Raw genomic sequence first — 56069 nt, 5'->3', positions numbered from 1 at the left:
GCTCGGCGGCCATCTTGACGGCCTGTTCGTGGACGATGTCGAACGACCGCGCGACCTCGCCGATCTCGTCGCGGGAGGTGACGGGCACCGGCTGGACGGCCTTCTTGGAGGCGCCGACCGGGTCCGGGTCGTCGAGGATCGCCTGCACGGTCTCGGGCAGCCGGGTGTAGGCGACGTCCAGCGCGCTCTTCCGCAGCACCCGCAGCGGGCGCAGCATCAGGCGGGCGACGACGAGCATCAGCGCGATCGCGGCGGCCAGCGCGGCGAGCACCACGGCACCGCCGATCCACGCGGAGTTGACCGCCTGCGTGGCCAGGTCGTCGGCCCGGGTCTTGAGCTGGGCCAGCAGGTTCGACTCGACCGCGTGCAGCTTGTCCGCCGACACGGTGCTGTCCTTGCCGAGCGCGGTGGTGTCGATGCTCGGGGCATCACCCTGCTGGGCGAAGGCGAACGCCGCGGTCTGGATCCGGCGGCGGTCGTCGACCTCGGGGCCGGAGTAGGTGTCGTTGTAGAGCTGGCGCTGGTCGTCGTCGGCGTTCGCGAGGAACGAGGCGACGGAGGCGTCCGCGCTGGAGGCCGAGGCGCGCGTCTGGTCCAGCAGGTCGCCGGGGAAGTTGCCGCGGAACGCGGCGATCTGCAGCTCGGCGTCGGCGCGGGTGGTGAACTCCTTGGCCTCGCTGATCGCCTGCGTGCTCGTGCCCAGCCGGAGCACGTCCCGGTCGGTGACCGCGGTGGTGACCTCGCGGCCGAGCTCGATGAGCGAGTCGAGGATGCCCGAGTAGGCCGTCATCACCGTGATGTCGGGCAGGCCGCTCGAGGTGTTGAACGCCGCCCGCAGCGGACGCAGGGCGTCGAGGCGCTGGAGACCGCGGGTGTAGCGGTCCTTGGTCGCCTGGTCGTCGTAGTTGAGGGTCGCCGCCGCCGAGCGCAGGCTGGTGACCTCGCGGTCGACCTTGGCGATCTGCGCGTCCAGCCCGGTCTGCAGCAGCTGGTTGTTGGACGAGATCCGCGCGACGGCCAGCGAGCGTTCGTTCTGCAGCTCGTGGACCACCGTGGTGACCTTGACGGCGAACGCGACCTGGTCGGCCGTCCGCTGAAACTCGGCCGCTTCCCGGGCGTCGTCGACTACGCGCAGCGTGCCCAGCACGAGCGCGGTCAGCGTCGGGATGAGGAGGATCGCGGCCAGCTTCGAGCGCAGCCGCCAGTCGCGCATGCCGGAGAACAGCCCGGCCTTCCTGCCCGGAGCATCTCCGGGCGACTGCGCAGGGGCCCCTCCTACCCCCGCGGCGTCTTCGTTCGGCACCGCCGCACCACCATCATCGTTCGTGCTCGTGAAACCCTGCTCGGTCCAGCGCCCGCCAGGGCGCATCGCGTTCTCCTCAACCACTCGTCAGCACGCTCCCGGCGTTCCGGCTCGGCGGCCGGTCAGCAGGAACCAGCGCGAGACGCTACCCGTACGGGTGAAAAGATCGTCTTCGACGGGGGTTCCTGAACCCCGTCCGGCCGGACGGAATCGGTTCAGCTCGAGCATCACGGTCGGGTCCCTGCGCTGGTCTGCATCGGTCTGTTTGGTCGGTTCAGCCCACCGGCACGGCGGCTGAGCACGGCCAGGCAGTGGTCTCTGCGGGGGAGAATCTCTCAGGAAAAGCACAGTGAGCCCTGGTACACCGAAGTGGTCCTTCTTGATCGGCCATCCAGGCACTCTCTCTCACTACATCGGAGGTTGATACCTCCCCGCAGGTGCAGAGGGTAGCGAACGGCCGGGGAAGATGTAACCCTCCCGACGCTTCGTGCCCGATGTTGCACAGCGTTCGCTCAGTCGGCACACAGCTGGTCATCCCATATTCAGGATGTAGGCCCTACGCTGGGTGAACCGCTACGGCGAGTGGAGCAGTGGGTCTAGACCAGAGGCCGAATGAGTGACGTGCGCCACCCTCTAGGGTATTGATCCCACCCGTTGTGAGCGAGCTGTCACCGCCTCTACAGTGGCCCGCGGGACTCTCCCGAGAATGAGTCACGTACTTCCCCGGGATTCGGTCCGTCAACCGTCAATTTTTTCACCCAAGGAGCAGGCCTTGCTTGGAAACGCCATGAGCAGTGGCCGGGTTCGCACTCGCCGCGCCGCGCTCGGGCTCGCCCTCACCGTCGCAGCCGCCACGGCCCTCACCGGCTGCAGTGCGCTCGGCTCGGACGACTCGAGCGCCTCGTCGAACGGGGGCGGCCTGGAGAAGTCGAAGATCAAGGTCTCGATCATGCCCACCACCGACCTGGCGCCGTTCTGGCTGGCCCAGGACGGCGGTTACTTCAAGGCCGAGGGCCTCGAGGTGGAGCAGATCATCGCCAACAGCGGCCAGGCGTCGATGACGAAGGCGATCTCCGGTGAAGCGGACATCGCGCTCTCGACCTACACGCCGTTCTTCGTCGCCAAGAGCACCGGCGCCGCGGACGTCCAGCTGGTCGCCGACGGCACGTCGGTCAACGCCAAGAGCAACGCGATCGTCACGGTGCCGAACTCGACGGTGAAGACGGTCAACGACCTCGCCGGCAAGCGCATCGCGATCACGGCGAAGAACACCGCGTCCGACATCCTCACGAAGTCCGTCATGAAGGACCACGGCGTCGACTTCACCAAGGTCAACTGGGTCACGATGCCCCTGCCGAACATGGCGGCGGCGCTGCAGCAGGGCCAGGTCGACGCGGCCTACATGCCGGAACCGCAGCTCTCCCAGGCGGCGAAGATCGCCGGCGCGACCCCGGTCATCGACATCAACACCGGCGCCAGCCAGGACTTCCCGCTGACCGGCTACGGCGCAGCGACGAAGTGGGTGCAGGCGAACCCGAAGACCCTCGCGGCCTTCCAGCGCGCGATGAAGAAGGCCACCCTCGACGCGATCAACGACCGCTCGAAGGTCGAGCCGCTGCTGGTCAAGTACGCGAAGATCGACGAGGACACGGCCAAGCTGCTCACCCTGCCCGGGTACGGGTCCACTCTGGACGCCCGGCGCCTGCAGCGGGTGCCCGACCTGCTGCTGCAGATGGGCGTCATCACCAGCAAGGTCGACGCCGCGGCGATGATCGCCCCGCAGGCGACCAGCTGACGTGAAGAAACTGCTTCGTGGCCTGGCCGGCCTGGTCGGCTTCCTCCTGCTCTGGGAGGTCGTCGTCCAGGTCGGCCTGGTGAGCAAGACTTTCACGCCGCCGCCGAGCGTCGTCCTGGTCACGGTCGGGGACCTGCTGGGCGACCCGGCCTTCATCCGCGACATCGTCGCGACCATGCTGGCCTGGCTGATCGCCATCGCGATCGCGATCGCCATCGGCGTGCCCGCCGGGCTGCTGCTGGGCAGCGTCCCGGTGCTGCGCACGGCCACCGCCGCGATCGTCGAGTTCCTCCGCCCCATCCCGGTCACCGCGCTGGTGCCGCTGGTGCTGCTGGTGATCGGCTCCGGCCCGGAGGCGAAGATCACCCTCGCGGTGTACGCCTCGCTGTGGCCGATCATGTTCAACACCATCTACGGCATGGGCGAGATCGACCCGGTGCTGATGGAGACCGCACGCGCGTGCGGGACCAGCCGGTTCCGCATGCTCTCGTCGGTCGCGCTGCCGCAGACCGCGCCGTTCGTCTTCACCGGCGTCCGGCTGTCGGCGACGATCTCGCTGATCGCCGTCGTCAGCGTCGAGTTCCTCGCCGGTTCCGAGGTCGGCCTCGGCAGCTTCATCCTGGTCGCCGGCACCGGTTCGATCCGGTTCGACCTGGTGCTGGCCGGTACCGTGGTCGCGGGGGTGCTGGGCTACCTGATCAACGAAGGACTCGAGCAGCTGGGCAAGCGGCTGTTCCGGTGGAGCACCGTCGACCGGGAGGCGATCGCATGAGCACGGCGACCCTTTCCGGCCGGGTGGGCAGGCGCGCCGCCCGCGGTGCCGCGACCGTCGTCCGCAACTGGCTGCTGTTCGCGATCCTCGTGGTCGTGTGGGAGTTCGCCGCCCGGGCCGGCGGCAGCAAGTTCTTCCCGCCGCCGACCGAGATCGCGACCGCCGCCGCGAAGCTGTGGTTCACCGGGCCCGCGTCGCACCTGTTCCTCACCGACGCGGTGTTCGACAACGTGTTCCCCAGCCTCGGGCGGACGCTCGGCGGCTGGGCGCTGGCCGCGGTCGTCGGGGTCGTCCTCGGCGTGCTGCTCGGCCGGTCCAAGACGGCGATGGACTACGTCGGCCCGCTGTTCGCGTTCTTCCGCTCGATCCCGCCGCCCACGCTGATCCCGGTGTTCGCGGTGCTGTTCGGGCTGAGCTCGGGCATGCAGATCGGGTCGATCATCTTCGGCGCGGTGTGGCCGGTGCTGCTCAACGCGGTCGACGGCGTCCGGTCGGTCGACCAGGTGAAGGTGGAGACGGCGCGGTCGTTCCGGACCCCCCAGCGGTACTGGATCGGCATGGTCGTGCTGCCCGCGGCGGCGCCGAAGATCTTCGCCGGGCTGCGGGTGAGCCTGTCCATCTCGCTGCTGCTGATGGTGGTCTCCGAGCTGGTCGGCGCGTACAACGGCATCGGGCGGTCGCTGCTGAACGCCCAGCAGGACTTCGACTTCCCGAACATGTGGTCGTGGCTGGTGCTGCTGGGCATCCTCGGCTACGTCTTCAACACGATCTTCCTGGCCGCGGAGCGGCGGGTGCTGGCCTGGCAGCCGGCCCGCCTCGGCCGCGACTGACGCTGGAAAGGCCTCTCCCCATGTCAACCATGCTCGAAGTGTCCGGCCTCAGCCACCGCTACGGCACGGGCGCGAAGGCGCACACCGCGGTGAACGACCTGTCGTTCACCGTCGAGGCCGGGCAGCTGGCCAGCATCGTCGGCCCGTCGGGCTGCGGGAAGTCGACGCTGCTGCGCTGCGTCGCCGGGCTGACCCCGCCGACCGAGGGCAAGGTGAGCCTGCACGGCGACCGCGTCTCGGGCGTGCCGGACGACCTCGCCGTCGTGTTCCAGGACTACAGCCGTTCGCTGTTCCCGTGGCTTTCGGTGCAGAAGAACGTCGAGTTCCCGTTGCGCTGGCGGCAGATCTCCCGGTCCGAGCGGCGTACGCGGGCCGCCGAGGCGTTGGAGCAGGTCGGGCTTTCGGGCGTCGGCGGCAAGTTCCCGTGGCAGCTCTCGGGCGGCATGCAGCAGCGGGTGTCGATCGCCCGCGCGCTGGCCAGCCGTCCGGCGCTGCTGCTGATGGACGAGCCGTTCGCGTCGGTCGACGCCCAGACGCGGTTCGAGCTGGAGGACCTGACCCGGCGCGTGCAGCGGGAGCAGGGCAGCACGATCCTGGTCGTCACGCACGACATCGACGAGAGCGTCTACCTGTCCGACCGGGTGCTGGTGCTGTCGAAGTCGCCGGCGTCGATCGTGGCGGACCTGCCGGTCGGGCTGCCCGCCGAGCGGGATCAGATCACGACGCGCGAGTCGGCTGAGTTCGTGACGCTGCGCGGCGAAGTGGCGCGGCTGCTGCACGGCGGCAGCCCCGCCGAGGCCGCCACGGCGGCGTCCGACGCCGCGGAATGGGAGCTGGCGGAGCAGTCTTCGGACGTGACGGAGAGCAGCAAGACCGGCAGCTGAGTCCACTTCGGACAGTCAACGCCGCGGCGGACCGCCTTGGTCCGCCGCGGCTTTTCGGTACAGCGTCCTATCAGTACAGCGTCCGGTCAGTACAGCGTCCGCTCGGACGCGGCGACGCGGACGTGCACCAGGGTCGGGCGCTTGTCCGCCAAGGCCGCCGTCAGGCCCGGGACCAGGCCCGACGGCTCGGTGATCGTCACGCCCTGGCAACCCATGCTCGAGGCCAGCACCGCGAAGTCGATGCCGCCCAGCTCGGTGCCCGGGAGCTTCGCGCCGCCGATCGTCTCGCCGAGGATGCGGACCGCCGCGTACTCCGAGTTGTCGAGGATCAGGATCGTCAGCGGGACGTCGTGGCGTGCGGCCGTCCAGAGGGCCTGGATGCCGTACATGCTGGAACCGTCGCCGACGACCCCGATGACCTGGCGATCGGGGCGGGCGAGCGCCGCGCCCACCGTGCCCGGGACGCCGTAGCCGAGCGTCCCGCTGGCTATCGTCAGGAAACCGGTGTCGGTCGCCGTGATGGGCAGGTGGTCGTGCAGGATGCCGCGGTGGCTGGGCGCCTCCTCCACGACGATCGCGTTGTCCGGCAACAGGTCCGCGAGCGTCGAGTAGACGAATTCGGCGGTGAGCTTCCCGTCGGCGGGCTTCGCGGGACGCTCCAGCGGCGCCGGCGCGGGGCGGCCGTTGCGGTCGACGACGTTCAGCAGCGCGCGGATGCCCAGCTTCGGCGTCGCGCGGATTCCGGTGCCTTCGAAGGCGCGCGCGAGGATCTGCTCGTCGTCGCTGACGATGAACAGCGGCGGCATCGGAGCTTCGCCGCGGCCGCGGTCGACGTGGTAGGTGAAGGCGGGCGCGCCGAGGACGAGGACGAGGTCGTGCGCGGCGAGCTTGTCCGAGACGACACCGCGTTCGGGGTCGAGGAAGCCGTGGAACAGCGGGTGGTTTTCGGGGAACGAGCACCGGAACGACATCGGTGCGACGTACACGGCGGCGTTGAGCCGTTCGGCGAGGGCGACGGTTTCGACGACGGCGGCGTCCTGGTCGACGGCTCCGCCGACGACGATGGCCGGCCGTTCGCTGGCGTCGAGCGCGGCGGCGAGTTCGTCGATGGCTTCGGGGTCGGGTGCGAACCCGCGGATGCGCGGACGGCTGATGATCGGCCGTTCGGTGGTGGCGCTCCAGTCGTCGGCGGGCACGGAGACGAAGACCGGACCGGAGGGCGCCTGCGTCGCGACGTGGTAAGCGCGGGCGAGCGCGGCCGGGACGTCTTCGGCGGTGGCGGGCTCGACGGCCCACTTGACGTACGGCTTCGGGAACTCCGGCGCGTCGACCGCGCCGAGGAAGGGGTCATGCGGCAGGAGGTTCCGCGTCTGCTGCCCGGCGACGACGATCAGCGGCGTCCGGTTCCGGTAGGCGGTGAACAGGCTGCCGAGCCCGTGCCCGACACCACCGGCGGAGTGCAGGTTGACCAGCACGGCCTGACGCGAGGCCTGGGCGAAGGCATCGGCCATCGCCACGACGGAGGACTCCTGCAAGCCGAGGACGTAGTCGAAATCGTCCGGCCAGTCGGTGAGGAAGGGGACCTCGGTGGTGCCGGGATTGCCGAAGACCGTGGTGAGGCCGAGTTCGCGGAGGAGCTCGCGGGTGGCGTCCAGCACCGTGCGCTTGATCATGCCCCCAGACTAATGCTTAGTCTTGCGAAGGAAAGCCCGCCAAGTGGCCGCAGTGACGATCAGCGTGCCCCCGGAGCGGTTCTTGGTGTCACGGATCTGCGACACCGGGCCGAGGCGCACCTCGACGCAGTTCTCCTCGGTCCCGCTGTAGCTGGACTTACGCCACATCACGCCTCCAACTCGGTGATCACCTCCCGAACGAGTGCGCAAGATTCCTGCTCGCTCAGGGCCAAGGTCGCCATCATCCGACGGGCTGCCTGGTAGTCGGCGACCTGTTGTTCATCGTAGAGGTAAGCACTTCCCCGGTACTGCTCCAGAAAGATGATCGGGGGCAGGTCTGCGAAGTCGAAGATCACGAAGGAGCCGTTGAGACCCGGGTGGAACTCCTCGTTGTCCGGCAAAACCCGGAGACTCACGTTGCGCCGCTGCGCCATCTCGTCGAGGTGCCGCAGTTGCGGCGCCATGATCTCGGGGCCGCCGCGCCGCTGGCGCAGCGCGGTCTCGGCGAGGAACACGGTGTAGGGCAACGGATCCCGGCCGGTCAGCACCTCCTGCCGCAGCAGGCGCACCTTGATGCGCAGCTCTTCCTCCGCGCGCGGCCGCCCGGCGGCCGCGAGGATCGTCCGCACGTAGTCGGGAGTCTGCAGCAGCCCGGGGATCAGCAGCGGCTCCCAGGCGAAGATCGCCGAGGCGGTGCGCTCGTACTCGATGAAAGCCGAGAGCCTCGGCGAGATGCCCGGGATACTGCGCTCGAGCCAGTTGGGTTCGCGCGCGTACTCCGCCAGTTCCAGCAAGCGTTGCCGCTCGACCGGCTCCACCCGCACCGCGCCGAGCAACAGCCCCACCTGCGCGATCTTCGGCACCCGCGTGCCGATCTCCCAATGGGAGAGCTCCTGCGGGCGCACATCGACCATCCGGGCCAGTTCGCGCATGCCGAGACCGCGCGCCACCCTGGCCGTGCGCAGGCCGAAACCCAATGCCCGGGACCTCGGCGTCGCTACTCGTGTTGACATGTGCGCAGTGTGTCACCGGTCACCGGCGAAAACGGGAACCGGGGCCGTCGCGAAAGCGCGACAGCCCCGGCCCACCGCGAACCTCAGCCGATCAGGCCCGACAGCCCACTCCCCTTGAACGAACCCCAGCCCGTCACCTGGTCGTACCCGGTACCGGCGCTGAAGCCCGTCGTCCCGTGCAGGGTGTTGGTGCCCGTCGTCACGTCGTGGAAACCAGTCCCGTACGAAGACCCGTTGCCGATCGAGTAGAACTTCGGGTTCAGGTTGCCCAGCCCGCCGCCGTGCACCTGGTTCTGCAGCGTCGCGAACGCCGCCCACAGCGGGGCCGCGCCCGAGGTGCCGCCGACGGTTTCCCACGTGCCCGCGCTGTAGATGTAGTAACCCGACGTCGGCGAGGCGTCGGCCGACACGTCCGGCACCTTGCGGTACGTCGTGCTCTGCGAAGACTGCCACGAGGGCGCCGTGAAGACCGTCGAGATGCCGCCGCCGGTGGAGCCGCCGCTGTTGCCGTCGTTCCAGGTCGCCTCGCTGCTGTAGCCGTTGGACGACGTCACGGTCAGCTTCGTGCCGCCGACGCCCGTCACGTTCGGGCTGGACGCCGGGAAGTCGACCGCCTTCGCCGTCGAGCCCGTCTGGCGGTAGCAGTCGGTCGTGCCGTCGTCGCCCGCGGCCGCGAAGTACGAGATGCCCTCCGCCGTGCCCGTCGCGATCGCGTTGCTGACGCTCTTCGCCGCGCTCGAACCCTCGGCGGATTCGCAAGCGCCCCAGGAGATCGAGACGACGTTCACCGTGTGGTCCGACGCGATCTTCTGGTACATCGCCAGTTCGCCGGCGCTGCTGTTCGGGGCCTCGTACACGTAGTCGTTCGCCGCGGCCGCCAGCGCGTGCACGACCTCGATGTCCAGCTCGACCTCGATCTGGCCGTCGCCCGGCGACGAGTCGTAGTTCGCGCCGCTGACCGGGACGGTCGTCACCGAGCCCGCCGAAAGGCCGTACGTGCTGTCGTACTTGGCGATGTTGGACTTCTGGTAGCCGTCGAACTCGACGAAGCCGACCTTCACACCACTGCCGGTCGCCGACAGACCACTGGTGCCGTAAGCGGTCTTGAGCACCGGCGGGGTCACCGACTTGACGACGTTGGGCTTCGCGACGGCCCGCGCGTGCGTCCGCAGCGCGTGGTCGTCCAGGCCGACGACGTTGCCCACGACCCCGGACACGTCCGCCGGCACGGTCGGCGCGGCGTCGTTGGCGAAGAAGTCCCGGCCCGACACCTGGTCGTGGTAGGTCCCGATGCGGGTGTGGAACGCCGATTCCAGCTGGGCGGCCGACCCCGTGAACGTGATGGCCTGGCGGTTGCCGGAAACCTCGATCCCGGTCGCGCCCGATTTCTCCAGGAATGAGACCGCCTTGCTCACATCGGCCTGAGTCGGGCCGAACTCGGCGGTGAACTGCGCCGGGGTGAGAAAGTGGTGGTATTGCGGTGACGCGGGGTTCTGGACGTCGGCGAGAAACTTTTCCAGCGCCTGCTGGTTGTGCAGTTTCAGCGCCAGCGCGGCGGTGATCCGCTGCCCGCCCGCGACGTCGCCGGTGCGGGCGCTGTTGACGAGCGGAGCGGCGTTGTCAGCCAGTGTGACCAGGGGTTCCGTCGCCGCGGCGGCCGGGACGGCCACGGCGAGGCCGAGCAACGCCGGCAGCGGCACGGCGGCCGCGACGAGCTTGCGCAAGCGCATGGGAGATTTCCTCTCGGCGGTGGGGACCGGGCCTGCGGTGCAATACCCGCCGCAGGTTGCCGAGAAGCATAAGAACCCGTCCGTCGGGTCAGGAACCTACTTTTGGCTGCCGTTTCACGGGTCCCATTTTCATTTTCCGGGACGTTTACCTTTCCATGATCATCAGATTATCGTCCGGATTGTCCGAGATCGTCGACGCGGTCGACGATCTCCTGTGCGTCCGCGTTGCCGGAAAACCGCCGGGCGGCCGCGGACAGCGAGTGCAGCCGCTGGCGCGTGCGCGGCGACCGCAGGGCGCCCGCGAGCTCGATCGCTTCCTCACCGACGGCGGTGGCGACGTCGAGGTCGCCGTCCAGCGCGTGCACGGTGGCCAGCCAGATCAGGGTCAGCGACCGGCTGCGCGTCATGCCGCCGCCGTCGCGGTACCCGGCGATCGCCTCGGTGAGCGCGGGGATGCCGTCGCGGCCGTGCCGGATGTCGACCACCTGGGCCAGTTCGCCGTGCACGGTGCCGACCATCGCGGCCATGTCGGTGGGCCCGAAGAACGCGTCCCACGGCGACGGTTCGCGACCCTCGGCCTCCGCGAACTCCTGGCGGGCGCGGCGCAGGTAGGTCAGCGCCTCGGTGACGTCGGCCTTCTTGGCGTGCGCCCACGCCTGGTTGGCCGACAGGATCGCCTGCGCGAGCTTGGAATGGGCCAGCAGCGCCGCTTCCCGGCCTCGCGCGAACTCGGCCAGCGCCGCGTCGACGGCGCCGTAGTGCAGGTGCAGCCGCCCGATCCGGTAGCGGACGTTGGCCTGCAGGTCGTCGTTCCCGGCTTCGACGGCCAGCTCCAGCGCCCGCCCGAACGCCTCCAGCGCGGCGGCCGGGCGGTCCTGGTCGAAGTTGGTCCAGCCGGCCAGGTTGTAGAGGTCGGCGACCGCGGTGCAGAGCCGCGCCAGCACGACGGTCTTGGTCACGCCGTCCAGCAGCGCCACGGCGGCGGGCAGCCGCGACTCGACGGCCGTCCGGCAGGCGCCACCGCCGTAGCGGTAGTCCAGGCCCCTGAGCTCCGCGACGACGTCCTCGAGCCGGCGCACGTCGGCGAAACCCACGCGCGTGCCGCGCACGTCGTCCCGCCCTCCACTGCCTGTCATGGCAGCCCTCCGTCCGTAGAGAGCTGCCGGGCAGCTCCGTTCATTCCCCGCCGGGCCAGGCCGGAGCCCGCTCCTTCGAGGGACTGGCACCGGGAAGTACCCCGGCGGCGGTGAGCACCACACCTGTGGCGGTTTCCGCGATCTTGACGGCGGCCAGCAGGCCGGTGAGGGCGAGCGAGCCGCCGAGCCCCAGCTTCGCAAACTCGTCTTCGGAGGTTTCGGTTCCGCGTTGCCGCGGTATCGCGCCGGTCACGATTCGACCTTCCGGCCCGTCGCGGACACACCCGGACGGTCGCCGCGCGGAATCAGCCGCTCCCACGCGGCGGAAATCCACCGGATGGACGACATCCTGGTTTCCTGATGGCTTCTCATCGAATTGACCGCGAACCGAATACGCGCGCCCACAGCGACGCCTCCCGCGCTAGCCGAACAATTCTTGACACCATCCGGGTGAACGACGACACGCCCGTCGCAGTTCTCCCGCGCCGCAACTCGAGCCGGCGTTTTACGACTTCAGACCACGATAGCCAGCACCTGCCGGGCCATCAGCCCCCAAGCAGCCCAACCACGGTAATGCACGTGCACCTGCACAAGCGATGGCAGGCCCGCATTCGCACAACCCGAATGCAAATTCACCATAACGATTCAAAAGTGGCGAATACTGGTATAACCGGCAGCCGGATCGCGCAATTGTCGGCCGGCCTGCTGCGGATCGGGATACGGTGTCCGATATCGCGTACGGGTTCCGCAGTCGATCAGTTTTTGACGAGATCCACCCACGTGCGCACCGTTCCGGCGTCGACCGGCGACTGCCACCCGCCGGGCCGGACCGCGCTCCCGACATGGAACCCGCGCACCCCGCCCGCGCGCAAGAGGTGCACCTGCTGCGCGCGCAGGCCGCCGCCGACGAGCAGCTCCGGCCCGCCGTCGCGCTGAGCGAGCCGCTGCAGCACGGAAAGCCCACTGGCTACCCCGTTGGGGTGGCCCGCCGCGAGCACCGTGTCACACCCGAGCGCGGCCAGTTGTTCGTAGGCGCGCAAGGGATCCCGGGTGCGGTCGATGGCGCGGTGGAACGTCCACGGCAGACCGTCGATCTCCTTGATCAGCGCTTCGCAGGCGTCCAGGTCGATCTCGCTGTCGATGTTCAGGAACCCGAAGACGAACTCGCGCGCGCCCGCGTCGATCAGCCGGGCGGTGTCCGCGCGCAGCCCTTCGAGATCACCGACGGCGAAGGAACCGTTGTCCCGCAGCATGACCCGCACCGGGAGGTCGGTCGCCGAAAGCACGTCGCGCAGCGTTTCCACGGTCGGGGTCAGGCCGTCCTGCGCCATGTCCGTCACCAGTTCGAGGCGGTCGGCCCCGCCCGCCTGCGCGCCTTCGGCGTCCGCCGCGTCCAGCGCGATCACTTCCAGCAGGGGCGTCTTCGAGCTCATGCCTCAATCCGTTTCACTGGTTCCGGGTGTCGTCCCCCCTCGCATGACGCCCTCGCCGGAAACCGCCTTGAAGGCTCGTCATCCGCTCGCGCACCGCTTCCGGGGAAAGTGAGAGTATCGGCCGCTGCTCAGGCACCGCTCCCGGCCCGGCGGCCACGTCGTCGGTCTGCAGGAACGGCCAGGTGTCCTCGGCGCCGTCTTCCTGCTCCAGCTCGGCCGGGGTCGGCCACTCGTAGGCGGGCTCGATCGCGGCGGGCGGGGTCACGGGCGCGAACTGCGGATCGGTGTCCTCGTCATCCGGGTTCGGCTCGGGCGCCACCGGCGGCGGGGGCGGCGGGGGCGGCGGGGCCGCGGCCAGCGCGTGGCGCGGCTGCGGTTCGGCGGGCCGGGGCTCCTGCGCCACCGGGAGCGGCTCGGCGGCCGGCCGCTCGGGCGCCGCCGCGGGCGCGGCCGCCGCGTCGAACCAGCGCGACAGGACGTCGCGGTAGGCGGGCATCCGCTCGGTCGGGGCGTCGAGGTCCAGGTGCGAGTCGTCGTCCGCGGTCGGCCACTCCGGGACGTGCTCGCGGGCCACCACGGGCGCCCGGCGAGGCGGGCCCGCCTCGATCGACGGCGGAGTCAGTTCCTCCGGCTCCGGTTCGGGCTCCGGCTCGGGGTCCGCCGGCGCGAGCGGGGCCAGCGGCGCCAGCAGTTCCGGCTCGGGCGCGGCGGCGGCCTCGGCGGGCGGCGGCGGGCCCGGCATCGGCGGCAGCTCGACGATCAGGGCGGTGGGCACCAGCACCGTCGCGACGAGCCCGCCGTCCGCGCCCGGGCTCAGGCTGACGTCGATGCGGTGGCGCGTGGCCAGCGTCGCGACCACGAACAGGCCCATCCGGCGCGAGACCTCGACGTCGACGTCCGGCGGGTGCGCGAGCCGCGCGTTGGTGCGGTCGATCTCGGCCTGCGGCATGCCGGCGCCGTGGTCGATGATCTCGATCTGCCAGTCGCCGTCGTGGGTCTCGGCGCTCGCGACCGTGACCGTCGCGGTGCCGGAGTAGCGCGTCGCGTTCTCCAGCAGCTCCGAGATGACGTGCACGAGGTCGTTGACGGCTTCCCCGCGGACGGCGACCTGCGGCGCCGGGCCGAGTTCGATCCGCTGGTAGTGCTCGACTTCCGAGAGCGCGGCGCCGATGATCTCGTCGGCCGAGACGGCGCCGGCGTCCTCGCGGGCGGAGTCGTGGCCGGACAGGACCAGCAGGTTCTCGCTGTTGCGCCGCATCCGCGTCGCGAGGTGGTCTAACTCGAAGAGGCCGGCGAGGGTGTCCGGGTCCTGCTCGTCGGCCTCCATCCGGTCGAGCACCGTCAGCTGCCGCTCGACGAGGTCCTGGCTGCGCTGAGAGAGGTTGACGAACATCGCGTTGACGTTCTCGCGCAGCATCGCCTGCTCGCCCGCCAGCCGGACGGCTTCGCCGTGCACCGCGTCGAACGCCCGCGCGACCTGGCCGAGCTCCTCGCGGGTGAACACCGGGACGGGCGCGACGGCCAGCCGTTTCCGCAGGCTCTCCGGGGCGGGCTCGGGGTCGGTGAGCAGGTTCTGCACGGCGGCGGGCAGCCGGTGCTCGGCGACCTCGAGGGCCGTGCGGCGCAGGATCCGCAGCGGGCGCAACAGCGAACGCGCGATGACCACCGACAGCACGCCCGCGACGAGCAGGACGCCGAGCACGACACCGCCGTCCCAGATCGCCGCCGTGCGCGCCTGCGCGGCCAGGGAGTCCGTGCGTTCCTGCAACTGGACGAGCAGGGCCTGCTGCACCTGGTGGGCGAGGTTGACCGTGTGCGTCGCCGAGACGTCCCACTGGTTCGGGTCGAGGCCGTTGAGGTTCTGGCCGTTCTCGGTGCGGGTCAGCGCCGACTCGACCATGTCGTTGCCGATGTCGACGACCAGGCCGATCACCGTGTCGTCGAACATCCGCTGCTGTTCGGGCGTCGCGAAGGTGCGGTAGTCGTTGCGCGCGGCGTTGAGCTCGGCTTCGGCGCCGAGCAGCGCGCGCGTGCGGTCGCGGTTGAGGCTGCCCGCGGCGAGCGCCTCGGCCAGCACCGCGCGCTTGACCGACATCTGGTCCTTGATCCGGGCGAGCGCGTTGCCGGCCAGGCGCAGCCGCGCGAGCTCGGGGTCCGAGACGTCGGCGGCGGCCGAGTCGCTGATGTCGAGGAGGCCGGAGATCAGCTCGCTGTACGAGCGCAGGACGGCGTCGGCGGGGAACGCCGAATGCTCCGCGGAGAACCGGAGGCCGCCGAGCACGCGCAGCCGGTCGTCGGTCTGCTGCAGGCTTTCCGCCGCCTTGGCGTCGAGCCGGGGTTTACTGTCGGCGAGGGTCCGTTCGAATGTGCCGATCGCCTGGTCGACGCGTTTGCGCTGGCCGGTCAGGTCGGCGGTGTCGCCCTGGCGGTCCTGGGCGACGAACCGGACGGTGAGGTCGCGTTCGCGCTGCAGCTCGTGGATGGCTTCGGCGACGGTGCTGTCGACGCGGCCGCGGGTGGCGAACTCCGCGAGCTGCCGGGCGTCGCGCAGGTCCGAGCTGATCCGCAGGCCGACGAGCGCGATCACCGCCAGCGCGGGGATGAGGAGGACGGCGAAGAGCTTCGTGCCGAGACGCCAGTTGCGGAGCCGCCAGCGGCCGCCGGCCGGACGTGGGTCCGCCGCGTCGCCGCCCTTGCGGGGACGCTGGTCGCGACGGGTCACCTGGTTTCCTTTTCCGCCGCGGGCGGGAACCCGCGGATCTGACAGCACCTCGAACCTACTGAACGGTAGCCCGCCCCATGAAGATCCGAAAGCCGCGCTGGCGCGATACGGCCCTGCCCGCGATCGTATGGGGCGCGGACCATACGATCCAGCACGAGAACCAGATTCTCGCGGTAGGTGAAGGTTCATGATCAGACGCGGAATGCTGATTCCGCTGGTAGCGGCGTTTCTGGCGACCGCGGGCTGTGGCGTGTTCGCATCCGGTTCGGCGGCCCCGCCACCGCCATTGGAACGGACCACCTTGCGCGTCGGTGTGGGCAACGCCATCGACACGGCCCCGCTGCGGATCGCCGTCGCGGGCGGGAAGTTCGGCGCCGTGGGGCTGAACGTGCAGCTCGTCGAGCTCGGCGGGGAGGACGGGCTGGCCAAGCTGACCGCGGGCGATCTCGACGTGACGTTCGGGTCCGACATCGCGTTGTTCCGCGCCGCGGCCGGCGGGACGGCCCTGCAGCTGCAGGGCGAGGCCTACACGTCCGGCCCGAACACGATGGCGCTGGTCACCCTGCCCGGCTCCGACTACACCGTGCCGACGTCGAAGAAGTCGCCCCGGATCGCGGTGAACATGCTGGACGACGTCGGCGCGCTCGCCGCGCGTTCGGTGCTCGGGACGGCGGGCGTCGACGTGACGAAGATCAAGTTCAAGCAGGTGGCCTTCGACGGGATGCCGCAGGCACTGCAGGCCGGTGACGTCGATGCGGCGCTGATGATCGAGCCGTACATCACCCGCGCCGAGAAGGACCTCGGCGCCCACATCCTCGCCGACGGCGCCCGCGGGGCGACGCTCGACTTCCCGCTGTCCGGGTACGCCTCGGCCAAGCCGTTCGCGCAGGCCAACCCGCGCACGCTCGCGGCGTTCCGCACGGCACTGGGCGCGGCCCAGCAGAGCGCGGCCGACCCGGCGATCGTCCGCGACGCGCTGCCGAAGTTCTCCGACATCGACACGACCACGGCGGCGCTGATCTCGCTCGGCTCGTACCCGGCGTCGCTCAACGGGATCCGGCTGCAGCGGGTCGCCGACCTCATGCACAACTCGGGGCTGCTGGCGGACCGCCTCGACGTCCAAAGCCTGCTCCCCGACCAGAACGGTATTTAGCTTCCACCAGACTTGCACTCGGTCTACTTTTGCACTCAGTCTACTTGAGGAGTGCGTGATGACCGACGTCCTGATCGCCGGCGCCGGCCCGACCGGGCTGATGCTCGCCGCCGAACTCGCCTTGGCCGGGGTCGAGGTGACCGTCCTCGACCGGCGCGACGGGCCGGGGCTCCCGCGGCCGGTCGGGCTCCAGCCCCGCACCGCGGAGCTGTTCGACCTGCGCGGCCTGGACACCGGTCCCGAGGTCGACGGGCCGAGCGGGCACTTCGCCGGCCTGCCGGTCACCCTGGACCACAGCGTCTGGCGGACCCGCCACCCCCGGGTGCGCAACCGCACGCAGGACGATGTCGAGGTGGTGCTCGCCGGCCACGCGGCCGAGCACGGCGCGGTCATCGAGCGCGGCCACGAGATCACCGCCGTCGACGTCGACGCGGACGGTGTCACGGTGGACGGTGTCCGGGCCCGCTGGCTCGTGGCCTGCGACGGCGCGCACAGCACCGTCCGCCGGCTGCTCGCCCTGCCCTTCCCGGGCCGCACCGAGACCTACGTCGCCACGCTCGCGCACATCCGGCTCGCCGCCGCGTCCGACCTCGTCCCGGCCCGTGCCGCGCACTTCAGCCAGGTGACGCGGCAGGCGAACGGCTACTGGGCGCGCGCCGTACAGCTCGCCCAGTCGCGTCTCGGCGCCGTTCAGGGCCATCAGGGCTTCGGTGACTTCGGTGTCCGACACGGGCGCGTCGCGACCCGTCGCGGTTCAACGACGCGACGCGGCAGCTGGAGCGCTACCGGCACGGCCGCGTCCTGTTCGCCGGCGACGCCGCCCACATCCACCCCCCGCTCGGCGGGCAGGGGCTCAACCTCGGCGTCCAGGACGCGGTGAACCTCGGCTGGAAGCTGGCCGCGACGGTCCGCGGCACGGCGCCGGCCGGGCTGCTCGACAGCTACCACGACGAACGCCACCCGGCCGCCGCGCGCGTGCTGCGCCACACGGCTGCCCAGCGCGTGTTCACAGCGCCCGAACGCGGCGAGAACGTCGAGGCCCTGCGCGAGATCGTCGTCGACCTGATGCGGACGCCGGACGGCAACCGCTACTTCAGCGGGCTGCTGTCCGGGCTCGCGCTGAGCTACCCCGGCGCCCACCGCGTCCCCGACCTCGACCTGACGACAGCGGACGGCCCGACCCGGCTCTCGGCGCTGCTGCACGACGGCCGCGGCCTGCTCCTCGACCTGGGCGACCACGCCACGCCGGCGGGCTTCCGCGGCCAGGTCGGCCTCGTCCGCGCGGCGACGGACGACGACGAGTTCCGCGGCCGGCTGCTGCTCCTGCGCCCGGACGGGTACGCCGTCGACCCCGCGGAGCTGACCCGCTGGTTCGGCTAGCGCGGCCGGAGGCCGTCCATCAGGAGGGCGCACAGGCGACCGGCCTGGGCATCACGGCCGGGCCGGGGTGCCACGGTGAAGATGCCGATGAGGGAGGCGGCGACGTCTTCCGCGGTGACGTCGGGACGGAGGTCGCCCGCCGCGCGGCCGGCGTCGAGGATCGCGGTGATGGCCGCCAGCAGCTCGGTCCGCGTCCGCGCGTGCGCGATCTCGCCCGCCTCGATCATCGTGAGCAGCGTTTCGAGCATGCCGTTCTTGGTCGCGATCCAGTCCCCGAACAGGTCCATCCAGCGCCGCATCGCGGCGGCCGGCGGCAGCTCGTCGAGCAGTTCGCGGGCGCCGGCGGTCAGCCGCGCGACCTGGTCCCGGTAGACGGCGTCGACGAGCGACTCGCGGGTCGGGAAGTGCCGGTAGAGCGTGGCGATGCCGACCCCGGCCTCGCGGGCGATCGCCCGCATCGACGGCTCGGCGTCGGCCGAGACGAACATCCGGGTCGCCACCGCGAGCAGCTGGTCGCGGTTGCGGGTCGCGTCCGCGCGCATCGGCACGTCGGTCAAAACGGATCACGCTCCGGTTGTTGTGTTAGGGTCGAGAACAGAAACGGAGCATAGTCCGTTTCACATCCGGAGGAGACTCATGCGGGAACACGGGAGCAGGGCGGTCCGGCTCGAGGCGTTCGGCGGCCCGGAAGTGCTCGACGTCCAGGAGGTCCCGGCGCCGCAGGCCGCGCCGGGGCAGGTCCGGGTGCGGGTCACCGCGGCCGGGCTGAACCCGATGGACTGGATCATGACCGCCGACGCGGACACCGCGGCCCGGTTCGGCCTGCGCCTCCCGGCGGGGTTCGGGACGGACTACGCGGGAGCGGTCGACCAGGTCGGCGCCGGGGTGACCGGCTTCGCCCCCGGCGACCGGGTGTTCGGGGGCGCGTTGTCCCGCGCGGTCGCCGACTTCGTGGTGGTCGACGCGACCGGGGAGACCCCGGCGAACGAGGCCCACCACATTCCCGACGGCGTCGACGACCGCACCGCCGCCACCCTCTCGATCGCCGGCCGCACGGCGTCCGCCGCCCTCGCCGTGGTCGCCCCGGGCCCGGACGACACGGTGCTGATCGGCGGCGCGGCGGGCGGGGTGGGGGTGTTCGCGGTCCAGCTGGCCGTGCTCGCGGGAGCGCGCGTGCTCGGGACGGGATCGGCGTCGTCGTTCGATTTCCTGCGCGACCTCGGCGCCGAGCCGGTGGCCTACGGCGACGGCCTGGCCGGCCGGGTCCGGGCCCTCGCGCCCGGCGGGGTCACCGCGGCCGTCGACCTGCACGGGACGGAGACGGCGCACACCGCACGCGAACTGGGCGTCCCGGACAGCCGCATCTGCACCATCGCCGCGCAGGTCGAGGGCGTCCCGGGCGGCAACGGCGCGAACGCCGCTCCCGGCGCCCTGGCCGAGATCGCCCGCCTGGTCGCGGCGGGTCGGGTGCGGGTGCCGATCGCGGCGAGCTTCCCGGTCGAGCGGATCCGCGAGGCGGCCGAGCTGCAGGCCGGCCGGCACGTGCACGGCAAGGTCGTCGTCGACCTCCGGGCCGGCTAGATGCTCTCGCCCGGCGGGGCCAGGCACAGCGTGCGCGACGGCGGGCCGCCGTAGGACAGCACCTTGTCGGCGCGCTCGCAGTCGTCCTCGCGCCCGTACCCGGACAGGATCTGGACGCGCTCCTGCACCGTGGGGTCGGTGCAGCTCACCTTCGCGACGGTCGTCTCGTCGTCGAGGCCGCGCAGGCAGTCGCCGGACCGGACGTTCAACGCCAGGCACAGCGTCCCGCCGGCGCTCAGGCGGAACCGCACGTAGTCGCCGGACGCGCACGAGACGGCCCCGCGGTACTTGTTCTCGACCTTGTACGTCGCGCGGTCGGAGCTGCAGCCGGCGTTGTGGTAGGCGATCCGGTCGCCGCTCTCCCGGCTCAGGTACAGGCAGTCGCCGTCAGCCGGGGTGCCGTAGCGGCCGGCCTGGCTGATGCCCCACGCGGCCAGCGAGCCCAGTGCCAGCGCGAGGACGACGCACCCGATGAGCACGGCCCGCACCTTCGGGGTGAACCAGTGCGGGATGGGCCGCTGGCCCGGTGCCAGGGGCATCGGGGCGGGCGCCGCGGCGTAGCTCGGCGTCCGGAACGGGTTGTCGTCGGACGGTGGTGTGGTCAAAGTGCCCTCCCGTGATCCCCTCGGCACCTCGTCCCACCGGCGGCGCCGCGAGCGAGGCACGTATAACAGTAGTTGTGACTGATGGCCCGCTGATCGTCCAGTCCGACAAGACCGTGCTCCTGGAGGTCGACCACCCCCAGGCCGATGACGCGCGGATCGCGATCGCGCCGTTCGCCGAGCTCGAACGCGCGCCCGAGCACGTCCACACCTACCGGATCACGCCGCTGGCCTTGTGGAACGCACGCGCCGCCGGCCACGACGCCGAGCAGGTCGTCGACGCGCTGACGACGTACTCCCGCTTCCCGGTGCCGCAGCCGCTGCTGATCGACGTCGTCGACGTGATGGGCCGGTTCGGGCGGCTGCAGATCGCCAACCACCCGGCGCACGGCCTCGTCATGTCGACCACCGACCGCGCGGTGCTGACCGAGGTCGTCCGGAACAAGAAGATCAGCCCGATGCTCGGGGCGCGGATCGACGACGACACCGTCGTCGTGCACCCGTCCGAGCGCGGGCGGCTCAAGCAGGCGCTGCTGAAGGTCGGCTGGCCCGCCGAGGACCTCGCCGGGTACGTCGACGGCGAGGCGCACCCGATCGCGCTCGAGGAGACCGACTGGCAGCTGCGCGACTACCAGCGCCAGGCCGCGGAGGCGTTCTGGGCGGGCGGCTCCGGCGTCGTCGTGCTGCCGTGCGGCGCGGGGAAGACGATGGTCGGCGCGGCGGCGATGGCCAAGGCGGCGGCGACCACGCTGATCCTGGTGACCAACACGGTCGCCGGGCGGCAGTGGAAGCGCGAGCTGATCGCGCGGACGTCGCTGACCGAGGAGGAGATCGGCGAGTACTCCGGCGAGAAGAAGGAGATCCGGCCGGTCACCATCGCGACCTACCAGGTGATCACCCGCAAGACCAAGGGCGAGTACAAGCACCTGGAGCTGTTCGACTCCCGCGACTGGGGCCTGGTCGTCTACGACGAGGTCCACCTGCTGCCGGCGCCGGTGTTCCGGATGACGGCGGACCTGCAGTCCCGGCGGCGCCTCGGCCTGACCGCGACGCTGGTGCGCGAGGACGGCCGTGAAGGCGACGTCTTCTCGCTGATCGGCCCGAAGCGCTACGACGTGCCGTGGCGCGACATCGAGGCGCAGGGCTGGATCGCGCCGGCGAAGTGCACCGAGGTCCGCGTGACGCTGACGGACGCGGAACGCCTCGGGTACGCGACGGCCGAGGCCGACGAGCGGTACAAGCTCGCGGCGACGGCGATGACGAAGACGCCGGTGATCAAGTCCATTGTGGAGCGGCACGCGGGCGAGCCGACGCTGGTGATCGGCGCGTACCTCGACCAGCTGGAGATGCTCGGCGACGAGCTCGACGCCCCGGTGATCCAGGGCGCCACCCGCAACAAGGAGCGCGAGGAGCTGTTCGACAGGTTCCGCCGCGGCGAGATCCGCACGCTCGTGGTGTCGAAGGTGGCGAACTTCTCGATCGACCTGCCCGAGGCGTCGGTGGCGATCCAGATCTCGGGAACGTTCGGCTCCCGCCAGGAGGAGGCCCAGCGGCTGGGCCGGCTGCTGCGCCCGAAGGGCGACGGCCGTCAGGCGCACTTCTACTCGATCGTCTCGCGCGACACGGTCGACACGGAGTACGCGGCGCACCGGCAGCGGTTCCTCGCGGAGCAGGGGTACGCGTACCACATCGTCGACGCGGACGACCTGCTCCGGCCGCTCTGATGGCCCTTCTCGACGACCTCGCGACGGCGTCCGCCGCCACGAGCGCACTGCTCGACGCGATCGGGCCCGGGCAGTGGGCGGCGCCCACCCCGTGCGACGAGTGGACCGTGCGGGACCTGACCGGCCACCTGGTCGGCATGGACCTCGTGGTCACCGCGATGCTGTCGGACACCCCGCCACCCGACCGCGCCGCCGACCACCTCGGCACCGACCCCGCCGCGGCGTTCCGCCGGTCGTCCGCGGCGCTTCGGGCCGCCGCGTCCCGGCCGGGGGTCCTCGACCGCGTCCGGACGACGCCGGTGGGCACCACGACCGGCACCGAACGGCTGCGCTGGCGGATCGCGGACCTGCTGGCGCACTGCTGGGACCTCGGGCAGGCCACCGGCCGCTCGCCGAACCCGCCGGACGACCTGGTCGAGCGGGCTCTCGCCTTCACACAGGACCGACTGCCGTCGCAGCAGCGGGGCGGCCGGTTCGCCGAACCGCGGCCGGTCCCCGCCGACGCCCCCGCGCTCGACCGGCTGGCGGCGTTCACGGGCCGCGTCGTCCCGTGGCACCCGGCGTCCTGATCCGGACACGGAAGTGCGGGCCACGCCCCCTCGACGTGGCCCGCACTCCGCGCGCTCAGTAGTTCGTCAGCTGGAAGTCGCCCACGCCACCGGTCTGCTCGACCCAAGTCCCGTACGGGCCGCCGTCCTTGACCGCCAGCGAACCGTCCGCGCGCAGTACGCCCACGCGGCCCGTCGGGGCGTCGACCTCGATCTTCGCCGCGCCGGGGAGCTGGTTGACCCAGCCCGCGTAGAGGTTGCCCTGCTTGACCGAGGCGAGGCCGCTGGTGAACACGACGCCGAGGTAGTCCCCGGACAGGTCGACCTGCCGCACGCCCGACGTCTGCTCGACCCAGGTGCCGTAGAGGCCGCCTTCCTTGACCGCCAGCGAACCGTCGGTGCGCACGACCGCGAGCCGGCCCGTGCTCGCGTCCACCTCCACGTCGGCGCCGCCGCTCAGCTCGGGAACCCAGCCCGCGTACAGGTTGCCCTGCTTGGCGAACACCGCGCCGTTGTTGTCGACGACGGCGATGTAGTCGCCCGAGAGCTCGACTTCCTTGGCGTTGCTGGTTTCCTCGACCCAAATACCCTGCAGGCCGCCCTCCTTGACCGCGACGGTGCCGTCGGTGCGCAGGACGGCGACGCGGCCGGCCGCCGACTCGAGCGCGAAGTCCTTGACGCCGCTCGCCTGGTGGACCCACTGCTGGTAGAGGTTGCCCTGCTTGACGAACAGGTCGCCCGTGCTCGTGAGCACGCCGACCATGTCACCGTGCACTTCGGACTTGACGGCGCCGCCGCCGTACACGTTCGTCCAGCCCTCGAAGAGGTTTCCTTCCTTCACCTGCACCGAGCTGTCCCCGAACCGGACGCCGAGGCGCGGGGTGACGGGCTTCCCGGGCTCGGACAGCCCGACCGGGCTGACGAACGCGGAGATCTGCTGGCCGGCGAGGTACTGGCCGACCCGGCCGGGCCCGGTCCCGAACTCGACGCTGGTGGTGCCGGGACCGCCGGTGCCCCAGTTGCCGTTGATCGTGCGGATCGTGCCGTCGGTGTTGACCGTGTCGACCATCCCGACGTGGTCGGCGTACCCGTTGCCCTGGTAGTTGAAGACGACTGCGTCACCCACCTGCGGGACGTAGCCGGGATCGGTGTGCAGCGTGCCCTTCTGCTGGCCGTAAAGGTAGAAGCTGCCCGCCGCGGCGGTCAGCCGGTCGACGTTGAGGTTCCGGTTGCCCCACACCCATCTGACGAAGTCGGCGCACCACGCCCACTGCATCCGGCAGCTGTCCATGAACCCGGTGCCGCCGAGGCTGTTCGTGCTGCAGGTCTGCTTGTGCAGGTTCGCCGCGGCGAGGTCACGGACGTCGGTCCGCGTGTCGGCGTGGGCCGGGACCGCGCCCAGCAGGGCGAGAACGGCGGTGGCGAGGACGGTCGTGGTGGCGCGTTTGAACGACATGGCTTTCTCCTCCAAGGCAAACGGGGTCAGCGGGTGCAGTTGACGGCGCCGTCGGCGACGGGCAGCGAGCCGCCGTTGAAGTAGGCGAGCGCCTTCTTGTAGTCCGCGCAGCGGTTGAGCGACTCGGTCGGGTCGAGGTCGTAGGAGTAGCCGATCGCGCGGCCCACCGCGCCCATGTCGTAGTTGTCCGCGGCGGCGTTGATGTTGCGGGAGCCCCAGTACCAGCGGGCGACCTTGGCGCTCCAGTCGAGCGTCGCGGCGTCGTCCGGGTGGTTCAGGAAGTCGTGGCCGAGCGCGTTGCCCGCGGACTGGTAGTTGAAGTCGCCGGTCAGCTGGATGAACCCACGGCCCCGGTACGGCTCCGTGTGGCCCGCTTCGCCCGCGTTGTAGCGGAAACCGCTCTCGTGCTTGAGCGTGGCGAGCAGCGCGGCCTTGCGGCTCGGCGTGGTGATGGCCCCGGCCGTCATCTCGGCGTTGAGGCTCGGCAGCCCGGCCGCGACCGTGTCGGTGGCGTAGGTGGAGCCGTAGACGGCGGTGATGTCGGCCAGCGACACCTGGCCACCCGTCGAGGGCGTGCCGGCGGCGGCGAGGGCCAGCTGCTGGACGCCGCCGATCTGCTCGACCCACGTCCCGTAGAGGCCGCCGTCCTTGACGGTGACGCTCCCGTCGGTGCGCAGCACGCCGATGCGGTCACCGGCGATCTGCAGGTTCGCGGCGTTCGGGAGCTGGTTCACCCAGCCCGCGTAGAGGTTGCCCTCCTTGACGGTCGCCAGCCCGTTGTCGAGCACGACGCCGATCCGGCTGCCGGAAAGCTTCAGCTGCTTGACGCCGGAAGTCTCTTCGACCCAGTTCGACCAGAGGTTGGACTCCTTGACCGCGACGGTTCCGTCGGTGCGCAGGACCCCGATGCGGTCGGCGGAGAGCTCGAGGTCGGCGACCGAACCCAGCTGGTCGACCCACGGCGAGAAGAGGTTGCCTTCCTTCACCGTCGCCAGCCCGTTCTCGAAGACCACACCGACCCGGTTCGGGGTCAGCTCCAGGTCCTTGACGCCGCTGGTCTGCTCGACCCACGCGGCGTCCAGCGCGCCGTCCTTGACCGTGGCGGTGCCGTCGGTGCGGACGACGCCGATCCGGTTGCCGGCGAGCCGGAAGTCGCGGACGCCGCCGGCTTCCTCGACCCAGTTCGTCCAGAGGTTGCCTTCCTTGACCAGCAGGCGCGAGTCCGCGGTCAGCACGCCGATCCGGTCGCCCGCGATCTCGAACTTCTTCACCCCGTCGATCTCCGGGACCCAGGAGTCGTAGAGGTTCCCCTCCTTGACGAGCAGCTGCCCGCCGGCCAGCACGCCGACGCGCTGGGCTCCGGGTGGCAGCTCCCCGGCCGACGCGGTCGCCTGCAGCCCGCCGGCCGCGATGCCCGCGACGAGCGCCGCGGTGGTCAACGTGATCCTGACCGAAGACATGGTTGGTCCCTTCATCACCGTGGGAAAGATCCGCGATGCCCCGAATGCGGTGCGACCCACCGCCCCCTGTTCCTCCTCGGGACGGGGAACAGCGTCTCCCGGCGGGGTCAAAGAAACCTGAAAGCCGTTCTTCAGCTGCCGACCGGACGGACCGCGTTCGCGAGCCGTCGTGGTTCGCGCGCCTCACGGCTGCCGTGCAGCCGGAAGATGCCCTCGGCCTCCGTCCACGCCGCTTCGGCGCCCGCCGTCTCGCCGAGGGCGTCGAGCGTCGTGGCGAGATCGCGCAGGGCGCGGGCCCGCCAGACCGGGAGCACGAGCGCGTCCCACCACTGGACCGACCGCTCGAGGTGGGCGCGCGCCTCGCGGAACCGCCCGGCGGCGAGCTCCAGCTCGCCGAGGGTGCGCAACATCAGGCCCTGGCCGAAGCCGTCCTGCATCTCGTGGCACGTCGCGAGGCACTTGAACACCTCGTCGCGCACCTCGTCACCGCGGCCCTGGCGGATGCGGACCTTGGCGAGCGCCTGCACGGCGTACGCGGACATCAGCGGGTCGTCGACGCCGCGCAGCAGGTCCACCGCCTCCTGGCTGTAGCGGGCCGCTTCGCCGAGGCGCCCGGCGGCGCGGTGCACGAGGCTCAGCGAACGCACGGCGACCGCCCGGCTGGTCGCGTCCGCGTACCCCGCCACCGCGGCTTCGGCGGCGCCGAGCGCGTCGGCCAGCTCGCCCTGTTCGGTGAGGACGCGGCCGAGCCCGTGCAGCGCCTGGACCACCGCCTGCTCCTCACCCAGCTCGCGCAGTTCGGGAAGCGCGAGGTCGAGGGAGTGCCGCGCCTGCGCGAACTGGCCGTACTCGCACTGCACGGTGCTGAGGTCGAGCAGGCTCATGGCCTGCCCGCGCCGGTCGCCGCCGAGCTCGTACGCGGCGAGGGCCTGCTCGTGGTACGCGATCGACTCGTCGAAGCGGTCCTGCTCGTAGCGCAGCCAGCCCAGGCCCGACAGCAGCCGTGCCTCCCCGGTGCGGTCCCCGGTCCGGCGCGCGGCCGCGAGCGCCGCGTTGTGCGTGCGCCACCACTGGCCGAACAGGTTGCGCACGGCGAAAACCGACGAGCACAGCGCCGCGGCCAGCCGGGTGGCGACGTCGGTGAGGTCCAGCCCGCTGACGCGCTCGACCACGCCGACGAGGCCGGTCTGCTCGGCGTCGAACCACGCTTCGGGGTCGGTCAGGATCTCGTCGATCCGCGCCGGGTCGAGGTACCGGACCAGCGAGCCCGTCTCGGCTGGAACGTGCGGCGCCCGGCGGCCCGCGAGCTCGACCAGCTCGAGCCAGCACTCGGCGGCCCGCGCGGTGACCGCCTTGACGTCGGCCGCGGACTCCTCGGCCTCCCCGCGTTCGCGGGCGAAAGCGCGCGTCAGGTCGTGGATCTGGTAACGCACCGCGCCGCCGTCGTCCACTGTGGACACGTCGAGCAGCTGGGCATCGACGAGCCGCTCGACGACCTCCTCCGCCTCGTGGCCGTCGCAGTCGAGCAGCGGCGCCGCGACCCACGAGCCGAACGAGGAGACGTCGAGCAGGCCGAGCCGGCGCAGCGCGGCGCGCTCCCGCTCGTCCAGGTCGTCGTAGCTGAGCGCGAGGCTGCCGCGCACCTCCAGGTCGCCGAGGGTGAGCTCCTGCAGGATCCGGTGCTGCACGCGCAGGCGTTCGGTGAGCTTGCCGACCGGCCACCGCGGCCGCGCGGCGAGCCGGGCGCCGGCGATCCGCACGGCGAGCGGCAGGTTGCCGCACAGCCGCACCAGCTCACGGGCGGCCGCGGGCTCTTCGGCCACGCGCGTGCCGCCGACGACCCGGCTCAGCAGCTCCAGCGCTTCCGCCTCGTCCAGCACGGGCAGGTGCAGGTGGCCGGCGCCGCCGACCGCGCCGAGGCGTTCCCGGCTGGTCACCAGCGCGGCGCAGGTGTGTCCGCCGGGCAGCAGCGGGCGGACCTGGCGTTCGTCGGAGGCGTCGTCGAGCACGACCAGGATGCGCCGGTCGGCGAGCATCGTGCGGTAGAGCTGGGCGCGCTCCTCCGCGCGCGCCGGGATGTCCTGGTCCGCCACGCCGAGCGCGCGCAGGAACCCGGCCAGCACTTCGGCCGGGTCGGCGCGGACGGCCTGCACGCCGCGCAGCGAGGCGTAGAGCTGGCCGTCGGGGAAGTGCTCGCGCACGCGGTGCGCGACGTGCGCGGCGACGGTGCTCTTGCCCGAGCCGGGCTTGCCGTAGACGGCGCACAGCCGCGACCCGCCGGCCGGTTCGGCCAGTTTCCCGGCCAGCTCCGCGACTTCGCGCGCGCGTCCGGTGAAGTCGGCGATGTCGAAGGGGAGCTGGCTCGGGACCCGCTGGGCTTCCCGCCGTGGCCGGCCGGCCGGCGTCCCGGGTTCGTCGCGCAGCACGCGTTCGTGGGCGGTCCGCAGCACCGGCCCGGGTTCCAGCCCCAGTTCGTCGAGGAGCGTCGCGCGGGCGTCCTGGTAGCAGGCGAGCGCGTCGGCCCGCCGGCCGCTCTGCTGCAGCGCGAGCATGAGCTGCGCGCGCAGGCGTTCGCGGAGCGGGTGCGCGGCGACGGCCGAGGTCAGTTCCGGGACCAGGGACTCCCCTGCACCGGTCTCGAGTTCGACGTCGACGCGGTCCTCCAGCGCGGCCACGCGCAGTTCTTCGAGCCGGGCCCGTTCGTTCTCCGCCCACCGGCCCTGCGTGCCGCCCAGCGCGGTCCCCCGCCACGCCGCGAGGGCGTCCCGGATGAGGGCGATCGCGCGGGTGGGCTCACCGGCGGCCCGCGCGCGGCGGCCCGCCGACAGGGCGCGGGTGAAGACGTGCAGGTCGACCTGGTCGAGGTCGACGGCCAGCCGGTAGCCGCCCCCGCTGCGCGTGAGGACGTCGGCGTCACCGCCGGCCGCCAGCGCCCGCCGCAATGCCGAGACGTAGGTGTAGACGGCGGCGCGGGCCTGGTCCGGTGGCTCCTCGCCCCAGATCGCGTCGATGACCTGCTCGAGCGGGACGACGTGCCCCGCGTGCACGGCCAGCAGGGCGAGCAGGGTGCGCGGCTTGGGGCCGCCGAGGCCGATGGCCCGGCCGTCGACCGCCACCTCGACCTGGCCCAGCACGTGGAACTCCATGCACCCCCTCCGATGCCCGTTGTCCTGGACGAGCCTGGCAATCGATCACCGCCGAGGCAAGATCCGCGCCGGTGACCGGTCTGTCGGGTTCGTCTCGTCGCGCCGGGCCACCCCTTCGGCGCAGTGGCGTGTCTCAGCAACACCTTGTGTCACACGGGCATCAGCAACGCGCTGACCTGCGATTTTGCTGATTCACTCGAACGGATGAGCGGCCGGATCGCTGGAAATTGTCGGACCCTCGAACTACTGTTCGAGGTGCAGCAGCCGAACACAAGTTCGAGGGGACGTCCATGACGATCGCACCGCTCCGCCCCGGTACGCCCGCGCCGCCGGTCCAGACCCTGCCACCGGGGTCGTGGCACGGCCGGCTGTGGGTGTCCGACCTGCCGCTGACCCGGCCCGAGCGTTACCTGGGCTGCGTGGCCGAATTCGACCGGTCCGGCCTGTGGCCGGTGCTGATCCCCCACGACCAGCGGTTCGCGGCGAACGGCGAGGACTGGATAGACGACCGCGGCCGCCTGGCCCCGGCGGGCCACCGGGTGGCGACGGCCGACCCGGCGGGCGCGCTGGACCGCTGGTGGGACGGTTCGTGCTGCGACGGAGCATGCCTCCGCCCGTTCGGCGCACGGTTCCCCGGGCTGGCGAAGAAGAGCCCACGCAAGTCGGACCCGCTGGCGGAGGCGGGCAACACGGGATCGATCCTGGCGAACCGGGCCCCGCACCGGCTGGGTCTGGTCCAGACCGAGCGCCCGGCGGACATCCCGGCGCTGCTGGGCTGGACGGGGATGATCAAGTGCACGGACCAGGTGGCGGAGCTGTCGGCGGTGCTGAGGAGCTGGGAGGACCGCTTCGGGGCAACGCTGGTGGTACTGGGCTTCGATTCGCTCGAGCTGGCGGTGTCGGCACCGCCGAGGAACCAGGCGCGAGCATTGACGGTGGCGGCAGAGCACCGAGCATTCAGCTTGCCGACATTCGCAGGCCAGCCGGGAAACCTGAGGGAGTACGCATCGGGTTTGGTGCAGTCAAGGCTGTGGAGGTTCTCCTGGGCATAGCCCAGCACAGCACAGCGCCGCGCGGCAAACCCAGCGTCCGAGGCCACCCCGGCCCCCGGCCCGGGCCCCGGCCCGGCCCGGCCCCCGCAAAAGAGCTGGGTGGTCATCCCGTCGCCTGAGGCCGTCAAATCACTTTGAGCCGGGCCCGCAACACAGAGACCAACGCGAGAGAACAACGCAGGCTTGCGGGCCCGGCTCAAAGTGATAGGCCTCGTTCAGGCGACGGGATGACCACCCAGCGACCCACCCGCAAAGGCGAGAGGACAGCGAAACCGAGGGTCATCCCAGAGCCTGCCCGTCCGGCGAGGACAAGTCTTTCAACGAGAGCCCACACCAGAAAGGAGCCCATGGCCAAACATCACAAAGGCCCCCTGAGACGCCCGTCCCCAAGATCAGGTCACCCGTCCCACCGCCCAGCCCACCAGTCCCGCCCCACCAGCGTTTGGCCCCGCCCCACCCCGGGAATCTCCCCCCGCGGAAAGGCGGTGAGAGCAATCGCCGAAATCCGGATCGGCACCTCGGGCTGGCGCTACCCACCCTGGCGCGGAGTCTTCTACCCACCGGGTCTCGCCCACCGACGAGAGCTCGAATACCTCTCGCGGCGGATGAACGCGGTCGAAATCAACGGGTCCTTCTACTCCCTCCAACGCCCCGAGCGATACCGCGCGTGGTTCGACGAGACCCCGTCGGACTTCCTCTTCGCCGTCAAAGGCGGCCGCTTCATCACCCACATGAAGCAGCTCCGCGACGTCGAAACCGCGCTGGCGAACTTCTACGCGTCCGGCGTCCTCGCCCTCGGCGCCAAACTCGGCCCGTTCCTCTGGCAACTGCCACCCAGGCTCACGTTCGACCCCGACCGGCTCGCGAACTTCTTCGCCCTCCTGCCCCGCACGACGACCGACGCCGCACAGCTCGCCGCCAAACACGACGACAAGCTCAAGGGCGCGCCCTACCTCGACGCCGGGCCGCGGACCCCCTTGAAGCACGCCCTGGAAGTCCGGCACCCCAGCTTCGCCGAACCCGCGGCCAAGGAGCTGCTCCGGAAGCACCGGATCGCCCTGGTCACCGCCGACACCGCGGGCAAGTGGCCGTTCCTGGAGGACCAGACCGCCGACTTCGCCTACGTCCGCCTCCACGGCGACGAGGAGCTCTACGTCAGCGGCTATTCCGACCGGTCCCTGCGGACCTGGGCCGAGAAGATCCGGGCCTGGCACGACGGCGGGAAGCGTGACGTCCACGTCTACTTCGACAACGACGTCAAGGTCGAAGCTCCCCGCAACGCCGAGACCTTGGCCGACCTGCTCGGCGTGGCGCCCCGGACGAGACAGTGAGTGGACAGTGAGCGCGATCGGCTTGAGTGGACACGCGGGCCGGACCGGCTTGCGTGCTGTCGCTGGGGGTCGGCACGCGGGCGGTCCGCCCAGCCCTCACCCCCCGGCTGCCACCAACGCCGCCAGCTTCGCGCGGACGTCGTCGGCGTCCGGGTGCCCGAGCTCGGTCAGCAACCGCACCGACCGGACCCAGCACTCCCTGGCCGGCGCCCGATCTCCGCGGCGCAGGTGGATCGTGCCCAGCTGAGCCAGCACGTCCGCCGCTTCGTACAGCTCGCCCATCTCGAAGAACATCGCGACCGACTCGCGGATGCCCGCGATCCCCTCGGCCACGCGACCCAGCCCCACCAGTGCCAGCCCGCGCGTGTGCAGGGTGAACCGCGTGTCCACCGGCTCCCCGTCCGGCCCCAGCACGGCCAGCGCCGCGTCCGCCAGCCGCAACGCCTGGTCGTGGTCGCCCATCGACGTGCAGATGTCGCCCAGCGCCCGCAGCACGCTCGCTTCGAACGCGCCCAGCCCCAGCTCGCGGACGATCTCCAGCGCCTGCATCCCGTGTTCGTACGCCCAGGCGTAGTCGTCGAGGTTGTGCGCCGCCATCGCCAGGTTGTACTGCGCCCGCGCCTCGCCCTCGCGCGCGCCGAGCTCGCGCTGGATCGCGAGCACCTGCTCCAGGTAGCGGCGGGACTCGTCGTACTCGCGCGCGACGCCGTTGACCACGCCGAGCCCGCTCAGGATGCCCGCCTCGCCCGGCCGGTGGCCGCTCGCCCGCGCGGCTTCGAGCGCCACCACGAACACCGAACGCCAGTCGTCGAGCCGCGAGCGCGTCACGAAGTAGCTCTGCAGCAGCCACGCGAGCTTCCAGCAGACGTCGTCCCGCCGGCGCCGCGCCAGGTGCACCGCGGCGATCAGGTTGCCCGACTCCTCGCCGAACCAGTCCAAGGCGTCGTGGTACCCGGCGAAGGACAGGCCGCCGCCGAGGTCGTCCAGCTCCAGCAGCCGGTAGTAGCGCTCCGGCCGCATCCGGCGTGACGCGTTCAGCGCCGACGCCAGGTACCAGTCCAGCAGCCGGTCCAAGGCCGCGTCGCGCTGCGAAGCCGTATCGACCTGCGAAGCGACTTCGCCCGCGTACGCGCGGATGAGGTCGTGGAACTGGTAGCGCCCGGGCTTCGGCTGGGCGAGCAGGTGCGCGGCGGCCAGGGTCTCCAGCTTCGGCCGGACCGCCGCGAGGTCCAGCCCGGCGACCGCGGCCGCCGCCGGCGCGGTGAAGTCGACGCCGGTGGGCAGCCCGAGCAGCCGCAGCAGCCGCGCCGTCGACGGCTCCAGCGCCTGGTAGGAGTACGAAAGCACCGACCGGATGTTGGTGCCTTCGCCGTCGGCGAGGTCGAACGCGCCGAGCAGGTCGGCGTCGAGGGAGTCGACGAACTCGTCGAGCGCCAGCTCGGGGAACTGCGCGGCCCGCACGGCCAGGATCCGGATCGCCAGCGGCAGCCCGCCGCAGTAGCGCACGAACCGCTCGGTCGCGGCGGGATCGCGCGAGACGCGGTCGAAGCCGATCGTGGAGGCGAGCAGCTCGACGGCGTCCTCTTCGCCCAGCTCCTCCAGCGCGAACCGGCGCGCGCCGTGCGTCGCCACCAGCGCCCGCAGCTGCCAGCGGCTCGTGATGACGACGAAACAGCCCGGCCCGGGCAGCAGCGGGCGCACCTGCTCGGTGCGGTTGGCGTTGTCGAGCAGGACGAGCAGCCGCCGCCCCGCGGTGTGCGTCCGCCAGCTCGCCGCGCGCCCGTCGAGGTCGGCGGGAACGGCCTCGCCCGGCACGCCGAGCGCGGCCAGCATCGCCTCCAGCGCCGCCGACGGCTCGACCGGCTCGCCGGGCCCGTAGCCGCGCAGGTTGAGGTAGACCTGCCCGCCGGGGAACCGGTCGGCGATCTCGTGCGCGAAGTGCACGGCCAGCGTCGTCTTGCCGATGCCGCCCATGCCCTCGACCGACGCGATCGGCGTCGACGTGCCGGCGTCGATCGCCTCCGGCAGCAGCGCGTGCAACGCCTTGAGGTCGCCCTCGCGCCCGGAGAAGGTCCGCAGGTCGGCGGGCAGCTGGTGCGGCACCTGCGGCTCGGCGCCGAGCCGGTAGCGCCCCGGGCCGGTGTGCTCGTCGCCGGTCCCGGTCAGGATCGCCTGGCGGGTGCGCTGCAGCGCCGGCCCGGGGTCGAGCCCGAGCTCTTCGGCCAGCACGCCGCTGATCCGGCCGTAGACGTCGAGCGCCTCCGCCTGCCGGCCCGACCGGTACAGCGCGACCATCAGCTGCTCGTGCAGCCGCTCCCGCAGCGGGTTTTCCCTGGTCAGCCGGGTCAGTTCGGGCACGATGGTGCCGTACTCGCCGACGTCGAGCAGCGCGTCGGCCCACTGCTCGCGCACGCGCAGCCGTTCTTCGGCGAGCTGGCCGACCTCGTCGCGGTGCAGCGCGTCCGACTCGACGTTCAGCAGCGCCGGGCCGCGCCACTGCGCGAGCGCGTCCGCGAAGTGCGTGGCCGCCTGCCGGCTTTCGCCGCGGTCCACCGCGGCTTTGCCCCGGGTGGCGAGGGCGCGGAACCGGGAGAGGTCGAGGCGGTCGTCGTCGAGCTCGATCAGGTAGCCGCCGCTCTCGGTGCGGATCGCGACCTGGTCGCCCAGCGCCCGACGCAGGCGCAGCACGTACGTCTGGAGCGCGCCCTTGGAGCGGCGGCGGTCGTCGTTCCAGAGCCAGCGGCCCAGCTCGTCGACCGGCACGACCCGGTTCGCGCGCAGCAAAAGCCCGGCCAGCACGATCAGCGGCCGGCTGCCCCCGAGCGGCACCGGGTGGCCGTCTGCCGTGACCTCGGCCGGACCCAGCACGCGGAAGTCGAGGACCACGGAAACATTCTGTCCGGAAACGCGCTGTTCGGCAGCGGTTCGGCCCAAGTCGGGATGGCATGATCGGCGGCGATGAAGGTCTACGCGATCCCCCTGCGCAACCGTTTTCGCGGCATCACCGTCCGGGAAGGCGTGCTGCTGCCCGGCCCGGCGGGCTGGGGCGAGTTCTGCCCGTTCGCCGACTATTCGGACGCCGAGAGCGTGCCGTGGCTGCACGCGGCGCTGGAAGCGAGCGAGTCGGGCTGGCCGGCGCCGGTCCGCGACCGGGTCGAGGTGAACACGACGGTCCCGGTCGTCGGCCCCGAAAAGGCGTATGAGCTGGTCCGCGCGTCCGGCTGCCGCACGGCCAAGGTGAAGGTGGCGGACCCGCGCTCGTCCCTGGCCGACGACTGCGACCGGGTGGCGGCGGTCCGCGACGCGCTCGGCCCGTCCGGCGCGGTCCGCGTCGACGCGAACACGGCGTGGGACGTCGACACGGCGGTCCGCGCGATCACGGAGCTCGACAAGGCGGCGGGCGGGCTGGAGTACGCGGAGCAGCCCTGCCCGACGATCGACGAGCTGGCCGCGGTCCGCCGGCGGGTGGCGGTCCGCGTCGCGGCCGACGAGTCGATCCGCCGCGCGGAAGACCCGCTGAAGGTGGCGGTCGCGGGCGCGGCGGACATCGCGGTGCTGAAGGTGTCCCCACTGGGCGGCGTGCGGCGGGCGCTGGAGGTCGCCGAGGCGTGCGGCCTGCCGTGCGTGGTGTCGTCGGCGGTGGAGACGAGCGTCGGCTTGGCGGCGGGGCTCGCGTTGGCGGGGGCGTTGCCGTCGTTGGAGTTCGCGTGTGGACTGGGGACGATTTCGTTGCTGGAGGGGGACGTCTGCGAATCTCCACTGTCCCCTGTGGACGGATACCTGCCGGTGCCGGCGCGGGCTCCGGAACCGACGGACGCGTACCCGGCTTCGGCCGAGGTGGCGGCGGCTTGGGAAGACCGGCTGGCCCGGGTTCGCGCCCTGGCCTGACCCCGAGGGCAAGTTCAGGGTCGGGGTCCGGGCCGTTCCCGATGTGGGCGCACCCCGCCCGGAGCCACTATTGAGCCATGACGAACAGCGTGTACACCCCGGAAACCACCAAGAAGCTCCGCCGCAGCAAGAGCGACAAGATGCTCACCGGTGTCTGCGGTGGCTGGGCCACCTACCTCGGCATCGACGCCAGCGTCCTGCGCATCGGCATGGTCGCCGCCGTTTTCCTCTCCGTCGGCATCGCCATCCCGGTCTACGTCGCCGCCGCGATCCTGACGCCCGAAGAGGACTCCTGACGCCGGGCGGGCACCGGCTCGCAGGGGGAGCCGGTGCCCGCCGGAAGCCGGGGTGCACCAAGAGCCGTTGTCGGGGGACGCGGCGGACGAACGGCCCGGACGCCCAGGGGAGCGTCCGGGCCGTTCGGCGTACACCCTTCCTCCGACCAGCCCAAAAGCTCGACGTGAACCCCGGACGAGGGGTTAGGGTTCGCGGTCGTGGATCAAGGCAGCAGAACGGCGGCGAAGATCGTCGTCGGGATTCTGGGTGGGCTCTACCTGATCGCCGGACTGGGGCTGACCGCCTACGCCGCGTTCCTCGCGCTCGACGATCCCGGCAGCCGGTCCGCAACGAAGGTCGTGCTCTACAGCGCCGCCGCGCTCGCGATCTGGGTGCTGCTCACCGGCATCGGCGCGGTCGTCCTCGCGATGGAAGCCGAAGAAACGAGCACGGCCTGGCTCGGGGGTCTGTTCGTGCTCGCGCTCGGCGTCGTCATCCTCGGCGCGTTCGCCGTGTGGTTCTTCACCCGGCCATAAAGAAAGCCCGGCCCGCCGAAGCGGACCGGGCTTCCCGGAAAGCAGCCGGACTCAGAAGTCCATGCCACCCATGCCACCGGACGGGTCGGCCGGAGCGGCAGCAGCCTTCTCCGGCTTGTCCGCCACGACAGCCTCGGTGGTCAGGAACAGCGCCGCGATCGAAGCGGCGTTCTGCAGCGCGGAGCGGGTGACCTTCGTCGGGTCCGGCACGCCGGCGGCGAGCAGGTCCTCGTAGACACCCGTGGCGGCGTTGAGGCCGTGACCCTGCGGCAGGCCCTTGACCTTCTCCACCACGACGCCGCCCTCGAGGCCGGCGTTGATCGCGATCTGCTTGAGCGGGGCCTCGACGGCCACCTTGACGATGTTGGCGCCAGTGGCCTCGTCGCCCTCGAGCTTCAGGCCCGCGAACGCGGCCTCGGCGGCCTGGATCAGGGCCACGCCACCACCGGCGACGATGCCCTCTTCCACGGCGGCCTTCGCGTTGCGCACCGCGTCCTCGATGCGGTGCTTGCGCTCCTTGAGCTCGACCTCGGTCGCGGCGCCGGCCTTGATGACGGCCACGCCGCCTGCCAGCTTCGCGAGCCGCTCCTGCAGCTTCTCGCGGTCGTAGTCCGAGTCCGAGTTGTCGATCTCGGCGCGGATCTGGTTGACGCGACCCTGGATCTGGTCGGCGTCGCCCGCACCCTCGACGATGGTCGTCTCGTCCTTGGTGATGACGGCCTTGCGGGCCTTGCCCAGCAGGGACAGGTCCGCGTTCTCCAGCTTGAGGCCGACGTCCTCGGAGATGACCTGGCCACCGGTCAGGATCGCGATGTCCTGCAGGATCGCCTTGCGGCGGTCACCGAAGCCCGGGGCCTTGACGGCGACGGACTTGAAGGTGCCGCGCATCTTGTTGACGATGAGGGTGGCCAGGGCCTCGCCCTCGACGTCCTCGGCGATGATCAGCAGCGGCTTGCCGGACTGGATGACCTTCTCCAGCAGCGGCAGGACGTCCTTGACGGTGGAGATCTTGGAGCCGAAGAGGAGGATGTACGGGTCCTCGAGCTCGGCTTCCTGACGCTCCGGGTCGGTCACGAAGTAACCGGAGATGTAGCCCTTGTCGAAGCGCATGCCCTCGGTGAGCTCGAGCTCGAGGCCGAAGGTGTTGCTCTCCTCGACGGTGACGACGCCTTCCTTGCCGACCTTGTCCAGCGCCTCGGCGATCAGCTCGCCGATGGTGCGGTCAGCGGCCGAGATCGAGGCGGTAGCAGCGATCTGCTCCTTGGTCTCGATCTGGACGGCGGCCTTGTGCAGCTGCTCGGTGACGGCCTCGACGGCCGCCTCGATGCCACGCTTGAGGGAGATGGGGTCGGCGCCGGCGGCGACGTTGCGCAGCCCCTCGCGGACGAGGGCCTGGGCGAGCACGGTGGCGGTGGTGGTGCCGTCACCCGCGACGTCGTCGGTCTTCTTGGCGACCTCCTTGACGAGCTCGGCCCCGATCTTCTCCCACGGGTCCTCGAGCTCGATCTCCTTGGCGATGGAGACACCGTCGTTGGTGATCGTCGGCGCGCCCCACTTCTTTTCGAGCACGACGTTCCGGCCCCGCGGGCCGAGGGTCACCTTGACGGCTTCGGCGAGGGTGTTCAAGCCGCGCTCGAGACCGCGGCGGGCGTCCTCGTCGAACGCGATCAGTTTGGCCATTGCGGTGTGGTCCTCCGGTATTGGGCGCAGCCGCCGCGCTGTAACTCGTGCAGCGGCGGCAGCAGGACTCTTCCTCGGCCAGGCTCGGTGCCCGCGACGGACGACTGGACCCGGGTGGGGGTCAGCCTCACCGTCCCGACCTTTGGCACTCGACGGCGTCGAGTGCCAACACCGTGTTTAGCACTCTCGGGTGGAGAGTGCAAGAAGACCTGCTCAGCGCCGCACGATCAGTTGCCCGGCTTGATGGAGATCGACGTCGGAGGTGCGTTCAGCGACGACGTCGGGTTGCCCTGCGAGTCGCCCGGGCCGACCGGGATGTTCGGCGCCGTCGTCGTGCCGCCGCCTCCGCTGCCGCCGTCGCTGAACAGGAAGATCGCGCCCACGATCAGCCCCGCCACGACGACCAAGCCGAGGGCGATGAAGATCCACTTCTTGCCGCCACCGCTCTTCGGCTGGTGGAACGCGCCCGCGCCGCCCGCGGGCATCGGCGGGCGCAGGCGCATCGGGTCCTGGCCGTAGCCCTGCGGGGGCATGCCCTGCGGCGGCATCCCCGGCTGCTGGGGGTAGCCGTAACCGGGGGGCGGGCCCTGCGGCGGCATGCCCTGCTGCTGCGGGTAGCCGTAACCGGGCGGCGGGCCCTGCGGCGGCATCCCCGGCGGACCGGGCGGCGGCCCCTGCGGCCCGGGCTGCTGGCCGTAGCCGGGCTGCTGCTGTCCTCCGTACGGGTGCACGGGGGCCCCCTCTCCCTGCGGTGCGCTGTTCTGGTGCGGCCCCTGTTGTACCTGACCATGGCGCTGCGGCGCGGGGATTCCACCCGAATTGGACCCCGGCGGCCCCGGTGGGGTGTCCGACGACGCCTGCGCGCCGAGCGCGCGGCGGGCGGCCGCGACCATCTCGACGCAGCTGGGGTAGCGGTCGGCCGGGTTCTTCGCCATGCCGCGGCGGATCACCTCGTCGATCGCCGGCGGCAGCGCGACCACCCGGGAGATCGACGGCGGGTCGCCGTTGAGGTGACCTTTGATCACCGTCGGGACGTCGCCCTTGAACGGCGGGCTGCCGGTCAGGCACGCGAAGAGGACGCACGTCAGCGCGTACTGGTCGGTGCGCCCGTCCAGCGGCTCGCCGCGCAGGTGCTCGGGCGCCGCGTACGTCGGCGAGCCGAGGAAGTCACCGCCGCGCGTGCGGTGCCCCGTCGCGCCGCGGCGCGTCAGCCCGAAGTCGGCGACGTACACGTGCTCGCGCGAGGTCTCCTTCTTCGTCACGAGCACGTTCGCCGGCTTGACGTCCAGGTGGACCAGACCACGGTTGTGCAGCGTGTCGAGGGCGTCCGCGACCTGGTCGAGCATCGTCAGGGCGCGCGCGGGGGCGATCGGGCCGCCGGAGATCAGGCCGGCGAGATCGCCGCCGTCGACCATGCGCATGGCGATGTAGAGCATGCCGTCGAGCTCGCCGAAGTCGTACAGCGGCACGACGTTGGCGTGGTCGATCGCGGACGTGTTGCGCGCCTCGTCGACGAACCGCTCGCGGAACTCGGCGTCGGCCCCGAGGTGGTCACCGATGACCTTCAGCGCCACCTTGCGGCCGAGACGCACGTCCGTGGCCTTGTAGGTGACGCTCATGCCGCCTTTGCCGAGCACCCCGTCGATGCGGTAGTTGCCCAGCCGGCGACCGGTGAGGTCCCCCGACACATCGCCTGTCACGCCCGGCAGCCTAACGTCCCAGGTTCGCAGGCTGCCGGGGGTTCGCCAATCGGGTGATCGAGGTGGTTAGGACACCTTGCGCACGTCGGCCGCCTGACTCCGCCCGTCACGCCCGGACTGGACTTCGAACTCGACGCGGTCGCCTTCGTCCAAAGTGCGGAATCCTTCGGCCTGGATGGCCGAATAGTGGACGAACACGTCCGGACCGTCGGTGGATTCGATGAACCCGTAGCCCTTTTCCGAGTTGAACCATTTGACGGTGCCGACAGCCACGGCGCCCTCCCTCAGCACAAAGGATCCGCTGGCCCGAGCGGATGCCAGCGGCGGAAGTGCCAATCACGCTACCGGAATTATTGCCCTCGGCAATGGGCAATTCGTTTGAAGATCACGTTGAAGAAAGGCGTCTGTTCCGCGCCTGCACGAGCACCGTCCCCGGCCCCGCGAAGTCGACCGCGAGCCCCTCGCCCGTGCGCAGCGACTGCGGCCCGCCGGGATCGAGCGCCCGCAGGCGGCACTGGACGCTGTCGGGGTAGGCCAGCAGGTAGTCCGGCCGGACCGTGACCAGCTCGCCCTGGCCGAGCTCGAACGCGTCCACCGGGCCCGGCGCGGCCAGCACGAGCGGCCCGGTTCCGCTGTAGTGCTCGAGGAACCCGGAGTCGGCGCCGAAGAGCTGCTGCAGCGGCGCCCAGCCGGCGTCGTGCCGGACCGACGACGGCCGGACCAGCACGGCGTCGCGGTGCACCGACCAGCCGGTGCCGCCGCCGAGGTCGAGCGGGTAGACGTCGCCAGGGCGCAGCGGCGCGAAGTCGAGCCAGCCGCCGTCGGCGGGGGCGGTGTAGACGGTCGCCGCGGACTTGCCGGCGCGGACGCCGCCGCGGCCGGCCGGCGCCTCGGTGACGCCGAACCGGCTGGCGAGCAGCGTGTCGGGCGCGGCCTGGACCGACTCGCCCGGGTCCAGCAGGACGCGGGCGACGCCGAAGCCGGGCGTGTGCCGGGTCTGGACGCGCATCAGCGGGACGGGACGTGGGAGATGATCCAGCTGATCAGCGCGGACGGGTTGCGCGTCTGCGTCATGATCTGGCCGGGGCCGACGAAGTCGAAGACGAGGCCTTCACCGCTCTTCATGGACTGGATGATGCCGGTGGCGACCTTCCGGATCTGGTACTGCACGGTGTCGGCGTACGCGACGACGTGCCCGGTGTCGATGGTCACCATCTCGCCCTGCTGCAGCGTGATCGTCTCGACGGCGCCGTAGCAGGACACGAGCAGCTGGCCCTGGCCGGTGGCGTGGGTCAGGAACCCGCCTTCGCCGCCCATCAGGTTCTTCATCCCGCCCCACTTGGTCTCGGTCTGCACGCCATGCGACGACGCGAGCCAGCAGCCGCGGGTGACGGCCCAGCCGGTCCGGCCGTCGAGGGTGATCACCTGGATGTCGCCGGGCAGGTTGGCCGCGACGTCGACCCAGCCGCCGTTCTGCGGCGCGGTGAAGGTGGAGATGAAGAAGGACTCGCCGGAGAGGAAGGCGCGCCCGAGGCCCTTCATGATCCCGCCCTGGGCCTGCGACTGCACCTGCACGCCGTAGCTGGTGGCCATCATGGCGCCGGACTCGACCTGGCACGGCTCCCCGGGCGCCAGCATCAGCCGGGCGACGGCGAACGAGGGCTGTTGACGGACTCCGACCTGCATGCGTGCTCCCCTACTGCGTGCCTGTGACGGGCAGAGTCTTGCACGCCCCGGAAACCAGGAGAGGATGGTCCGGTGATCTCCGTCGACGACTACCGCGACAAGGTGGCCGCGCTCCTGGGCACCGCCCCCGCGACCGCCCTGCCCCTCGCCGCCGCGGCCGGCCTCGTGCTCGCCGAGGACGTGCGGGCCGGCGTGTCCCTCCCGCCCTTCGACAACTCCGCGATGGACGGCTACGCGGTCCGCGCCGCCGACGTCACCGCGGTCCCGGTGACCTTGCCGGTCGCCGACGACATCCCGGCGGGCCGGGTCGACGTCCGGCCGCTCGAACCGGGCACCGCGCACCGGATCATGACCGGCGCGCCGCTGCCGCCGGGCGCGGACGCCGTCGTGATGGTCGAGGCCACCGACGGCGGCACCGAGACCGTGACCATCTCCACCGCCGCCCAGGAGGGCGCGCACATCCGGCGGACCGGCGAGGACGTCGTCGCCGGCAGCACCGCGCTGCACGCCGGGACGGTCCTCGGCCACTCCCAGCTCGGCCTGGCGGCCGCGGTCGGGCTCGCCGAGGTGCGGGTGCACCGGCCGCTGCGGGTGCTGGTCGCCTCCACCGGCACCGAGCTGGTCGACGCGCCCGCGCCGCTGCGGCACGGCCAGATCTACGAGTCCAACAGCGTGATGCTCGCCGCGGCGATCCGCGGCCTCGGCTGCAAGGTCGAGGTGGTCCGCAGCGTCGTCGACGACGTCGAGGAGTTCCGCAAGGTCATCGAGCCGAAGCTCGCCGACGCCGACCTGCTGGTCACCTCCGGCGGGGTCAGCGCGGGCGCGTACGAAGTGGTGAAGGACGCGCTGTCCGGCCAGGGCGTCGAGTTCGCGAAGATCGCGATGCAGCCGGGCGGGCCGCAGGGCTGCGGGCGCTGGCAGGGCGTGCCGGTCGTGACCCTGCCCGGCAACCCCGTCAGCGTGCTCGTGTCGTTCGAAGCGTTCCTGCGCCCGGCGCTGCTGACGGCCATGGGCCACACGGACGTCTCGCGCCGGCGCGTGCGGGCCCGGCTGCTGGAGGCGATGTCCTCGCCGGCCGGGCGCCGCCAGTACCGCCGGGGCGTGTTCACGCCGTCCGAGGGCGAGGTCACCGGGGTCGTCGGGCCGCGCGGCGGGCCGGGCTCGCACCTGCTGGCCGCGTTCACGCAGGCCAACTGCCTGATCGTGCTGCCGGAGGACGTCACGTCGGCAGCGGAAGGCGACGAGGTGGACGTCCTTCTGCTCTAGCCGGGAACTCCCGCAGCTTGCGGAACGGCGCGAGGACCGGCAGCGCGGCGACCAGCACGACGGAGGCCACCCACAGCGTCTCGCGCACGCCGATCACCTCGCCGAGCACGCCGCCGAGGACCCCGGCCAGCGGGATCGTGCCGTAGGCGGCGAGCGAGGCGCTCGAGGTGATCCGGCTGAACAGCTCCGGCGGGCAGTACGCCTGCCGGAACGTCGTGGTGAGCACGTTCGAGGCGACGACGCCCGCGCAGACGCCGAACACGCCGAGGACGAACAGCGACAGCCGCCAGCCCGGTCCGCTCAGGGGCCCGAGCACCATCATCGGTGCCGCGGCGACCTCGCACAGCAGGAACGCGCGGGCGGTGCCGAAGCGCGCGCCGAGCCGTCCGGCCAGTGCCGCGCCGAGGATCCCGCCGGCCGCGGCGAGCGCGAGCACCAGGCCGACCAGGCCCGGCGCGGCACCGAGCGTGCGGGACAGGAAGACGATCTGGATGGAGCTGTAGCCGGTCAGCGCGAGGTTCGACACCGCGCTGAACACCATCAGCGACCGCAGGTACCGGTCGCCCATGACGAACCGCAGTCCTTCGGCGATCTGGCTGCGCAACGGCGTCCGCGCCGCCGGGACCACGGTCTCGCGCGCCCGGATCGCCCGCACGCACAACACGGAGACACCGAAACTGACCGCGTCGGCGAGGATGCCGCTGACCGGGCCGAACGCCTGCGCCAGCAGGCCGGCCAGGCCCGGCCCGCCGACCTGGGTCGCCGACTCGCTGCCCTGCAGCTTCGCGTTGGCTTCCAGGAGGTCGTCCCGTCGAGGAGGGCGGGCAGATAAGCCCGGTAGGCGAGGGTGAAGAACACCTTGGCGACGCCGCCGAGCAGCGCGGCGGCAGCAACGGCATGGTCAGCGCCCCGAAGGCCGCGGCGAGCGGGACGCCGCCGAACACCGCCATCGACACCGTGTTGCAGACCAGCATCACCGGCCGCTTCGGCAGCCGGTCGACCCAGGCGCCGGCGGGCAGGCCGACGAGCAGCCACGGCAACCAGGCGACCGCGGTCAGCAGCGCGACTTCGAAGGTGCTTGCCCGCAGCGTGACCACCGCGACCAGCGGCAACGCCGTGCTCGCGACCATGCTGCCGAGCATGCTCGTGGTTTCGCCGGTCCAGAGCAGCCGGAAGTCCCTGTTCCCCCAGAGCCCCTTCACGGCTGGCCCAGCGAAGCCCGCGCGGCGAAGAAGACCGGACGGCGCTCGACCCCGTCGCCCGGTTCGGTGCGGTTTTCGAACTCGTTGATCAGCAGGAAGATCCGCTCGTTGAGCTCGTCGAGCTCCGCGCGGGACAGCCGTACCCACGTGTCGATGCTGAACGGACCGCCGCGCCACTCCTCGGGGTAGGTCTCGCGGTTCGCGATCCAGTCGCGCGCGATCGCCATCTGGTGGTCGAGCACCAGCACCTCGGCGGCCTCGGCGACCGGGTCGCCGGGGAAGTCGGCCGCCGCCCACCGCAGCGTCTTCGCGCTGCGCTTCCACCAGCGTTCCCGCTGGTCACGGGCCAGCTCCGGGGCTTCTTCCACCAGTTTGGCGGCGGCCAGCACCTTCATGTGGTGGCTCACGTTGCCGACCGCTTGATCGGTCTTCGCCGCCAGCATCGAGGCGGTGGCGGGGCCGTCGAGGTGCAGCAGCTCCATCAGCCGCCGGCGGAGCTGGTGCGACATGGCCGCCAGCACCTTCGAATCCCGGATCTCCCGGATGTCGTCACTCATGACGCACAAGAGTAGTTGTACAAGAGTTCTTGTGCAATGATTCTTGTGCAAGCGCTCGCGTAAGCTCCCGCCATGGGATTCGTCGCATGGGTGATCTTCGGCGCGATCGTCGGCTGGGCCGCGAACCTCGTCGTCGGCGGCCGGGACCGGCGCCGGCAGGGCTGCCTGGTCAGCGTGCTGGTCGGCGTGGTCGGCGCGGCGCTGGGCGGGCTGCTCTACCGGCTCGCCACCGGCCAGTCGAAGACGTTCGACTTCGACTTCCCCAGCTTCGGCGTGGCCATCCTCGGCGCCGTCGTGCTGCTGGCGATCCTGCGGCTCGTAACCGGTGTCGGCCGCCGTCCGAGTGACCGTTCGTAACTTTTGGTCGGACATTCGGTGATCAACCGGCGATCAGCCGCTAAACTGTCTCCTCACGCGCATCTCCCGGTGGCCGGGTGCATGCGCCGTCGGGGGGCGGATGCACCCGGCCCCGGTTCCCCTTCTTCGCCTCGATCACCACGTCGACGGCGCGCAGCGGGTCCACCAGGGACGGCAGGGGTACTTCGTCGATCTCCGCTCGCCACGCCCCGAACAGCTCGTCGAGGCGGGCGTCGGCCGGCTCCCGGTGATCGGTCATGGTCCCCTCCCCCAGCTCGCGTGGCAGCGCCCCGAACGGCGTCAACTACTGAGAGTTGTCGCTGGATTCGACCAAGCGTTACCGGGATGTGGTCCCTCCCACCCGCTGCGGGGACACCCTCGCGAGGGAGCCGATCAGGGGCACGCGGCGAGCCCCACCTGGGGCAGCGGTAGCGTGGTGGCGCCCGTACGCGGCCGCCGGACCCGGCGCCGACACCTCCTTCCGACACGAAACCAGGGGACCCGACCATGAGCGGCACCCGGCCGGAGCCCGGCGCCAACCCCGTCGCACACGCCCTGCAGCTCGCCCGCGAGACGCTGCCGCCGATGCACCCGGCCGGCCGGCCGTTCGTGGCGGGCGGGATCGCCGCGACGCTGCTCGCGCGCCGGTTCTCCAAGCGCCTCGGGCTCGTCGGAGCGCTCGCGACCGTGGCCACCGCGGCGTTCTTCCGCGAGCCGAAGCGCGTGCCGCCGCCGCGTGCCGGCGTCGCGCTCGCCTCGGCCGACGGGCTCGTGTCGCTGATCGAGGAAGCCGTCCCGCCCGCCGAGCTGGGCCTGCCGGCCGAGCCGCGGATGCGCGTGTCGGTGTTCCTCTCGGTGTTCGACGTGCACGTCCAGCGCGTGCCGGCGAACGGCGTGATCGAGCGCGTCGCCTACCGGCCCGGCAAGTTCCTCTCCGCCGACCTGGACAAGGCCAGCGACGACAACGAACGCAACTCCGTGCTGATGCGCACCGAAGACGGCCACGAGCTCGTCGTCGTGCAGATCGCCGGGCTGGTCGCGCGCCGCATCCTCTGCGAGATCCGCGAGGGCGACAAGGTCGGCGCCGCTTCGACGTACGGCATCATCCGGTTCGGCTCGCGGGTCGACCTCTACCTTCCGCCGGGCTCGATGGTGCTGGTCAGCAAGGGCCAGCGCACGATCGGCGGCGAGACCGTGATCGCCGAACTCCCTGCCGCGCCTGCGAAAGGCTGATCGATGGTCCGCGTGACCACTCCGGGCGTCCGGCTGCTGCCCAACGCCATCACCGTGCTCGCGCTGTGCGCCGGGCTGTCGGCCGTGCAGTTCGCGCTGACGAAGAACTACGCGATGGCGATCGCCTCGATCGGCATCGCGGCGGTGCTCGACAGCCTGGACGGCCGGATCGCGCGCCTCCTGGACGCGACGTCGAAGATGGGCGCGGAGCTGGACTCGCTGTCCGACGGCATCTCCTTCGGCGTCGCGCCGGCGCTGGTCATCTACGTGTGGCAGACCGGCGCGGACCGGATCGGCTGGGTGGCGTCGCTGATCTTCGCCGTCTGCATGATCCTGCGGCTGGCCCGCTTCAACACGCTGCTGGACGACACCGAGCAGCCGCCTTACGCGAGCGAGTTCTTCGTCGGCGTCCCGGCGCCCGCGGGCGGCCTGCTCGCGATGCTGCCGCTGGTGGCCTACCTCCAGTGGGGCGAGGGGTGGTGGTCGTCGCAGTACGTCGTGTGGGCGTGGACGGTCGCCATCGCGGCCCTGCTGATCAGCCGCATCCCGACGCTGTCGCTGAAGACGGTCAAGGCCCCGGCCAAGGCGATCGCCCCCCTGCTGCTCGGCGTGGCCCTGCTGGCCGCGGCGATCATCCAGTTCCCGCTGGTCGCGCTGATCGTGGCGATGGTCCTGTACCTGGCGCACATCCCGTACTCGGTCTACCGGCACCGCTGGCTGGCCGCGCACCCGGAGGCCTGGATGGTCCCGCCGCGCGAGCGCCGCGCGATCCGCCGGGCCTCTCCGCGCCGCCTCGGCCTGCGGCGCCCGCTGCGCCGCCGGGTCGCGGGCGCGGCCATGCGCGCGGTCCGGCTCCCTCGCACCGGCGAGACGGTCCGCACCCCGCGTGGCACGTCGGAGAACGGCCAGGGGCCGCGGCGTCGTTCGTGGCGCCAGATCGGGTTGCGCCGGAAGTAGGCCCGGATCGCTAGGGTGAACGGCGTGAGCCACCCGCAGATCACGCTGACCGTCCGGCACACGCCGTCCGCGCTGGACACCCGCCGCGGCGTCGTCCGGCTGCACCCCGAGGTCCTCGACGCGCTCGGCCTGCGGGCCTGGGACGCCGTGCACCTCACCGGCGCCCGGGTCAGCGCCGCCCTCGCCGCGCCCACCGACGAGGCCGACGTGCCCGGGATCGTCCTCACCGACGACGTCACCATGTCGAACCTCGGCGTCACCGAGGGCGCCGAGATCGTGGTCGCCCCCGCCGACGTCGCCGCGGCCAAGACCGTCACCGTCGCCGGCTCGCGGCTGGCCAGCGTCTCGGTCAGCCCGCACATGCTGCGGCTCGCCCTCATCGGCAAGGTGCTCACCGTCGGCGACGCCGTCTCCCTGCTGCCGCAGGACCTCGCGCCGCAGCCGGGGTCCGACCCGGCCGGCCTGCGCGGCCAGCTGTCGCGGGCGATCGGCGCGACCTGGACCAACGAGCTGCTCACGGTCACCGCGACCGAGCCCGCCGGCACCGTCGCGGTCGGACCGTCCACAGTGGTCGTCTGGCGCGACGGCGCCCGGCCCGCCCCCGAACCCGCCACGCCGCGGACGGCGACCGCGCTCGTCCGGACCTCCGCCGTCACCGCGGCCGAGGAGTGGATCGACGCCGAGATCGTCGAGGACGAAGTCGCCGTGGTCGAGGAGACCGCCGAGCCGGTCGTCCCGCTGGCCGACCTGATCGGCGCCGAGGCGGCCGCGCGCAAGCTCGCCGAGTGGTTCGACCTGGCGTTCCACCGCCCCGAGCTGCTGGCCCGGCTGGGCGCGCCCGCCCACCTCGGCGTCCTGCTGTCCGGTCCCGAGGGCGTCGGCAAGGCGACGCTCGTGCGGTCGGTGGCGACCGAGGCCGACATCCGCGTGGTGCCGGTGGCCGCGCCGAACCTCGCCGTGCTGGACCCGAATGTCGCGGTCGCGCGCCTGCGCGAGGCCGTTCGCGACGCCGGCAAGCCGACGGTCCTCCTCCTCACCGACGTCGACGCGCTGCTGCCCGCGGCCACGCCGCCCCCGGTCGCGACCGTCGTGCTGGAGGAGCTGCGGACGGCGCTGCGGCGTGAGCGCTTCGCCGTCGTCGCGACGACGGCCCGCGCGGAGTCCGCCGATCCGCGGCTGCGCGCCGCCGACCTGCTGGACCGCGAGCTGTCCCTCGCCCTGCCGGACGCGAAGACGCGCCGCGAACTGCTGAACGTCCTGCTCCGCGACGTCCCGCTCGACACCGGCATCGACTGCGGCGTCCTGGCCGAAAAGACGCCGGGGTTCGTCGCGGCGGACCTGATCGCCCTGCGCCGCGACGCCGCGTTGCGGGCCGCGCTGCGCCAGCGTGACGCCGACGAGCCGCGCATCTCGCAGCAGGACCTGCTGGACGCGCTGGCCACCGTCCGGCCGGTGTCGATGTCCACTTCGGACAACCTGGCCACCGGCGGCCTGACCCTCGACGACGTCGGGAACATGGTCGACGTCAAGCAGTCGCTCACCGAGGCGGTGCTGTGGCCGCTGCGGTACCCGGATTCGTTCGCCCGTCTCGGCGTCGAGCCACCGCGCGGGGTGCTGCTGTACGGCCCGCCCGGCGGCGGCAAGACGTTCCTGGTGCGGGCGCTGGCCGGCACCGGCGCGCTGAACGTCTTCGCGGTCAAGGGCGCCGAGCTGATGGACAAGTGGGTCGGCGAGTCCGAGCGCGCGGTGCGCGAGCTGTTCCGCCGGGCCGCCGAGGCCGCGCCGTCGCTGATCTTCCTGGACGAGATCGACGCGCTGGCCCCGCGCCGCGGCCAGTCGTCGGACTCCGGCGTCGCCGACCGCGTGGTCGCGGCGCTGCTCACCGAGCTCGACGGCGTCGAGCCGATGCGCGAGGTCGTCGTGCTGGGCGCGACGAACCGGCCGGAGCTGGTCGACCCGGCGCTGCTGCGGCCGGGCCGGCTGGAGCGCCGCGTCTACGTGCCGCCGCCGGACGCCGAGGCCCGCGCCGCGATCCTCACGGCCACGTCGAAGAACACGCCGCTGGCGTCCGATGTGGACCTCGCCGAGGTGGCGTCCACTCTGGACGGCTACTCGGCGGCCGACTGCGCGGCGCTGATCCGCGAGGCGGCGCTGACGGCGATGCGCGAGTCGCTGGAGGCCCGCGAGGTCACCGCGGCGCACCTGGAGACGGCCCGCAAGACGGTCCGGCCGAGCCTGGACCCGGCCCAGCTCGCCGCGCTGGAGGCGTACGCGAAGACGCAGGTCAGCGAGTAGAGAGGAGGGGCCATCGGGTGATGGCCCCTCCGCGTCAGCTGCCCTTCTGGCCGGACTGGTATTCCTTGGTCACGATGACGATCACGCCGGGGCTCGCGCTCTCGATGCCCGGGAACCGCGGCTCGGCCTTGATGCCGAACTCCTGGGCGAGCTGCTTCGCGGCGGCTTCCTCGTCGGTGCCCGGCCGGTAGTACGCCGTCGTCGTCGGGATGATGCCCTGCGAGTAGTTGCTGACCTCGTTGACGTTCCAGCCGCCACCGCGGAAGTCCTCCGCCGCCCGGTCCGCCAAGCCCTTGATCGTCGAGTTGTTGAACACCCGCACGGTCACCCACTTGTTGGACGCCTGCTGGTCGCCGGGCCGGCCCGGCTGGCCGGGCTGTCCCTGCGTCGGCTGGCCGCCGGGTGCCGGGGTGGTCGACGCCGGCGGGGTCGGCGAAGCCGAGGTCGGGTTCGAGGGCGGGGTGGCCGTCGACGACGTGGCGGGCGGCGCCGACGTGCCGCCGGACGTGCCCGGCTGCGTCGGTGTGCCGCTCGGCCCGGCCTCGTTGGACCCGTTGTCCCCGCTCAGCGCGGAGATCCCCCCGATGACCGCGGCGATGATCGCCACGCCGACCAGGGCGACGCCCGCGGCCTTCATCGGCCGGGACATTCCCGAAAACACGCTCATTTCAGCTCGATCCCCAGTCGCCGGGCGCCTCGCTTGCGCTGGCGGGCGGCGCGGGTCTTGCGCAGCCGCTTCACCAGCATCGGGTCGGCTTCGATCGCCTCCGGCTTCTCCAGCAGCTTGTTGAGCAGCTGGTAGTAGCGCGTCGCAGACAAGTCGAAGCGTTCGCGGATGGCGTTCTCCTTCGCCCCGGCGTGTCGCCACCACTGGCGCTCGAAGGCGAGGATCTCGACCTCGCGTTCGGTCAGGCCGGGCACGGGCTTCGGCGGCGACGGCTGCGGCTCAGCCATCGACTCCGCGGCGTCCATCCGAGTCCCTCTCAATCGGGCGTCATGGCGAATCAGACCTAGCTCTTCCGCGGGCGCCATTCAACCACGGAAGCGGCCGCCGACGTGGGCATCGACCTCGGCGCGTCACGGTCTGATGCAGGTCTACCAGAGGGGTCCGACTAAACTGGCTCGCCGTGACCATCCACCCCATCGTTATCGCCGGCGAACCCGTGCTGCACCAGCCGACTCGGGAGATCACCGAGTTCGACGAGAAGCTGCGCACGCTCGTGGACGACATGTTCGAGACGATGTACGCCGCCGAGGGCGTCGGCCTCGCGGCCAACCAGATCGGCCTCGACCAGCGGGTGTTCGTCTACGACTGCCCGGACGACGAGGGCGTGCGGCACAAGGGCGTCGTCGTCAACCCGAAGCTCGAGACGTCGGAGATCCCGGAGACCATGCCGGACCCGGACGACGACTGGGAGGGCTGCCTGTCGGCGCCCGGTGAGTCGTACCCGACGGGCCGCGCGAAGTGGGCGAAGGTGACCGGCTCCGACATCGAGGGCAACCCGATCGAGGTCGAGGGCACGGGCTACTTCGCGCGCTGCCTGCAGCACGAGACCGACCACCTGGACGGGTACATCTACCTCGACCGCCTGGTCGGCCGCCACGCGCGCGCGGCGAAGAAGATGCTCAAGCACAACAAGTGGGGCGTCCCCGGCAACTCGTGGCTCCCGCCGAAGACCCCCGAGGACGACGGCGCCGTCATCTGAAACCACGAAGGGCCCCTCGATCGAGGGGCCCTTCGCCGTTTCGAGAGCGGTCAGCAGCCGAGGAAGTGGCAGCGGACCACCTTCGGCGTCTCCAGCACCGATCCCGCCTTGACGTCCCAGGCCAGCCGGACGTACTGCGCGTGCGTCCAGGCCAGCGGGGTCGCCGACGTGGTGGGCGTGCCGGCCGGGAAGCCGGTATGGCCCGACGGCGGGTTCTCGTCCCACACCTGCTCCGGCATGGTCTCCGCCGAGCTGCTCACCCGGCCGAGGTCACGCAGCCGCCGCGCGGCCGAGGCACTGTCGCCGAGCGTCAGCTCGTACTCGCCGCGCTCGCCGGCCAGCAGCGGCCACAGCCGGCCGTACGTCGTGCGGCTTTCGGCCGGGAACGTGTAGTCCCACGGCGAACCGTCGGCCTGCTCGCCGTAGCCGTCCTTGGTGTACCGGTGCCAGAACTGCCCGGTCGGCGTGGTGAACGCGATGTCGGAGTCGGTGACGCGAACGCTGTTCTTGATCACCGGGTCGTCCGCGCGGTAGACGCCGAGCCGCACCAAGTCGAGGAAGCCCGCGTCGGTGACCGCGCGCTGGTCCATCGTCACGCTCGAGTTGCCGAGGTTGTACGTCGTCCCGGCGTTCGCGTTGGCGTCCTTGGTCAAGCGGACGAAGTACGGGTCCTTCGACAGCGGCCCGTTCGTGGTGATCGTCTGCTTCGGCAGGTCGGCCTTCATCTTGTCGGCCGCGGCCAGGTACCGGGCGGCGTCGGCGGCCGCGCCGTTGTGCGACGCGATGTCCGCCGCGCAGACCAGCCCCGCGATCACCGACGCGATGGTCGACGGGGACCAGCCGTCCTGCTCTTCCCACCGCTCCTGCTGCGTGTACGGCGAAGGCTGCCCGTTGGGCCCCTGGTAGCCCAGGATGAAGTCGGCGGCCTTGCGAACGCCGGGCCACAGGTCGGTGCGGCCGAGCTGCTGGGCCAGCACGATCGGGAAAGCGGTTTCGTCGAGCTGGATCGATGTCCAGTACGGCACTCCGTCGACGCGGCTGTTCTGCGGCATGTGCCCGTCGGCCTGCTGCTGCGTGCCGAACATGTAGGACACCGCGCGGTTCGCGGCGGCCGTGTCGCCGCCGGCGGCCAGCCCGGTCGCGATCTGGTAGAGGTCACGCGGCCAGACCAGGTGGTAGGTGCCCGACGGCGACCACTCCGGGTCGTTGTTCCCGAACCGCCACGGCATGCTCGGCGACGCGATGAAGGCGCCCGGGTGGTGCTTGTCCTCGCTCGCGGCGAGCGTCAGCATCGACGCCTTGTAGAGGTCGCGCTCGGCGTCGGTCTTCAGCGACGACGGCGGCTTGCCCACCCCACGCAGGTACTCCTTCCACCCGCGGTCGTAGGCGCGCGTGATGTCGCGGACGCCGCGTCGCTGCGACGCCTGCGCGCTGCCGAGCGCGTCGGACGCCTTCGCGCCCATGCCGAGCGCGAGGGTGACGTGCCGGTTCCGCAGGCCGTCGGCGGTCGTCTGCCCGGTCAGCACGACGTTGCCCTTGGCGGCGGTGTCGTAGGAGGTCAGCTTGAAGGTCTTCGTGAGCTGGGTGTTCCCGTCGGACGCGCCCGCGTAGCCGACGCTCGTCTTCGTGAAGGCGGGCTTCGCGGTGAGCGCGGCGGCGTTGGTCGCGTCCTGCGCGGTGACGGCGTCGCCCTTCCGCGCGGCGGAGTCGTCGGAGCCGTCGTTGGTGAGGTCCGGGTCGGCGACCGCGTAGAGCTGGTAGGGCCGCCCGGTGAGCGACTGGAAGTCGACGTCCACCAGCACCGTCGTGGCGGCCGGGTCGGTGACGTACGTCTTGCGCAGCCGCCAGCGGTGCTGGTCGTCGGTGATGGTCTGCTCGTAGGTCAGGCTGTCGTCGTCGGTCCGCCGGACCTGCTGGGACTTCGCGGTGTAGTCGGCGACGGCGAAGCTCCGGCCGTCCGTGACGACGAAGTTCGTCGACCGGACGCTCGGTGTCGACAGGTCCGGGTAGTAGACCTCGGACAGCTGGCCACCTTGGAGGGTGAACCAGACGTTGCTGGACCGGTCGTGAGCCGTGCCGAAACCGGTCTTGTTCGCGGGCAGCCAGCTGGGATGGGCGCCCGGGGCGCCGGGAGCCTCGCCCTGGGCCACCGCGATCCCCGGGATCAGGCCGGTGACCAGCAGCCCGGCGAGGGCGCCGAACATGAGTTTGCGCATATCAACCCCACAGAAGATCGCTTCTGCACCGTTACAGAAGCGACTTGGGAGTCTGCCGCCGAATCTTCACCGGCGCATGGTCCGAACCGGTGAACCACTGACCGTCACTGGTCCGGTGAACCGGTTCACGGACAGCGAACTCCCGGTCTCGGTTTTCGGGCGCACACTTGTAGTACCTGCAACGGTGTAATCGAGGTGCCCTCATGGAAGACGCGATGGACGCCTACTCGCGCGCGGTCAGCACGGTCGCGAAGACCGTCACCCCGCACGTCGCCGGGGTGCAGCTCGCGCGCGGCAGCGGCTCGGCCGTCGTCTTCGCCGACGACGGCCACCTGCTCACCAACGCCCACGTCGTCGCCGACCACCGGCGCGGGGTCGCCACCTTCGCCGACGGCAGCGAAGTGCCCTTCGACGTCGTCGGCGCCGATCCGCTCTCCGACCTCGCCGTGCTGCGGGCGCGCGGCGAGACGCCGTCGGCCGCGGTGCTCGGCGACGCCGACCGGCTCGTCGTCGGGCAGCTCGTCGTGGCCATCGGGAGCCCGCTCGGCTTCTCCGGCACCGTCACCGCCGGCGTCGTCAGCGCGCTCGGCCGGGCGCTGCCGGTGCGCCACGGCCGCGCGGGACGGGTGATCGAAGACGTCATCCAGACCGACGCCGCCCTCAACCCCGGCAACTCCGGCGGCGCGCTCGCCGACTCCGCCGGGCGGGTCGTCGGCGTCAACACCGCCGTCGCCGGCCTCGGGCTCGGGCTCGCCGTCCCGATCAACGCCACCACGCGGCGGATCATCGACACGCTCGTCGTCGAGGGCCGGGTGCGGCGCGCGTACCTCGGCGTCGTCGGCGTGCCCGCGCCACTGCCGGACGACGTCGCCGAGCGCACCGGGCAGAGCGCCGGGCTGCGGGTGCGCGAAGTCGTCACCGGCGGCCCCGCCGACCGCGCGGGCCTCAAGGCGGGCGACCTCGTGCTGACCGTCGGCCGCACCCGGGTCTCGGACGCCCAGGGCATCCAGCGGCAGCTGTTCGCGGAGGTGATCGGCACCGCACTGCCGATCACCGTGCTGCGCAACGGAGCCATGGTCGACGTCTACGCCACTCCGGCCGAGTTGGTCGGCTGACTTGAGTATCGCGCTCCGGCGTGGCATGGTCGGGTTACAACACCAACGCGGGAGCTCGCGCCATGGCGGGCTGAGAGGGTGACTTGCGTTTCGCAGGCGTCACCGACCGCATGAACCTGACCGGGTAATGCCGGCGTAGGGAGTGAAAGTCGTTGACGACGCTTGAGAACAAGGACGTCTCCGTAACGACCGGGCCGATCACCGGCTCGCGCAAGGTGTACCACCAGACCGAATCCGGGCTCCGCGTTCCCGCGCGCCGGATCGATCTGTCGAACGGCGAGCACTTCGACGTCTACGACACTTCGGGCCCGTACACCGATCCCGAAGCTTCGATCGACGTCCACAGTGGACTGCACCGGCTGCGCGCCGGCTGGGCCGACGGCCGCGAGCACAACACCCAGCTGGGCTGGGCCAAACAGGGCGTCATCACCCGCGAAATGGAGTACATCGCCGCGCGCGAACGGGTTTCGCCCGAGTTCGTGCGCGACGAGGTGGCCCGCGGGCGTGCGGTGATCCCGGTCAACCGCAAGCACCCCGAGTCCGAGCCGATGATCATCGGCAAGAACTTCCTCGTGAAGATCAACGCCAACATGGGCAACTCGGCCGTCTGGTCGTCGGTCGAGGAAGAGGTCGACAAGATGGTCTGGGCGACCCGCTGGGGCGCCGACACGATCATGGACCTCTCCACCGGCAAGCGGATCCACGAGACGCGCGAGTGGATCATCCGCAACTCGCCGGTCCCGGTCGGCACCGTGCCGATCTACCAGGCACTGGAAAAGGTCGACGGCGAACCGGAAAAGCTGTCGTGGGAGATCTACCGCGACACGATCATCGAGCAGTGCGAGCAGGGCGTCGACTACGTCACCGTGCACGCCGGCGTGCTGCTGCGCTACATCCCGCTGACCGCGCGGCGCGTCACGGGCATCGTCAGCCGCGGCGGGTCGATCATGGCCGCGTGGTGCCTCGCGCACCACCAGGAGTCCTTTTTGTACACCCACTTCGAGGAACTCTGCGAGATCCTCCGCCAGTACGACGTCACGTTCTCCCTCGGCGACGGCCTGCGCCCCGGCTCGATCGCCGACGCCAACGACCGCGCGCAGTTCGCCGAGCTGGAAACCCTGGGCGAGCTGACGCACATCGCGCGCTCGCACGACGTCCAGGTGATGATCGAGGGCCCCGGCCACGTGCCGATGCACAAGATCAAGGAGAACGTCGAGCTCGAGGAAAAGCTCTGCGGCGAGGCGCCGTTCTACACCCTCGGTCCACTCGCGACGGACATCGCACCGGCGTACGACCACATCACGTCGGCCATCGGCGCGGCGCAGATCGGCTGGTACGGCACGGCGATGCTGTGTTACGTGACGCCGAAGGAGCACCTCGGCCTGCCGAACCGCGACGACGTCAAGACGGGCGTGATCACGTACAAGATCGCCGCGCACGCCGCCGACCTGGCCAAGGGGCACAAGTACGCGCAGGAATGGGACGACGAGCTGTCCAAGGCGCGTTTCGAGTTCCGCTGGAACGACCAGTTCAACCTCTCGCTGGACCCGGACACCGCCCGTTCGTTCCACGACGAGACGCTGCCCGCCGAACCGGCCAAGACCGCGCACTTCTGCTCGATGTGCGGGCCGAAGTTCTGCTCGATGCGGATCACGCAGGACGTCCGCAAGTACGCGGAAGAGCACGGACTGTCCACTGTGGAGGCAATCGAGGCCGGGATGGCGTCGAAGTCGGCGGAGTTCACCGAGTCCGGCAGCCAGGTGTACCTGCCGGTCGTGCAGCCGTGACACCGCCCACCGCCCTCACCATCGCCGGATCGGACTCCGGTGGTGGTGCGGGCATCCAGGCGGACCTGCGGACGTTCTTCGCCCACGGCGTGCACGGGCTGGTGGCGCTGACCGCGGTCACCGTGCAGAACTCGTTGGGCGTGCAGGGTTTCACGGAGATCCCGGTGGACGTCGTCACCGCGCAGATCAAGGCGGTGGCGTCGGACATGGGCGTCAACGCGGCGAAGACGGGCATGCTCGCGACGGCCGAGATCATCCGCGCGGTCGCGAAGACGCTCGACGAGACCGGGTTCGGCTTCCCCCTGGTGGTCGACCCGGTGGCGGCGTCGATGACCGGGCATTCCCTGCTGCGCGAGGACGCACTGGAGGCGATCCGCACGGAGCTGTTCCCGCGCGCGACGCTGATCACGCCGAACCTGGACGAGGTCGGCCTGCTGACCGGGATTTCGGTGTCCGACGAGGCCTCCCAGCGCGCGGCGGCGGACGCCCTGCTGGAGTTCGGATCCCGCTGGGTCCTGGTCAAGGGCGGCCACATGCAGGGAACACGGGACTGCGTGGACCTGCTGTCGGACGGCCGCGAGTACATCTCGTTGAGCGGCCCCCGCTTCGAGACGCAGAACACCCACGGCGGCGGCGACACGCTGGCGTCATCGATCACGTCGTGGCTGGCGAAGGGCGCTTCGGTGCCGGACGCGGTGGCGGCGGGGAAGAAGTTCATCGAGCGCTGCGTGGCGGAGGCCTACCCGCTGGGCGCGGGAGTAGGCCCGGTGTCCCCGTTCTGGGTGCTGGACAGCTAGGGCGTGTCTGACAATGCTTTGGTCCAGGTGATCACGGCGTGGAGGAGGACCGCGGCCCGGTAGACGATGGCAAGCTTGTCGTAGCGAGTTG

General features: G+C 71.5%; 49 protein-coding genes, 1 pseudogene and 1 riboswitch (1 of these 51 running past the window's edge). Of the genes and pseudogenes, 24 read left to right on the top strand and 26 right to left on the bottom strand.

All coding sequences use genetic code 11. The annotated features are described in order from the left end of the window. Window positions 1-1369, bottom strand: partial view of a sensor histidine kinase gene (locus ACWEVP_RS31215; RefSeq protein WP_452066137.1) — the 5' end (the start) only. Its footprint begins 1775 nt before the window's first position; only the first 1369 of its 3144 coding nucleotides appear in the window; it begins with the start codon at window positions 1367-1369; its stop codon lies beyond the left edge, outside the window. 721 nt (window positions 1370-2090) lie between these two features. On the opposite strand from ACWEVP_RS31215, the gene ACWEVP_RS31210 reads away from it, so the two are divergent. Genes ACWEVP_RS31210 through ACWEVP_RS31195 form a run of 4 tightly spaced genes read left to right on the top strand, consistent with a single transcriptional unit; the run spans window position 2091 to window position 5584 of the window. Next, window positions 2091-3098, top strand: a complete 1008-nt coding sequence (locus ACWEVP_RS31210) for an ABC transporter substrate-binding protein (protein WP_452066136.1) — start codon at window positions 2091-2093, stop codon at window positions 3096-3098. Between the two features lies 1 nt (window position 3099). Continuing rightward, window positions 3100-3870, top strand: a complete 771-nt coding sequence (locus tag ACWEVP_RS31205; RefSeq protein WP_452066135.1) for an ABC transporter permease — start codon at window positions 3100-3102, stop codon at window positions 3868-3870. Then, window positions 3867-4700: an ABC transporter permease gene (locus ACWEVP_RS31200; RefSeq protein ID WP_452066134.1), complete on the top strand. Its 834-nt coding sequence runs from the start codon at window positions 3867-3869 to the stop codon at window positions 4698-4700. Before ACWEVP_RS31205 ends, ACWEVP_RS31200 begins: the two co-directional genes overlap by 4 nt. Window positions 4701-4720: 20 nt before the next feature. Next, a complete protein-coding gene (locus tag ACWEVP_RS31195; RefSeq protein ID WP_452066133.1) occupies window positions 4721-5584 on the top strand; it encodes an ABC transporter ATP-binding protein in 864 nt (287 codons plus the stop codon). A gap of 86 nt (window positions 5585-5670) precedes the next feature. On the opposite strand, the gene mdlC is transcribed toward ACWEVP_RS31195, so the two are convergent. The 8 genes from mdlC to ACWEVP_RS31155 form a co-directional block, all read right to left on the bottom strand. Beyond that, a complete protein-coding gene (gene mdlC / locus ACWEVP_RS31190) occupies window positions 5671-7257 on the bottom strand; it encodes a benzoylformate decarboxylase (protein ID WP_452066132.1) in 1587 nt (528 codons plus the stop codon). A 9-nt stretch (window positions 7258-7266) separates the two neighbouring features. Further along, window positions 7267-7425: a DUF397 domain-containing protein gene (locus tag ACWEVP_RS31185; protein WP_452066131.1), complete on the bottom strand. Its 159-nt coding sequence runs from the start codon at window positions 7423-7425 to the stop codon at window positions 7267-7269. Further along, on the bottom strand, window positions 7425-8270 hold the full coding sequence (locus tag ACWEVP_RS31180; protein ID WP_452066130.1) for a helix-turn-helix domain-containing protein: 846 nt from the start codon (window positions 8268-8270) through the stop codon (window positions 7425-7427). Before ACWEVP_RS31180 ends, ACWEVP_RS31185 begins: the two co-directional genes overlap by 1 nt. 83 nt (window positions 8271-8353) lie before the next feature. Then, a complete protein-coding gene (locus ACWEVP_RS31175) occupies window positions 8354-10000 on the bottom strand; it encodes a S53 family peptidase (RefSeq protein ID WP_452066129.1) in 1647 nt (548 codons plus the stop codon). Between the two features lie 167 nt (window positions 10001-10167). Beyond that, window positions 10168-11136: a tetratricopeptide repeat protein gene (locus ACWEVP_RS31170; protein WP_452066128.1), complete on the bottom strand. Its 969-nt coding sequence runs from the start codon at window positions 11134-11136 to the stop codon at window positions 10168-10170. Window positions 11137-11176: 40 nt separating this feature from the next. After that, on the bottom strand, window positions 11177-11389 hold the full coding sequence (locus ACWEVP_RS31165; protein ID WP_284749629.1) for a hypothetical protein: 213 nt from the start codon (window positions 11387-11389) through the stop codon (window positions 11177-11179). 502 nt (window positions 11390-11891) lie between these two features. Further along, on the bottom strand, window positions 11892-12569 hold the full coding sequence (locus ACWEVP_RS31160; protein WP_452066127.1) for a copper homeostasis protein CutC: 678 nt from the start codon (window positions 12567-12569) through the stop codon (window positions 11892-11894). 13 nt (window positions 12570-12582) lie between these two features. After that, on the bottom strand, window positions 12583-15291 hold the full coding sequence (locus tag ACWEVP_RS31155) for a sensor histidine kinase (RefSeq protein ID WP_452066126.1): 2709 nt from the start codon (window positions 15289-15291) through the stop codon (window positions 12583-12585). Window positions 15292-15478: 187 nt separating this feature from the next. Between ACWEVP_RS31155 and ACWEVP_RS31150 the strand changes: the two genes are divergently transcribed. The 3 genes from ACWEVP_RS31150 to ACWEVP_RS31140 are packed head-to-tail and all read left to right on the top strand — an operon-like array spanning window position 15479 to window position 17824. Continuing rightward, window positions 15479-16444: an ABC transporter substrate-binding protein gene (locus ACWEVP_RS31150; RefSeq protein ID WP_452066125.1), complete on the top strand. Its 966-nt coding sequence runs from the start codon at window positions 15479-15481 to the stop codon at window positions 16442-16444. A 58-nt stretch (window positions 16445-16502) separates the two neighbouring features. After that, window positions 16503-17324 carry an FAD-dependent monooxygenase gene (locus ACWEVP_RS31145; protein WP_452066124.1) on the top strand — a complete coding sequence of 274 codons (822 nt, stop codon included), beginning with the start codon at window positions 16503-16505 and terminating at the stop codon, window positions 17322-17324. Further along, window positions 17219-17824, top strand: a complete 606-nt coding sequence (locus tag ACWEVP_RS31140) for an FAD-dependent monooxygenase (protein WP_452066336.1) — start codon at window positions 17219-17221, stop codon at window positions 17822-17824. Before ACWEVP_RS31145 ends, ACWEVP_RS31140 begins: the two co-directional genes overlap by 106 nt. On the opposite strand, the gene ACWEVP_RS31135 is transcribed toward ACWEVP_RS31140, so the two are convergent. Next, window positions 17821-18366 (bottom strand): TetR/AcrR family transcriptional regulator, encoded by a 546-nt coding sequence (locus ACWEVP_RS31135; protein WP_452066335.1) that lies wholly within the window; start codon window positions 18364-18366, stop codon window positions 17821-17823. The two genes, ACWEVP_RS31140 and ACWEVP_RS31135, sit on opposite strands and share 4 nt — an antisense overlap. Before the next feature lie 94 nt (window positions 18367-18460). On the opposite strand from ACWEVP_RS31135, the gene ACWEVP_RS31130 reads away from it, so the two are divergent. Then, the gene (locus ACWEVP_RS31130; protein WP_452066123.1) at window positions 18461-19405 is read left to right on the top strand and encodes an NADP-dependent oxidoreductase; all 945 of its coding nucleotides are present in this window, start codon (window positions 18461-18463) and stop codon (window positions 19403-19405) included. On the opposite strand, the gene ACWEVP_RS31125 is transcribed toward ACWEVP_RS31130, so the two are convergent. Then, complete coding sequence (locus ACWEVP_RS31125) at window positions 19402-20010, bottom strand: LppU/SCO3897 family protein (protein WP_452066122.1); 609 nt, start codon at window positions 20008-20010, stop codon at window positions 19402-19404. The two genes, ACWEVP_RS31130 and ACWEVP_RS31125, sit on opposite strands and share 4 nt — an antisense overlap. Window positions 20011-20084: 74 nt before the next feature. Here ACWEVP_RS31125 and ACWEVP_RS31120 point away from each other — a divergent pair, with 74 nt between their 5' ends. Further along, the gene (locus tag ACWEVP_RS31120) at window positions 20085-21731 is read left to right on the top strand and encodes a DNA repair helicase XPB (RefSeq protein ID WP_452066121.1); all 1647 of its coding nucleotides are present in this window, start codon (window positions 20085-20087) and stop codon (window positions 21729-21731) included. Further along, window positions 21731-22300 carry a TIGR03086 family metal-binding protein gene (locus tag ACWEVP_RS31115; protein ID WP_452066120.1) on the top strand — a complete coding sequence of 190 codons (570 nt, stop codon included), beginning with the start codon at window positions 21731-21733 and terminating at the stop codon, window positions 22298-22300. The genes ACWEVP_RS31120 and ACWEVP_RS31115 overlap by 1 nt, the downstream gene beginning before the upstream one ends. A gap of 55 nt (window positions 22301-22355) precedes the next feature. On the opposite strand, the gene ACWEVP_RS31110 is transcribed toward ACWEVP_RS31115, so the two are convergent. The 3 genes from ACWEVP_RS31110 to ACWEVP_RS31100 all read right to left on the bottom strand — a co-directional run bounded on the left by ACWEVP_RS31110 (window position 22356) and on the right by ACWEVP_RS31100 (window position 28341). Further along, window positions 22356-23735 carry a CHAP domain-containing protein gene (locus tag ACWEVP_RS31110; RefSeq protein WP_452066119.1) on the bottom strand — a complete coding sequence of 460 codons (1380 nt, stop codon included), beginning with the start codon at window positions 23733-23735 and terminating at the stop codon, window positions 22356-22358. Between the two features lie 26 nt (window positions 23736-23761). Next, window positions 23762-25195, bottom strand: coding sequence for a glycoside hydrolase family 19 protein (locus ACWEVP_RS31105; RefSeq protein ID WP_452066118.1), 1434 nt, complete (start codon window positions 25193-25195; stop codon window positions 23762-23764). Window positions 25196-25326: 131 nt separating this feature from the next. Continuing rightward, the gene (locus tag ACWEVP_RS31100) at window positions 25327-28341 is read right to left on the bottom strand and encodes a BTAD domain-containing putative transcriptional regulator (RefSeq protein ID WP_452066117.1); all 3015 of its coding nucleotides are present in this window, start codon (window positions 28339-28341) and stop codon (window positions 25327-25329) included. A 290-nt stretch (window positions 28342-28631) separates the two neighbouring features. On the opposite strand from ACWEVP_RS31100, the gene ACWEVP_RS31095 reads away from it, so the two are divergent. Both ACWEVP_RS31095 and ACWEVP_RS31090 read left to right on the top strand, forming a co-directional pair. Further along, window positions 28632-29393 carry a DUF4253 domain-containing protein gene (locus ACWEVP_RS31095; RefSeq protein ID WP_452066116.1) on the top strand — a complete coding sequence of 254 codons (762 nt, stop codon included), beginning with the start codon at window positions 28632-28634 and terminating at the stop codon, window positions 29391-29393. A 485-nt stretch (window positions 29394-29878) separates the two neighbouring features. Further along, entirely contained in the window at window positions 29879-30724 is an 846-nt protein-coding gene (locus tag ACWEVP_RS31090) for a DUF72 domain-containing protein (RefSeq protein WP_452066115.1), read from the top strand. 96 nt (window positions 30725-30820) lie between these two features. Here ACWEVP_RS31090 and ACWEVP_RS31085 read toward each other — a convergent pair whose 3' ends face one another. After that, window positions 30821-33610, bottom strand: coding sequence for a BTAD domain-containing putative transcriptional regulator (locus tag ACWEVP_RS31085; protein ID WP_452066114.1), 2790 nt, complete (start codon window positions 33608-33610; stop codon window positions 30821-30823). A gap of 72 nt (window positions 33611-33682) precedes the next feature. Between ACWEVP_RS31085 and ACWEVP_RS31080 the strand changes: the two genes are divergently transcribed. The 3 genes from ACWEVP_RS31080 to ACWEVP_RS31070 all read left to right on the top strand — a co-directional run bounded on the left by ACWEVP_RS31080 (window position 33683) and on the right by ACWEVP_RS31070 (window position 35424). Beyond that, window positions 33683-34612, top strand: a complete 930-nt coding sequence (locus ACWEVP_RS31080) for an o-succinylbenzoate synthase (protein WP_452066113.1) — start codon at window positions 33683-33685, stop codon at window positions 34610-34612. A 77-nt stretch (window positions 34613-34689) separates the two neighbouring features. After that, window positions 34690-34908, top strand: coding sequence for a PspC domain-containing protein (locus ACWEVP_RS31075; RefSeq protein ID WP_364452217.1), 219 nt, complete (start codon window positions 34690-34692; stop codon window positions 34906-34908). A gap of 198 nt (window positions 34909-35106) precedes the next feature. Next, window positions 35107-35424, top strand: a complete 318-nt coding sequence (locus ACWEVP_RS31070) for a hypothetical protein (RefSeq protein ID WP_452066112.1) — start codon at window positions 35107-35109, stop codon at window positions 35422-35424. 51 nt (window positions 35425-35475) lie between these two features. Here ACWEVP_RS31070 and groL read toward each other — a convergent pair whose 3' ends face one another. The 5 genes from groL to ACWEVP_RS31045 form a co-directional block, all read right to left on the bottom strand. Beyond that, a complete protein-coding gene (gene groL / locus ACWEVP_RS31065) occupies window positions 35476-37104 on the bottom strand; it encodes a chaperonin GroEL (protein WP_361103164.1) in 1629 nt (542 codons plus the stop codon). A 227-nt stretch (window positions 37105-37331) separates the two neighbouring features. Next, a complete protein-coding gene (locus tag ACWEVP_RS31060) occupies window positions 37332-38804 on the bottom strand; it encodes a serine/threonine-protein kinase (RefSeq protein WP_452066111.1) in 1473 nt (490 codons plus the stop codon). Window positions 38805-38870: 66 nt separating this feature from the next. Next, on the bottom strand, window positions 38871-39077 hold the full coding sequence (locus ACWEVP_RS31055; protein ID WP_329054617.1) for a cold-shock protein: 207 nt from the start codon (window positions 39075-39077) through the stop codon (window positions 38871-38873). Between the two features lie 112 nt (window positions 39078-39189). Further along, window positions 39190-39813: an AIM24 family protein gene (locus tag ACWEVP_RS31050; protein WP_452066110.1), complete on the bottom strand. Its 624-nt coding sequence runs from the start codon at window positions 39811-39813 to the stop codon at window positions 39190-39192. Next, window positions 39813-40490, bottom strand: coding sequence for a TIGR00266 family protein (locus ACWEVP_RS31045; RefSeq protein ID WP_372670208.1), 678 nt, complete (start codon window positions 40488-40490; stop codon window positions 39813-39815). Before ACWEVP_RS31045 ends, ACWEVP_RS31050 begins: the two co-directional genes overlap by 1 nt. A 72-nt stretch (window positions 40491-40562) precedes the next feature. Between ACWEVP_RS31045 and moeA the strand changes: the two genes are divergently transcribed. Beyond that, the gene (gene moeA, locus ACWEVP_RS31040; RefSeq protein WP_452066109.1) at window positions 40563-41756 is read left to right on the top strand and encodes a molybdopterin molybdotransferase MoeA; all 1194 of its coding nucleotides are present in this window, start codon (window positions 40563-40565) and stop codon (window positions 41754-41756) included. Here moeA and ACWEVP_RS31035 read toward each other — a convergent pair. After that, window positions 41710-42958: pseudogene (locus ACWEVP_RS31035) on the bottom strand (MFS transporter). The gene moeA and the pseudogene ACWEVP_RS31035 sit on opposite strands and share 47 nt — an antisense overlap. After that, window positions 42955-43515 carry an ArsR/SmtB family transcription factor gene (locus ACWEVP_RS31030; protein WP_452066108.1) on the bottom strand — a complete coding sequence of 187 codons (561 nt, stop codon included), beginning with the start codon at window positions 43513-43515 and terminating at the stop codon, window positions 42955-42957. The pseudogene ACWEVP_RS31035 and the gene ACWEVP_RS31030 overlap by 4 nt, the downstream one beginning before the upstream one ends. A 72-nt stretch (window positions 43516-43587) precedes the next feature. On the opposite strand from ACWEVP_RS31030, the gene ACWEVP_RS31025 reads away from it, so the two are divergent. Continuing rightward, window positions 43588-43872, top strand: a complete 285-nt coding sequence (locus ACWEVP_RS31025; RefSeq protein ID WP_364452236.1) for a GlsB/YeaQ/YmgE family stress response membrane protein — start codon at window positions 43588-43590, stop codon at window positions 43870-43872. A gap of 40 nt (window positions 43873-43912) precedes the next feature. On the opposite strand, the gene ACWEVP_RS31020 is transcribed toward ACWEVP_RS31025, so the two are convergent. Then, window positions 43913-44131, bottom strand: a complete 219-nt coding sequence (locus tag ACWEVP_RS31020) for a hypothetical protein (RefSeq protein WP_452066107.1) — start codon at window positions 44129-44131, stop codon at window positions 43913-43915. Window positions 44132-44379: 248 nt separating this feature from the next. On the opposite strand from ACWEVP_RS31020, the gene ACWEVP_RS31015 reads away from it, so the two are divergent. Genes ACWEVP_RS31015 through ACWEVP_RS31005 form a run of 3 tightly spaced genes read left to right on the top strand, consistent with a single transcriptional unit; the run spans window position 44380 to window position 48357 of the window. Further along, window positions 44380-45105, top strand: a complete 726-nt coding sequence (locus ACWEVP_RS31015) for a phosphatidylserine decarboxylase (RefSeq protein WP_452066106.1) — start codon at window positions 44380-44382, stop codon at window positions 45103-45105. A 3-nt stretch (window positions 45106-45108) separates the two neighbouring features. After that, window positions 45109-46062, top strand: a complete 954-nt coding sequence (gene pssA, locus ACWEVP_RS31010; RefSeq protein WP_452066105.1) for a CDP-diacylglycerol--serine O-phosphatidyltransferase — start codon at window positions 45109-45111, stop codon at window positions 46060-46062. 24 nt (window positions 46063-46086) lie between these two features. Further along, complete coding sequence (locus ACWEVP_RS31005; protein ID WP_452066104.1) at window positions 46087-48357, top strand: AAA family ATPase; 2271 nt, start codon at window positions 46087-46089, stop codon at window positions 48355-48357. Between the two features lie 34 nt (window positions 48358-48391). On the opposite strand, the gene ACWEVP_RS31000 is transcribed toward ACWEVP_RS31005, so the two are convergent. Further along, the gene (locus tag ACWEVP_RS31000; protein ID WP_452066103.1) at window positions 48392-49024 is read right to left on the bottom strand and encodes a LytR C-terminal domain-containing protein; all 633 of its coding nucleotides are present in this window, start codon (window positions 49022-49024) and stop codon (window positions 48392-48394) included. Next, window positions 49021-49329 carry a DUF3263 domain-containing protein gene (locus tag ACWEVP_RS30995; RefSeq protein ID WP_003101701.1) on the bottom strand — a complete coding sequence of 103 codons (309 nt, stop codon included), beginning with the start codon at window positions 49327-49329 and terminating at the stop codon, window positions 49021-49023. Before ACWEVP_RS30995 ends, ACWEVP_RS31000 begins: the two co-directional genes overlap by 4 nt. Before the next feature lie 155 nt (window positions 49330-49484). Here ACWEVP_RS30995 and ACWEVP_RS30990 point away from each other — a divergent pair, with 155 nt between their 5' ends. Then, window positions 49485-50063, top strand: coding sequence for a peptide deformylase (locus tag ACWEVP_RS30990; protein ID WP_452066102.1), 579 nt, complete (start codon window positions 49485-49487; stop codon window positions 50061-50063). Window positions 50064-50113: 50 nt separating this feature from the next. Here ACWEVP_RS30990 and ACWEVP_RS30985 read toward each other — a convergent pair whose 3' ends face one another. Beyond that, window positions 50114-52279, bottom strand: a complete 2166-nt coding sequence (locus ACWEVP_RS30985; RefSeq protein WP_452066101.1) for a glycoside hydrolase family 15 protein — start codon at window positions 52277-52279, stop codon at window positions 50114-50116. A 203-nt stretch (window positions 52280-52482) separates the two neighbouring features. Here ACWEVP_RS30985 and ACWEVP_RS30980 point away from each other — a divergent pair, with 203 nt between their 5' ends. The 3 genes from ACWEVP_RS30980 (at window position 52483) to thiD (ending at window position 55978) form a co-directional block, all read left to right on the top strand. Further along, the gene (locus ACWEVP_RS30980; protein WP_452066100.1) at window positions 52483-53394 is read left to right on the top strand and encodes a S1C family serine protease; all 912 of its coding nucleotides are present in this window, start codon (window positions 52483-52485) and stop codon (window positions 53392-53394) included. 37 nt (window positions 53395-53431) lie between these two features. Continuing rightward, window positions 53432-53553: riboswitch (TPP riboswitch) on the top strand. Then, window positions 53547-55181 carry a phosphomethylpyrimidine synthase ThiC gene (gene thiC, locus ACWEVP_RS30975; RefSeq protein ID WP_452066099.1) on the top strand — a complete coding sequence of 545 codons (1635 nt, stop codon included), beginning with the start codon at window positions 53547-53549 and terminating at the stop codon, window positions 55179-55181. It overlaps the preceding riboswitch by 7 nt. Then, the gene (thiD, locus tag ACWEVP_RS30970) at window positions 55178-55978 is read left to right on the top strand and encodes a bifunctional hydroxymethylpyrimidine kinase/phosphomethylpyrimidine kinase (RefSeq protein WP_452066098.1); all 801 of its coding nucleotides are present in this window, start codon (window positions 55178-55180) and stop codon (window positions 55976-55978) included. The genes thiC and thiD overlap by 4 nt, the downstream gene beginning before the upstream one ends. Window positions 55979-56069 lie beyond the last annotated feature (91 nt).

The organism is Amycolatopsis sp. NPDC003865 (assembly GCF_053605345.1).
The sequence above is the reverse complement of the archived record's forward strand: the minus strand, read 5'-3'. Positions and strand labels throughout refer to the sequence as shown.

What these genes read in the sequence shown, in the direction of transcription:
- ACWEVP_RS31210 (WP_452066136.1), top strand. Translation starts at nt 2,091, where the DNA reads ATGAGCAGTGGCCGGGTTCGCACTCGCCGCGCCGCGCTCGGGCTCGCC.
- ACWEVP_RS31200 (WP_452066134.1), top strand. Translation starts at nt 3,867, where the DNA reads ATGAGCACGGCGACCCTTTCCGGCCGGGTGGGCAGGCGCGCCGCCCGC.
- ACWEVP_RS31195 (WP_452066133.1), top strand. Translation starts at nt 4,721, where the DNA reads ATGTCAACCATGCTCGAAGTGTCCGGCCTCAGCCACCGCTACGGCACG.
- mdlC (WP_452066132.1), bottom strand. Translation starts at nt 7,257, where the DNA reads ATGATCAAGCGCACGGTGCTGGACGCCACCCGCGAGCTCCTCCGCGAA.
- ACWEVP_RS31185 (WP_452066131.1), bottom strand. Translation starts at nt 7,425, where the DNA reads ATGTGGCGTAAGTCCAGCTACAGCGGGACCGAGGAGAACTGCGTCGAG.
- ACWEVP_RS31180 (WP_452066130.1), bottom strand. Translation starts at nt 8,270, where the DNA reads ATGTCAACACGAGTAGCGACGCCGAGGTCCCGGGCATTGGGTTTCGGC.
- ACWEVP_RS31175 (WP_452066129.1), bottom strand. Translation starts at nt 10,000, where the DNA reads ATGCGCTTGCGCAAGCTCGTCGCGGCCGCCGTGCCGCTGCCGGCGTTG.
- ACWEVP_RS31170 (WP_452066128.1), bottom strand. Translation starts at nt 11,136, where the DNA reads ATGACAGGCAGTGGAGGGCGGGACGACGTGCGCGGCACGCGCGTGGGT.
- ACWEVP_RS31160 (WP_452066127.1), bottom strand. Translation starts at nt 12,569, where the DNA reads ATGAGCTCGAAGACGCCCCTGCTGGAAGTGATCGCGCTGGACGCGGCG.
- ACWEVP_RS31150 (WP_452066125.1), top strand. Translation starts at nt 15,479, where the DNA reads ATGATCAGACGCGGAATGCTGATTCCGCTGGTAGCGGCGTTTCTGGCG.
- ACWEVP_RS31145 (WP_452066124.1), top strand. Translation starts at nt 16,503, where the DNA reads ATGACCGACGTCCTGATCGCCGGCGCCGGCCCGACCGGGCTGATGCTC.
- ACWEVP_RS31135 (WP_452066335.1), bottom strand. Translation starts at nt 18,366, where the DNA reads ATGCGCGCGGACGCGACCCGCAACCGCGACCAGCTGCTCGCGGTGGCG.
- ACWEVP_RS31130 (WP_452066123.1), top strand. Translation starts at nt 18,461, where the DNA reads ATGCGGGAACACGGGAGCAGGGCGGTCCGGCTCGAGGCGTTCGGCGGC.
- ACWEVP_RS31115 (WP_452066120.1), top strand. Translation starts at nt 21,731, where the DNA reads ATGGCCCTTCTCGACGACCTCGCGACGGCGTCCGCCGCCACGAGCGCA.
- ACWEVP_RS31110 (WP_452066119.1), bottom strand. Translation starts at nt 23,735, where the DNA reads ATGTCGTTCAAACGCGCCACCACGACCGTCCTCGCCACCGCCGTTCTC.
- ACWEVP_RS31105 (WP_452066118.1), bottom strand. Translation starts at nt 25,195, where the DNA reads ATGTCTTCGGTCAGGATCACGTTGACCACCGCGGCGCTCGTCGCGGGC.
- ACWEVP_RS31100 (WP_452066117.1), bottom strand. Translation starts at nt 28,341, where the DNA reads ATGGAGTTCCACGTGCTGGGCCAGGTCGAGGTGGCGGTCGACGGCCGG.
- ACWEVP_RS31095 (WP_452066116.1), top strand. Translation starts at nt 28,632, where the DNA reads ATGACGATCGCACCGCTCCGCCCCGGTACGCCCGCGCCGCCGGTCCAG.
- ACWEVP_RS31080 (WP_452066113.1), top strand. Translation starts at nt 33,683, where the DNA reads ATGAAGGTCTACGCGATCCCCCTGCGCAACCGTTTTCGCGGCATCACC.
- ACWEVP_RS31075 (WP_364452217.1), top strand. Translation starts at nt 34,690, where the DNA reads ATGACGAACAGCGTGTACACCCCGGAAACCACCAAGAAGCTCCGCCGC.
- groL (WP_361103164.1), bottom strand. Translation starts at nt 37,104, where the DNA reads ATGGCCAAACTGATCGCGTTCGACGAGGACGCCCGCCGCGGTCTCGAG.
- ACWEVP_RS31050 (WP_452066110.1), bottom strand. Translation starts at nt 39,813, where the DNA reads ATGCGCGTCCAGACCCGGCACACGCCCGGCTTCGGCGTCGCCCGCGTC.
- ACWEVP_RS31045 (WP_372670208.1), bottom strand. Translation starts at nt 40,490, where the DNA reads ATGCAGGTCGGAGTCCGTCAACAGCCCTCGTTCGCCGTCGCCCGGCTG.
- ACWEVP_RS31030 (WP_452066108.1), bottom strand. Translation starts at nt 43,515, where the DNA reads ATGAGTGACGACATCCGGGAGATCCGGGATTCGAAGGTGCTGGCGGCC.
- ACWEVP_RS31025 (WP_364452236.1), top strand. Translation starts at nt 43,588, where the DNA reads ATGGGATTCGTCGCATGGGTGATCTTCGGCGCGATCGTCGGCTGGGCC.
- ACWEVP_RS31020 (WP_452066107.1), bottom strand. Translation starts at nt 44,131, where the DNA reads ATGACCGATCACCGGGAGCCGGCCGACGCCCGCCTCGACGAGCTGTTC.
- ACWEVP_RS31015 (WP_452066106.1), top strand. Translation starts at nt 44,380, where the DNA reads ATGAGCGGCACCCGGCCGGAGCCCGGCGCCAACCCCGTCGCACACGCC.
- pssA (WP_452066105.1), top strand. Translation starts at nt 45,109, where the DNA reads ATGGTCCGCGTGACCACTCCGGGCGTCCGGCTGCTGCCCAACGCCATC.
- ACWEVP_RS31000 (WP_452066103.1), bottom strand. Translation starts at nt 49,024, where the DNA reads ATGAGCGTGTTTTCGGGAATGTCCCGGCCGATGAAGGCCGCGGGCGTC.
- ACWEVP_RS30995 (WP_003101701.1), bottom strand. Translation starts at nt 49,329, where the DNA reads ATGGACGCCGCGGAGTCGATGGCTGAGCCGCAGCCGTCGCCGCCGAAG.
- ACWEVP_RS30985 (WP_452066101.1), bottom strand. Translation starts at nt 52,279, where the DNA reads ATGCGCAAACTCATGTTCGGCGCCCTCGCCGGGCTGCTGGTCACCGGC.
- ACWEVP_RS30980 (WP_452066100.1), top strand. Translation starts at nt 52,483, where the DNA reads ATGGAAGACGCGATGGACGCCTACTCGCGCGCGGTCAGCACGGTCGCG.